We start from the raw sequence: 56,325 nt of genomic DNA on the forward strand, positions 1-56,325 counted from the left end.
CGCGGGGTGGAGCAGCCCGGTAGCTCGTCAGGCTCATAACCTGAAGGTCACAGGTTCAAATCCTGTCCCCGCATCCAGCTTGATCACGTACCTGCGAACATAGCGAGCCCATCCGCCAAAGCGGGCGGGCTTTTGCCGGTCCGGACGCTTGCCTCGCTGAGCACGTAGGTGTCACAAACCTCCTCGCGCCAATCCCGGCCGGATCAGCCCGCAGTGACCTCGCTCGGTCTCGCCTCCAGACACGCCGCCGCGCCTGCCGCAATCCCGCCGCCGCCCGCGACCGCATCCAGCAAGCGAAGCCCCGCCGGCAGGGCGATGCGCCGGCGGTCATACAGCCGCACCACATCGGCGCGCGCGGCAGCCCCCATCCTGCGCGCGATGCGGGGATGATCGAGCGCGTTGATCACCGCCGCGGCGACTGCCTCGGGTGAGTGAAACGCCACTAGCCACCCATTGCGATCCGCTACGATGACCTCCGCCACCGGCGCCGTCCCGGAAGCGATGATAGGGCATGCGCAGGCCATCGCCTCCAGCAGCGACCAGGACAGGATGAAGGGGTAGGTGAGATAGACATGCGCCGCGCTGATGCTGAACAGCGCGATCAGCGCCTCGTGACTGATCCGGCCCACGAACCGGACGCGCCCGAGGTCAAGGCCTTCACCCAGCTCCGCCAGCATAGCGGCGCGCCAGGTGCCACCGCCTGGGGGCCCCGCGCCGTAAAACGGGTTATCCTCGCCGACGATGACAATCTGCGCCTTCGGCCGATGGCGCAGAATGGCCGGCAAGGCGCGCATGAAGCTCGGGAATCCACGATAGGGCTCGAGCCCGCGGGCGACATAGGTGACGACCTCATCCTCAGCGGTCAGCACGCGCCCATCGGGAAGGGCGAACCACGCCGCATCGGAGCGGCGGACCCGGTCGGTATCCACGCCCTCATGGACGACACTCATCCGTTGCCGCGCCCAGGACGGGAAGCGGGAATGCTGCCAATGGGTCGCCGTGTGGGCCCAGTCGGCGGCATCGAGGCTGAGCAGGTTGTTGGCGTTGAGGATGCGCACGCGCGCCGCCTCGTCGAGCGGCGCGGAACCGGCACCCTCGAAGCCGAGATCGCCGCCACTCGCGGCGTAGTGGAACTCGCAATAGAGCAGGATGCGCGCGTCCGGGAAGATGTCGCGAAGGAACAGGCCCTCGCCCCAACCGGGGTGGCAACACACCAGATCCGGCACGAATCCGTCCGCCTTCAGCGCGAGGGCGGCCCGTGCGACGGCCTGGCCGCGGCGGATCGCGGCCTCCAGCGGGCGAAGGTAGCGGTGCGTGTGTGCGCCGGCGCCTGCAGGAGCCGGGTAGCGCACCTGCCGCACGCCCGGCACGTTAGCCAGCGCCTTGTCGCCGAGCCCCACCACCTCCTCGCCGTGTCTGGCGGCCAGCGCGGCGGCGAGGTGTCGGTACTGGGCTGGAAAGCTCTGGTGGATGAACAGGGTCCGCATCAGCGGTTCTCGATCGTCACCGCGACGCGCACGAGGTCGCGGTCGAGCCCCCGCCGGCGATCCTCAAGGTTGAGTCGCGTGAGATAGAGGTGCAGCCGCGCACTGCCCGGCGCCGTCGCCACGCTGTCGAAGACGGGCGAGGCGCTGGCATGGTCCAGCAGCGACGGATATTCGTAATAGGCCCCGGCCGCGGGCTGGCTGCGGAACGGCGTCATCGCCCACAGGCGCTCGGCCGGCGACCAGCGTCGCAGATCGCGCGAGATGCTGACGAAGACGCCATGGCTGGCACTGGCCTCGCCGCTGCGCTCACTTTGTGCGGCTCCGCCGCGGGGCGCCGCGCGGGTGAAGACGGCGGCCCACCACGGACCGTCCCCGTCCTCCCCGCGCAGCAGCCCGCGCACCGGGGCACCACCGAACACCGCATCGCCCACGACGTCGCAGGCGCGCGCGGGCGCCGCGCCGCCGGCATAGGCGCCGGAAAGTGTCAGGTCGAACTGCCCGGCAGAGAGCGCGCGCCATCCGCCCGGGAGCAGGTCAAGCGGGGCGCGCAGCAGGCAATTGCCGCGCCGCTGCCCAGCCACGCCCTCGGTGTAGACCAGCACCGTGGCGTGGCCATCGGCGACCAGCGCATTGCTGACCGAGAAGAAGCCGGTGCGCGCCGGGGTGGTCGGGTCATAGGGCAGGGGGGAGGCGGCGATCACCGCCGCCGGCCCGGGGACCGGGGCGAAGCGCCAATCGCCGGGCGTCGCGACGGTGGCGGTGATCGCCGAGTACCAGCACCGGAAGGCGGCGGGCCGGCGGCCGCCGCCCTCGAAGGGCACGGTGCAGCGGCCGGGGTGGCGCCATCCCATGTATTCATGGCTGGCCAGGCCCAGGACCTGGCGCCGCCCGCCGGCGATGAAGGGCACGACCGCCTGGATCCAGAAGCGATCGTGGAAGACCGCCGGATCATCGGCCTCCGCACCGCGGCTCAGCGCCCCGCAGACGGGCGCGAGGTGATCGAAATCGCGTCCGAGCATGGGGATGTTCACCAGATGCGCGGCGAACAATGCCACCCCGCCATCGTCGGTGCGCAAGGCGCGCGCGGGCGAATCGGGCACATGCATTTCCATGCAGCGCTGCTCGGCCCAGCGGAACACGGTCTCGACCGGCGTGCCGGGTGCGATGGCGAGACGGGGCTCGGCCAGTGCCGGGCTCGCCAGGGCCGCCCATGCCAGCAGCCACGCCGCGACTCTGCCCATCGCCATCAGCCAAACCTCGGCGGGACGACCAGGAAGCGCTCCGCCCTTTCGAGGATGATGACGTCCGGCCGCACATCATCGAGCAGCGCCGGGTCGAGGCTCGCATTCCAGATCGCGGTGGTGCGGGCGAAACGCTCGGCCAGCGCGGGGATCAGCCATTCGCCGAAACTGTCATGCATGATCAGCAGGCGCTGGGCCTCGGCATCGACGCCATGGCCCGCGCGCAGGTCGCGCCGCCGGCCGGTGTTCAGCACGCCATTGTCGTGCACCGCGACCGCGACCGGGCGGCGGTCGAGAACCGGCTGCTGTTCGACGCAGACGCCGCCGAGCTTGGACAGCAGGTCCGCGTTGCGGAACTCCGAGTGGAATTTCGCCCCCGTCGCGAGCGGCAGGCCGAGCGCCTCGTACAGCGCCTCCAGCGCGACCGTCGCGCCGTAGTCGCTCCAGTGCGAATCCCCCTTCGGATAGGTGGCGAATTGCGGCCCGGCGCGGCGCAGTGCCTCGAGCGGATACACCATCCGCGTCGCGCGCAGGTCGAGCCGCGCGGCGAGCGCCTGGAGCTGACGGACCGGCCTCGTCTCCGCCACCACCACGTCGTCGGGCAGGAATTCGGCGAACACGCATTCCTTGTTGGGCGCGACGAGGTAGACGACGCGCGCGCCGCGGGACTGCGCCGCTTCATCGAGGCCGCGCAGGAAGGCCTCCCACTGCGCGAGCTCGGCATCCGAGAGGATGCGCTTGCCCGTCACCTGGTCGATGACACGGTTGGAATCGTTGCGCAGGAACAGGTAGCCCTCGCTGCCGCGCAGCACCTTCGCGGCGTCATCGGCGGCGATGGAGGTCACCACCGGCGAGTTCCGCAAGGGGCGGCCCGAGCCGGTGAACACCGCTTCCACCCGGACGACGTCCTTCGTCACGGCTTCGGGCGGCGGCCGCAGCTCGAAGGCCCAGGCGTTCGCGCCGATATCGGGGCGCGCCTTGGTGGGCAGGACGGCGCCGATGTCGATGCCATCGAAGCGGATCGTCACGCCGGGCGGCACGGCGTCGCTCGAGGCGACCCAGCCCGCGATGCGCCGACGGTTGTACTGCTCGAGGAAGCCCCAGTGCCTCGGCCCGGCCGGAGGCTCCGCCGGGCCCGCCGAGGCTTCATCCCCCGGCGGGGTCGCCGCCGCACCGGTCGCGAGCTGGGCGAGCACGGTGCCGGGTGTCACGTCATGCTCGCCAAGGAGGGCGACCAGCCGCGCGGCGAGGTCGCGGCGCCGCGCATCGTATTCGGGTGCCAGGACGGCGACGCGCTCGGCCATCAACGCCAGCGCCGCCCCGGGCTTCAATGCGGCGGCCTTGACCAGGGGCAGGCCCATGGTCTCGGCGAGTTCCTCGGTGCGCAGGTCGTAGCTGACGACGAGCGCGGCGCGCCCCGCCTGCCAGCCAAGGGCGGCGCCATGGATGCGGGTGCCGATGACCCCATCGACCCGCTGGTAGGCTTCGAGCCAGGCCTCGGCGGAAAAATAGGCGCGGATGCGCCGGCACAATTCCTCCCGCTCGGCAGGCGCAGCGTTCGTCAGGAAGCCGGCGCGACCCTCCAGCCAGGCGCGTGTCTCGGACGCGTCGGTTTCGCCACGCGCCACCGCGATGGCGGCGAGCGGGTCCTGGGCCACGATCTCGGCCAGGCGATCCATGCCGATCTCGTCGAGCAGCGCGCGCTCGATCGCGGCGTTGAAGGGGTAGAAGGTGGGCGCGAAGGCGATGGACGCGACCGGACGCTCCGCGAGCCGCGCCGCGATGGAGGCACCCAGCGCCGGGTCGGGGTTGATGAAGTTCGACGGGCAGCCCAGAACCTCGAAATTCTGCACCCCGTGCCGTTCCAGCACCGCGGCCGTGTGGCGGCCGCGCAGCATGATCCGGCGGCAGCGTTCGCGGAACAGGTGCAGCAGGCGCTCGGTGCCGGGCTTCAGCTTGACCTCGTCGATGTCGCGGAACGCCTGCGCGCCCAGGCCGAGGACCATCAGCGGCAGGCCGGTTTCCTCCAGCCGCCGCGCAAGATCGCCAAGGTCGAAGCCGGAATAGAGGAAGTTGGCGGCGGGAATGCAGAGCAGGCGGCAGCGATCACGCACCAGGGCGGGATCGAAGGTGAAGGGCACGGTGACGCGGGCATCGCCCAGGACGCGATGGAACACGCCGTACTGGAAGGCCAGGTTGCCGGTATTGGCGCCCGTCAACGCGAAGGCCGCCTTGGTGCGGCGCGTGAAGGCGGCGCCGATGCTGCCCTCGGTGCCCAGGATCGCGATGGGTTTCTTCATGGGACTTGTCCTCGTTCATGGTCGCCGCGCTCAGGCATCGAGAAAGCCCAACAGATGGCGCGACGGCTTCAACCCGACCGAGCGGATGGCGGCGACGTGGCCAGCCGCCGCGGCCCCCCGACCGGCATCGAAATGGCTGCCGGAAAACTTGGTCGCGGCGAACAGCGCCGGCACCGAATAGCGATGCTCGATCAGGTCGCGCTGCGCGAGGTGCGGCACGCGCAGCTGTGCCGCGAGCTCGCGCGTGCGCGTGTCGTGGCAGATGCACAGGCTGGGCAGCCCGGCGGCGAGGCCGATCATTGTGCCGTGGATGCGGGTGTTCACGCCCGCGGTGAACCGGCGCAGCCCATGCGCCCAGTCGTTCACCGAGCTCGGCACCCGGCCATGCACGCGCAGAAACTGCGTGAGGGCGGTGGTGGAGGGAAACCCCAGGAATTCGGCGCAGCGCTGGAAATACGCGGTCTCGGTATCGCCGCGCATGGCCTCGCCCTGGATCGGCTTCATCAGCTCCACCGGGCGCTGCACGATCCAGGCGGAGCCCGGATGCAGCAGAACCAGGCGCGTGAGCTCCCGCTCGACGCTCTGCAGCCCCGGCTTGATGCACGCGGCGTGCACGGCATAGGGGCCCGAGCCACCCGCGAGGGCCGCGATGCGCGCCTCGATCGTGACGCCGATCTCCATGTCGGGATTGATCAGCAGCGACGGGCAGCCGAGCACGGTGGTGTTCTCCACGCCGAGCGCGCGGCAGAAGTCCTGGGTGAATTGCCCGCGGACGTAGATGCTCGGCGACCGGCGCGACACCTCCCACAGGAAGTCGAGCGTGCCCGGCTTCAGCACGGGCGGCGCATCCTCGCTCTCCGCCTGGGCACCCAGGCCGAGCACGAGGCAGGGCCGGTCCAGCGCGCGCACGAGGGCCGCGAGGCGTCCGAGATCGGCGCCGGCATGGAGGAAGTTCGCGGCCGGGATGACGAAGACTTCGACGCTCGCCGGCACCTGGTCGGGCCGCGTGTCGCGCGAGATGAGGTGGACCTCGTCGGCATCGAACAGCAGCCGCGCGGCGTGCCAGAAGGCGAGGTTGCCGACATTGCCCCCGGTCGCGAGCAGCAGTTCGGGCATGGGTCGGCGCCAGGCCAGGTCCACGCCGCCGAAATTCTCCGCCAGATAGGCGACCTTGCTTGCCATGCTGCTCTCCTATTCCGCGTGCTTGGGGTTGGCCTCGGCGAACCAGCGCCGCGTGTGGGTCCAGGCATTGAACAGCGTGGCGTTGTGGCGCCACGGATTGTCCGGCGAGACCTGGGATTGCCGTTCGAGGTGATACAGCCGCGCGCGACGATCCACCGCGCAGCCAAGGCCCGTTGCGCGCACCCGCAGGCACAGGTCGGAATCCTCGAAATCGCCGATGGCATAGGCCTCGTCGAAGCCGCCGAGCTCGGTCGCAAGCGCGCGGCGCAGCACCATGCACGCGCCGGTGACGGCCTCTACCGGCTCCGGCCCGGTCGGCGTCTCGGCACGTGGCAGCAGGCCCTTGCGCGGGTGCATGGGGAAGGGCCAGTTCGCCTGCTGCGGCAGGCGTTCGAAGGTCAGCCCCTCATGCTGGACGGTGCCGTCCTCGAACAGCAGCATCGCACCCACCAGGCCGAGCGCGGCATCGGCGCGCAGATCGGCAATCATGCGGTCGAGCCAGTCCGGCGCCTCGGGCGCGGGCATGACGTCGGAGTTCAGCAGGCACAGGAATTCGCCGCGCGCGTGCCCGATGCCGATATTGTTGGCTGGCCCGTAGCCGAGGTTTTCCTCCGGCACGAGGATGCGGAAGGGCAGGCCGAAGCGACGATGCGCCGAATGCGCGAGGTCCAGCAGCTCCCGCTTGCAGGGCGGATCGTCGAGCACGTAGATCAGCTCATGCGCGCGGTTGCCGGGATGCTCGGACAGCAGCGCGGTCTGGTAGGTGAGGAAGTCCATCCGCCCATAGAGCGGCACGATGATGCTGCACACCGGCTCGGCCGGCATGGTGCCGAAGGCGATCTCGGTGACCGGCCGGGGACGCCCGAGGCGGGCCTTGTGGATCGCCGTGAGCGCCGGGCCCAGCACGCGGTCATAGGCGTGGTCCATCTCGTCCGATGCCGGTCGCACCGCTTCGAGCAGGCGCCGCGCCGCGGCCGCGCCGGCGCGCATCGGCACGGGCAGGCGCTGATAGGCCACCTCGCCGCTGTGCAGCTCCACCTCCAGATAGGGTGCCTCGCCATGGCCGCCGGGCCAGGGCGTGCCGCAGGCCGGCGCGAGGGCCACGAACCCCACGCGCGGGTCGGTCAGGCCCTGGGCCGCACCGACGGAGGCGATGACGTCCGCCCGCTCGACGCGCAGCCACCGTGTCCCCAGTGCGGCCGGGTCGCGCGACGCCTGCGGGCCGCGCACATGCATCGCGGCGATCGCGTTCGTCGGGTCGATGCACCAGCCGATCAGCGCGACGCCATCGGGCGGCACCGGCAGGGCCTCGTCGAGTCCGATCCGCACGGAGGCGGGCAGTTCATGCAGCGTGTCGCTTCCGGCATAGGCGCGGCGCGAGAGCAGTGTCAGAAGCCGCGCCTGATCGGGCGTATGCGGCGCCTGCAGCAAAGCGGGCCGGATGCGCGTGACGAGATCCGCCTCGCGCAGCTGCGTCACCGGGCGCACCGGCGGCAGCAGCAGCGCGCGCGTGCGACCACCCGCCTCGGCCAGTTCGAGCCCGACCAGTTCGCCCAGGGGCAGGCCCGGCGCGCGCAGCAGCACGACGAGGCCGGCGCCGCGCTGGCCAAGATCGGGGCGGGGAAACCAGCAGGCGATGGCATCAACCTTTTCGACACGGCCCTGGCGGAAATGCGCCACCACGCGCGGCGGCGGGGCGTCGATCCGCCAGCGCCCGCGCGACCAGCCACAGAACAGCCACCCGCCCACGGCCGGAGCGTGGCCGTAGAAATCCACATAGCCATCCTCGGGCCGGGGCGCGGCCGGACGCTCGGTGGGCATGGGCGCGGGTGCGGCGGGCGCCTCCGCCAGGGACACGAGCTCGCTCAAAGGACGAGCGTCGCGCCGGAGGAATGCGTGACCCGCACGCCGCCATCATGGCCGGGCAGCAGCATGCGCGTCGGACTGATGCGGGCCGGCAGGCACCAGGCCCGCAGCGCCAAAAGCCCCGGCGCCGGGGCACGCAGGCGGTGCAGCATGCCCGGGCCGAGCAGGGCGATGTCGCGCGCGCCCACCTCGATCGTCTCGATCGAGGCGCCGAATTCGCGGGCGAGTTCGAGGCCGGCGGGTTCGCGACCGGCCGGGGTCTCGGCCAGCCAGCGGGACCGGCCATGCGCGGTGAATTCCGGCAGTTCATGGCTGCCGCGCACGATGTCGATGCGCAGGGCGGCATCGGGCGCCTCGGCGAGGGCGAAGACCAGCAACAGGCATTCCGCCGGCGAGGGCAGGGACTCCGCGGCGCTTGGCTGCTCGAAGCCGGTCTGGCGCGGGTCGATGCCGGGGACCACGCGGTGCAAGGTCGGGTTGTCATCGAGGATCGCGCGCAGTAGCTGCACGGTGGCGGGCGTGAAGACCATGCCCGGCAGATCCTCCAGCAAGGTGCGGGCGGCACCGCTCGCAGCGGCGTCGAGCGGGCGACCTATGCCGAGGCGGTCGATGCGGGCCGCGGCCGTGACGCCTGCATCCAGCGCGCCGCGCAGGACCAGGTGCCCCTCGCCGATGAACTCGCGCAACGCGTCCTGCAGGGCGGCGGGCGTCGCGCCGGTGGCGACTCGGCCGGCCAGCAGGCGGCGCGCATCGGTGCGGTCCGTCCACAACCCGCCAAAGACGCTGCGCTGGCGGCCGGCGCCGGGATGGCGCGCATGGATGGTGCGGAAGAACTCGCCGAAGCCGGTGAGGTTGGTGCGGGGCAATTCCACGTCGCCGCCGCTCGGGCGGATCGAGACGAAGGGCAGCAGGCCGGGGTCGATCGGTGCGTCGTGGAAGTCCAGTGCGAAGCCGCAGCGCCCATCGCCCAGCCCGGCGGCCAGCAGGTCGGGCCGGTCCTGCTCGGCCAGGGTCTCACCGATCACACGGCCGTCGAGCATCGCCTGGACGACCAGGGGACGCAGGGCCGCACCGAAGACCCAGCCGGACGCGCCTTCGGGCGAGAGGCTGTCCACGGAACCACGGATTGTCATGCTGATCGAACCTCCAGCTGCGGGGCATGTGCCCGGTTTGCGCGATACAGGCCGAGCGTGGCCGCGAGCGTCGCATCGAGCCCCGGCGGGGTCGCGAGGCGTGCCGACAAGGCGCGCAGCCGATCCGGCGCGCGCGCCAGCGCCGTGAGCAGGGCGGCGAGCGAGCGCGGACTGCCGGCCGCGAAATGGAAGCCATCCACGCCGTCGCGCACTTTCTCGGCGAGGCCGCCAATGTCGGAGCAGATCACCGGCCGCCCGGCGCGGAACGCCTCCTGGATCACCAGGGGCGAATTCTCCCACCAGATCGAGGGCACCAGCACCGCGTCCATCCTCGCCATCAACGCGCCGACGCGGCCATTCGCGTAGGGGCCGTGCAGTTCGATGTTGGGCGGCGCGTCCTTGATCCGTGCTTCGAACAGGGCCCGGAATTCGGGCGGCTGGCCGGAATGATCGCCATGCACCTCGATCCGCAGGCCGGTCGTGCCCGCCTTCTCCAGCAGGATGGCGGCGTCGAACAGCACGTCGATGCCCTTCAACCGCGAGATCTGGCCGAAGAAGCCAAGCGTCAGGTCGCAATCGGGCACGCGCGGCGTCGGGGGCGCAGCCGCCGGCATGCCGTTCTCGATCACCACGATGCGCTCGGCATCGATGCCCCAGGCGGCATAGCGATCGGCCAGGAATTGGCTGGGCGAGATGAACCGGTCGACCAGCCGGAAGAAGCGCTTGATGTAGAGTTCGCGCAGAAAAAAGTCCTGCTCGGTCCGCTCGGGGAAGCAGCGGTGGCAATCGCGCGGCGAAGCGGCGTTGCACAGCGCGAGGGAGGGCCGCTTCACCATCTGGCCGAAGTGATTGCAGATGGCCAGGTACTCATGGAGCGTGAGGATGATGCGCGCCTCCGGCAGCGCCTGGCGGATGGTCAGCAGCGTCTCCACGCCGAAATTCGTGTGGTGGTGCAGGTGGATCACGTCGGGGCGCAGCTCGGTGAGCAGGCGCGTCAATTCGCCGGGCCATTCGGGGTCCGGATTGGCGTGGATGAAGTGATCGAAGCCGGCGCCGGAATAGACATACTCGTCGGGGCCGAAGGGCTGGCTGAGCCGCGCGCCGAGGCGCCCGGCGACCTTGCCGCCCGACGCCGCGAGGAACCAGCAGGCGGCGACCTCGGACGAGGCACGCAGCGCGCCGTAGAGCTGATAGGCCGCGATCTCGGCGCCGCCATGCGAGACGGCGGGATGCATGTGCGACATCACCAGCACGCGCTGGCCGGGCAGGGCGGCCGCAGGCGTCGAGGTGCGGGCTTTCTGCTTGCGGGTCATGCGGCTCAATCCCGCAACGCGCGGCGCATGCTGTCGCGCAGCGGGCGCAACAGGTAGTCGAGCACGGTGCGCCGTTCGCCCAGCACGAAGACCTCGGCGGGCATGCCGGCCGCGAGCGGCGGGATGGCGGCGCTGCCGGGCACCATCTCGGCGGTGTCCAGCACCGCGCGCACCAGGAAAAAGGCGGCACCCTGCGGGTCCGTCTGGCGATCGGCCGAGACATAGGTGAGATGGCCGGTCAGCATCGGCACCTCGCGCTGCCGATAGGCGGAGAGGCGGATGTTCACCCGCTGCCCGGCCTGCACCTGTTCGATATCGAGTGGCGCGATGCGGGCCTCCACGACGATCCCGCTGTCGATCGGCACCAGGTCCAGCACGGGCTGACCGGCGGCGATGGAGCTGCCGGCGGTGAAGAAGCGCAGATCGGTGACGATGCCGGCCTCGGGGGCGAGCACCTCGCGCCGGGTGAGCACGTCCTGCGCGGCGCGCAGCCGGTCGGCCGCATCGGCGACCGCGGCCTGGGTCTCCTGCAGGTCGCGGGCGATCTCGGCCTCGCGGTTGAGGGTGAGGTTGCGCGCGTCCAATTCGGCCTGCGCCATCTGCTCGCCGGCCTGGGCCTCGAGCGCGGTGTATTGCCCGAGGCTGCCCAACGCCTCGGCTTCCAGGCGGCGCAGTTCCAGCGCCCGGGTGCGGGTCGCGAAGCCGGCGGCGAGCAGCTGGTTCACCCCGGCCAGCTCCTCGCGCAGGGCGCGCAGCCGGGTGCCGGCCGCGACACGCTGGGCGACGAGGCTGCTGATCTGCTCGGCTGCCTGCGCGACGCGCCGCCGCTGGGCCGCGATCGCGCCGTCATAGGCCGCCCAGCGCGCGGCGTAGAGCCGGCGCTCGGCCTCGACGAAGGAGGCGATGGTCGGGCTGGCGCGCGCGGCGTCCAGCGCCGCCCCGGGGATCACCAGGGCGCGGTCGCCGGCCTGTTCGGCGCTCAGCCGGGCGAGGCGCGCGATGCCGCCGTGATAGGCCGAGCGCGCCTGGCTCGCCACCGCCTCGGCCTGGGTGACATCGAGGCGCAGCAGCACCTGGCCGGCCGCGACCCGGTCGCCCTCGCGCACCACGAGTTCGCGCAGCAGGCCGGGCTCCATCAGGTTGACCGTCTTGCGCCGTCCCTCCGCCACCAGCGAACCGGTGCCGATCACGGCGCGTTCCAGCGGCGTGAGGATGGCCCAGGCGAAGATCCCGCCCAGGCCGAGGACCAGGGTCAGCAAGGAGGCCAGGGCGACGCCGCGCAGCCGGGGCGCACCCAGCTCGGGCTCGGGCAAGGGGGCGAGGCGGGGCGGGGCGAGGACGAGGCTCATGGACGGTCTCCCGCTTTGGCGGCCGGCGTGAGATGCCACGCACCATCGGCCGCAAGGTCGAGCCATTCGGTCGCAAGGCCCGCCCATTCGGCCGGATCATGGGTGACGAGGATGATCACCGCGCCCGCATCGCGGGCATTGGCGACGGCCGCGTGCAGCAGCGCGATCGAGGCGGCATCGAGCCCGGCCTCGGGCTCGTCCAGCACCAGCAGGCGCGGCGCGCCGTGGAAGGCGCGCGCCAGGGCCACCAGCTGGCGCTGCCCGCCGGACAGGCCGGATTGGCTGCCGGCCGGCGTGTCGTAGCCGCGTGGCAGCCGGCCGATGGCGTCGTGCGCGCCCACGCGCCTGGCCGCGGCGACGGCGGATGCGGCATCGCCATCGCCGAAGCGGCGGATATTGTCGAGCACGCTGCCATGCAGAAGCTGCGCGCCTTGCGGCAGGTAGCCGACGGCGGCGTTGCGCAGGCCCGGCATGCGCAGATCATGGCCGTCCAGGCGCCGCTCGCCATCGCGCACCGCGCAGATGCCGAGCAGCGCGCGCAACAGGGTGGATTTGCCGGCCCCGTTCGGGCCGCGCACGCCCAGCACGCTGCCCGGGGCGACGGCGAGATCCAGCGCGCGCACCAGCGTGCGCGTGCCATCGGGCGTGGTCACGGTGAGGTTCGCGACGTGCAGCCCGGCCGGAGCCTCCGCATCGTGCGGCAGCCATGGGGGCGGGGCGTTCGTCGCGATGAAGCCGGTCAGGCGCCGCCAGGCCGCCACGCCGAAGGCCCAGTCGCGCCAGGTCGCGACCACGCGGCTGACCGGTGCGGCCGCCATGCCCGCCAGCATGGTGGCGGCCAGCAGGCTGCCGGTCGAGGCCTCCTGCCGCGCGACGAGCCAGGCGCCGATGGTCACCATCACCATCTGCAGCATCAGGCCGGTGAAGCTTGCCAGGCCCTGGATGGCGCGCGCCCGGCGCTGCGCCGCATCGCCCAGTTCGATCGCGCGCTGCCCCTCGGGTCGCCAGCGTTGCAAGGTGGCGCGCAGCATCCCCAGGCCATGGAGCATGTCCCGCCCGCGCAACCGGCCGGTCAGCGCGGCGGTCGAGCGCGCCTGTTCGGACATGGCCGAGCGCACCAGGGCGCGCGTCGTGCGGTCCGCCAGCGCGCCGAGGAGGGCCAGCAGCACGCACCCCCCCACCGCCGTCCAGCCATAGATCGGGTGCAGCAGGAACAGGAAGGCGATGGCCGCGGGCACCGTCAGCAGGTCCAGCAGATCCGAGGCGACGGCACCGCCGAGCATGCGCCGCACCTCCGAGACATCGCCCAGCGCCGCGAGGCCGCGCGCCCGGTCGCCCGCCATCGCGCCACGCACCGAGGCGCCGAGCGCGCCTGATTGCAGACGCATCCCCGCACTCTCGGTCGCGGTCGCCACCAGGCGCGCGCGCAGGTAGCGCAGCAATCCGCCGAGCGAGACCATCAGCACGAAGCCCACGGTGAGGGCGAGGAGCGTGTCGTCGTTGCGGCTCTGCAGCACGCCGTCGAAGACGTGCATGGTGAGCAGCGGAGAGGCGAGCAGGGCGCATTGCACCCCGACGGACAGGCCCAGGCAGAGCGCCATGACCCCCGCAGTCCCCGCATGGTCGCCGATGGTGCGGCCATGCGCGCTCATGCCGAGGCCTTCCCGTTGATCGCCCCGATGCGGGCGGGCTCGGCTCGCGGCGTACCGGCCTCGCGCAGGGTGCCGGCCGAGCCCATGACCAGCACCCGGTCGGCCGTGGCCACGACGCCGCGCCGATGCGAGCTGAGCACGACGCCGACGCCATCGGCCTTGAGCCGCGCGAGGAGGGCCTCGACCGCGGCCTCGCCCTGGGTGTCGAGCCAGGCGGTCGGCTCGTCGAGCAGCACCAGGCGGGGATCGCCATAGAGCGCGCGCGCCAGGGCCACGCGCTGGCGCTGGCCCATCGACAATCCGCTATCGCCCGCGACGCGCGTCGCGTAGCCCAGCGGCAGCGACGCGATCATCTGGTCCACGCCGGCGCGGCGCGCGGCGCGCAGCACGGCCACGAGGTCGGGCGCGATGGCGAGGCGCGCGATGGCCTCGGCGATGGTGCCGTCGCCAAGGTTGGGATCCTGCGGCAGGTAGCCGACATGGCGCGCGAGATCCTCGTGATCCCATTGCGACGTCGCGTGGCCATCGAGGAAGACGCCGCCCGCGGTCGGGTGGAACATGCCCAGCATGAGCCGGAGCAGCGTGGTCTTGCCGCTGCCCGGCGGCCCGATGATGGCCACCACCTCGCCGGGGGTGACCGTCAGGTCGACCTCGCGCAGCAGCGGGCGCGGGGTGCCGGGATGGAGGTAGGTGAGGCGTTCGAGCACCAGCCGCCCCTCCGGGCAGGCGAACACCGTCCCCGCCAGGGCGCCCTCGTCGGCCTGCTCCATGGTGCGCGCGAGCCGGGCCCAGGCGGCAGTGGCGCTGCCCCAATCCTGCGTCGCGCTGCCCAGCCGGGCGAAGGGCTCGATCACCCGTCCGGTCAGCAGCATCGCGGCCATGAGGCCCGCGCCCAGTTCTTCGCCGCGCAGGCTCAGCAGTGCGCCCACCAGCATGGCGCCGCCGGCCGCGAGGCCCTGCAGTGTCGCGCCCGAGGCGCTCAGGCGGCGGCCGAGTTCCTGCGCGGCGCGCATGCGTTCGCCACCCTGGCGCAGATCGTCCCGCCAGCGCCGCTCCAGCGCGGCGCGCATGCCCATCGCCTCGACCGCTTCGGCGCAGCGCATCGCGTCGGCGACGCCCCCGGCGCTGCGCGCGGCGAGCGCATTGGCGGAGGCCAGCGCCCCGCGCGCGCGCCCCTCCGCCAGCAGGCTCGCGGCCGCGGCGAGCAGGCAGCACACCACGGCGAGAACCGCGAACCAGGGGTGCAGCCACCACAGCAACAGCAGCGCGACCGGCACCAGCGCGGCGTCGAGCAGCGCCGTGCAAAGCGGGCCGGCGAGCGCCCTGCGCACCTCCTCGACATCCTTGAGCAGCGCGCCGCTGGCCGCAGCGGGCTCCCCCGCGCGCGCGGCCGCAGCCAGGATGACCGGGCCCGAGACCGCGCGGGCAAGGCGGTTACCCGCAGCCAGCAGGATCAGGTCGCGCAGATGGTCCAGCACCACCAGCAGCCCGGCCACGATCAGGAAGCCCATGCCGAGCCCGAGTGCCGTCGGGATGGAGCCGGTCGGCACGACGAGGCGGAACACCTCGAGCTTGATCCAGATGGTGGCGAAGGTGAGCAGCGTCGCGCTGCCGCCTACCACCAGCGCCAGCTGGATGGCGGTCTTCGCTTGGTCGCGCAGCTGCGCCAGCGCCTGTCCCGCCGGCAGCGTCGGCATCGCCGCGCGGCCATCCCGGCTGGCGTCCGATGCCATGCGCGCTACCGTGCCCCGCCGGCGGGAAACGCGCCGATCCAGGCCAGCACGACACCGCTCACCATCGCCACCAGAGCGATGCCGGCCAGGACGATCTGCCAGGGGTCCAGCCGTCGCCGCGGCGTCGCGGGCGGCGCCTCGCCGGACTGTGCCGCCAGGCGTTCGTCGATCCGCAGGCACCACAGTTCGAGCGTTTCGATGCGCGCGGCGAGGTCCTCCCCCGTGGGGGTCGTTTCGGGCAGGCGCCCGGCCAGCGAGGTGAGCCGTTCGGCCAGGTCGCGCTGGGCGCCCGCAAGGGTCTGCACCGCGCGCGACAGGGACCGGGCGTTCGGGCCGCCCGCCTCGCCGGGCACCACCGCCAGCGCCCGCCGGGCGCCCAGGATCGGCAGCGGCACTTCGAGCCCGTCGCCGGAGCGCGCGACGACGAAGATCTCGGCGCGGCGCTCGATCCATTCGGGCGTGAGGCGGAGCTCGAAGGCGTGGCAGCCATCGCCCACGCCCGCACCCTTGAGATCGGCCCGCTCCTGCGCCGCCAGGGTCTGCGCCACGGTCTGCTGGCCCAGGCGCAGTTCGATGGCAACGCGCTCATCCGGCTGGCTGGGGTTCCATGCCCAGCCGAAGACGCGGCCGGCGGCGATGTTGTCGACGACGCCCTGGATCTCGGCAGGGCGGGGAATTTCGGCGGGGCGGGGCGCGCCGGGCGCCGGGTCGGCCGGGATCATGTGCAGCTGCGCGGTCATGCGGCCTCCGGCTGGCGTTGCTGGGCTGGGCGCGGCGCGCGCCGCGCGGGCGTGGGGCGCCGCAACAGGGCGCGATAGAGATCGAGGTGCTGGCGCGCCATGGCGTCCAGGCCGGCGGGAGGGCGGATGCCTTGGACGAGCCGGTCCCACAGGCCGGGTTCCTGGACCGCGCGGCGCATGGTCGCGGCCCAGCCCTCGGCATCGCCGATCGGCGCGTGCAGGCCATCCACGCCATCGCGCACCAGCTCGGCCATGCCGCCGGCATCGCCGCAGATGACCGGGCGGCCATGGCGGAAGGCCTCCAGCACCACCAGCGGCGCGTTCTCGAACCATAGGGACGGGACGATCACCCAGTCGGCGGCACCGATCCGGCGCGGGAGTTCCGCCGCGTCATAGATGCCGTGGTGCCGCGCGGCCGGTGCCGCGGCGAGGGCGGCCTTGAACTCGGCCAGGAATTCGCTGGATTGGTGGGCCGCGCCGCCATGCAGGGCCAGCCCGTGCGCCACGCCCGCCGCGGACAGGCGCGCGGAGGCGTCGAGTGCGAGCAGGCTGCCCTTGAAGCGGTTGACGTGGCCGAAGAACCCGAAGCGATCGCGCCGTCCGCCATCGGGCAGGGCGCGATGGGGGGCCGGCGCGCCGCGGATGTCGACCGCATTGGGCAGCACGGTGATCCGCGCGGCGTCCCAGCCGGCCGCCACGAACCGGTCGCGCAGGAAGTGGCTGGGCGAGACCAGCGCATCGACCAGTGACGCTGCCTGGCCGATGGCGAGCTGGCGCATCAGCAGGTCACTGGCCGGGCGCGTGGGCAGGCAGTGGTGGCAGGCATCCAGCGAGGGACCGGTGCACAGGCGCCCATCGGCGCGCAGCAGCTGGCCCTCGCGCGGGCAGATCGCGAAGTAGTCGTGCAGCGTCATCACCAGCTTCGCACCGCGCGGCGCGAGCCGGCGCAGCAGCGCGATGGTCTCGAGCCCGAATTGCAGCGGGTGATGGATGTGAATGATGTCGGGCCTGAGGCTGTCCATGAGCGGGCCGAAGGCCATGCCCAGGCCCTGCGTATCCGCCTGGCTCAGGAAGAACCGGTCGAAATGCGGCAGCCACATCAGCGCCTCGTCGGCCTGCCCGCCGGGTGCGGCCTGCAGCAGCGTGCCGGGCTTGGGTTCGCGCTGCGCGCCGGTGGTCGCGGCGAGGAACAACCCGGCCAGCCCCGGCAAGGTGTCGCGCAGCGTGCGAAACAGGTTGCGCGCGATGGTCTCGGTGCCGCCCGGCTGAAGGTCGGGGTGGTTGTGCGCGAGCATGAGGATCCGCAGTGGCGCGGTCATGCGGCCACCGCCGGGCGTGCGGCGTAGGCCGCGTTCCGGCCGGTGCCGAAGCCGACCATCAGGGCGGTGATCGTGGCGTCCCAGCGGCGGTGGTGCAGGCGCCGGTTATGCGCGCAGGCCAGCGTCTGCGCGTAGCCGGCATGTCCCATGATGGATTGCCGCTCGAAATGGTAGAGCTCGGCCGCGGGCGCGTAGCGGATGTCGCCGCCCAGCGCGCGCAGGCGCAGGCACAGGTCGCTGTCCTCGTAATCGCCGATGACGTAGTCGGTGCAGAAGCCACCCACCTGGGCGAAGGCATCGCGGCGGACCAGCAGGGCCGCGCCCGTGACGCCGGGCACCGACCGGGCGCGCAGCACATCGGGGTGCCGTCGCGGCATGCCCTTGCCGTAATGCCCGTTGAGCCAGTCGCCCTGCGGCCCGTGGCGCGCAAAGAACAGCCCGGCATGCTGCACCGAGCCATCCTCGAACAGGAGCTTGGGCCCGACGGCGAGGATCCGCCCGTCGCGGCGCATCGGGGCGAGCATCGCGCCAACCCAGCCCGGTGCGGCCGGGATCACGTCGGAATTGAGCAGCAGGAGGTACTTTGCGGCACCACCGGCCGCCGCCGCGCCGGCGTTGGAGGCACTCGCATAGCCGGCATTGGTGGCCATCACGACCAGGCTCATCGGCATCGCATGGATCGCGTGGAGGCCGCGCAGCAGGTGTTCCACCGCGTCGCGCTGCTCGGGGGAATCGAGCACGAAGATGATCTCCGCCCCGGCGCGCAGCCCGGCATCGCTCGCGAAGGCGGCGACCTGGAAGGGCAGGAAGCGGAGGTTGCGGTAGAGCGGGATGATGATCGCGACCGGCGCCCGGACGGGGGGGCGGCCGATGCGGATGATCTCGGGCGCGCCGAGGCAGTCCAGGGTGGCGCGCTGGAGCCGTGCGACGGCGGGTGTGAGGCACTCATCGAGGATCGGCGCCGAGAGGCCCTGGGGATGGACGGCGCGCAGCACCAGCGCCCGGGCGCGGCCGGGCGGCAGCAGCCCGGGCGGGGCGATGAGCTGGATCGTCTCGCCGGAGGCAAGCCGCAGGTCGAGGCCCCACTGGGCCACCGGCCCGCCGGTCATGGCTTCGGCCTGGGGAAGATGCGCGAGGAAGCCCGGCCGCGGCCCGGCATCGCCATGGGCGGCCTTGCCGAATTCCGCGGCCAGGTCGGCACGCGCGACCCGGTGCAGGGCATGGGCCGGCACGGGCAGGGTCTGGCCGGTCATCAGGTCGCGCAACGCAAGCCCGCCGCTGACCATGCCGAGCGGGTCGCGCAGCCAGCCCGCGATGAAGACGCCGCCGCCGCCATCCGAGACGGCCAGCTCCAGCGCGCCGCCGATCGGGCGGGCGGGATCATCCAGTCGGCGCAGCGCGGCGGGGCGCGAGAGCAGGCGGCGGTCGCGCAGCAGGCGCGTGGCGAGAACATCCCCGGGCTGGGCAGCGATCCGGCGGAACAAGGCGCGCGCCACCGCGCGCTCCGCCGGCGCGGTCGCAGCGCCGGCTTCGAGCAGCCCCGGCAGACGCGGTGCGGACGCGGCAAGGCGCAAGGGAGGGCGCGCGGCGCCGTCAGGCCCGGGCGGTGGCAGCAGGAAGCTGGCGCGCAGGGCGGCGTGGCGGCTCTCCAGCATCAGGACCCCGCCGACCGGCGGCGCGATGCGCTGCGTCCCGGCGGCTGAGAGCAGCTGCCACAGCCCTGCCCCTGATGCGCCGGGCACGTGCCACATGGACAGCGCCGGCGTCCCCGGCCGTGTCAGGGGATGCGCGGGGGGGCAAGCGGGACCCTGGCGCACCACGATGGCGTGGGCGAGGCGCAGCAGGAAGGTCGCGAAGCCGGGATGGCGGGCGATGCGGAAGATCGGGCCGCAGGTCTCGACCAGGAAGCGCAGGAACCGCGCCTGCTCGCCCATCGTGTCGCCGGCAAGCAGGCGCGCGAAGGTCTCGACCGGATGCGCCTCGGCCAGCGATGCGCTGGCATGGACATGGGCCTGCGCCTCGAATGAGATCCGCGCGAGCGGCGCCCCGTCGGGTGGGCGGATGGCGATCAGCCGCCGGAGCGAGGCCCCGGTACCCAGCATGATCGTGCCCTGCGGAGGCTGGAGTGGGTTGCCGTCGAACAGCAACACGGCCCCGGAGGCGTCCGCGATGGCCGGCGCCTCCACGACCAGCAGCCCCGCGGGAAGGCGCCAGAGTCCGAGGGCCTGGCCGTCATCGGCGGCCTCGTGCTCTGGGGAAGCATGGGCGAAGCCGTGCAGGCGGCGCGGTGCCGCCTGCAATTCCTGCGTGGTGCCGATCTGGCTCAAACGATTTTCACGTAGGAGGCCAGGTTGTCGAGCAGGTCATCGGCCGAGACGCCCACGAGCTTGATGCTGCTGGTGCCCAGGGTGATGATCGCGCCGCTGCCATCCTCGGTGATGTGGTCCGCCAGCTGCGCCGGGGTGGTGAGGTCCAGGCCGTTGATATTGGCCGTGATTTCGATCGTGTCCGTGCCCGGCGTGAAATCGAGCACGACGTCCTTGCCGAAGCCGGAGGCGAAGTAGAACGTATCCTCGCCGCTGCCGCCGACCAGGGTATCCGCGCCCAGGCCACCGATGAGCACGTCGTTGCCGCTGCCGCCCGCGATCAGGTCATGGCCGCCTTCGCCGGAAAGCTTGTCGTCGCCCGTGCCGCCGAAGATGGTGTCGGCGCCATCGCCGCCGGCGACCACGTCTTTGCCCGAGCCGGCATCCACCAGGTCATCGCCGCGCCCGGCCACGACCACGTCATTGCCGCTGCCGCCGACGACGATGTCGTTGCCGTCGCCGCCGAGGAGGCGGTCCTGGCCTGCGCCGCCATCGATGAAGTCGGCGCCCTTGCCGCCATCGATCACGTCGTTGCCGGCATTGCCGGTGAGGAAGTCGTCGGCAGCCTCGCCGAAGACGAGGTCGTCGCCGGTGCCGCCGTAGACGATGTCATCGCCGGTGCCGGCGAAGACGATGTCGTCGCCGCGGCCGGCATCGATCAGGTCATTGCCGCCGAAGGTCGTGATGAGATTGTCGAAGGTGAAGCCCGAGAGGTGATCGGCAATCACCGTGTCGGCGCCTGGGGTCCCGTACCATCCTGCGCCGCCGCCAGGAGTCGAAGCGAATTCCAGCATGCGTCATTTTTCCTATCAACATTGAGGGTCTGTTAAGCTCCCGCCATCTATCAGGGTGTTGCTGCGCTGCGAAAGACACGTTAAGCGTGCAATACAATTTTCGACACACGTCTTGGTTTCAGCAATGAAGGACCGGGCGGCGTCGGCCGCAGCGTGTCAGAAATTCGTGAAAGCGTAGCCGGCGCCCCGAATTGGCCTAATAATATTGGCGTTTTTGGAGTGAGCAGCGAGCTTGCGTCGAAGCCGTGCCACCAGGTTGTCGAGCCCGCGGTCATACGGAAACCAGGACCGCCGAAACACGGACTGGGACAATACCTCCCGCGCCACCGGCACCCCCGGGGTTTGGACAAGAACCCAGAGAAGATCGAATTCCGCTGCGGTGAGTAGGCATGCCGACCCATCGGCGGTGAAAAGCTCGCGCCGCTCGACCGAAAGATGCCAGGTGCCCGGCGGCGTCGGGTTGGCCGGCGGGACGGTACTGACGATGGCGGACCGCCGGCTGCGGCGCAGCACGGCACGGATACGGGCCAGCACCTCGCGCGGGGCCGTGGCGGCAGGGATCCAGTCGTCGACGCCGTTCTCCAGGCCATGCACGCGCTGGGCGACCTGATCGGGTTCCTGGGCATGGAGGATGCACGGCACCGGCGAGCGCGCCCGGATTTCGGAGAGCATCGCGATCAGGGCATCGGGCGATCCGGCGCCCGCCTGGAGAAGCACCAGGCCCGGCGGGTGACCCTCCATCCGGGACAGCAGGGAGAACCGGTCGGCAAAGGCGTCCGCCGGACATCCATGGTCCGTCAGATAGCGGGCGAATGCCTGGGCCCGAGGGAGGTTCCCACCCAGGACATAGATGTCGCAATCAGAACGATAGTTGTTCTTCATGCTATACAACTTTTGCAAGTTTCAGAATGGTTCACACAACCATTAAGAGTGTCTTGTTGCAGTGCACAACGCACGTTGGCGTTCCCGGCTCACATTCTTGAACCGGTTCCAAGACGCGGATCGCGCCTGCGCCAAGCCGTCAGGAGGCCGGGAATGCACATGGCTTCCACGCTTCAGGCGGAGCCGGCGCTCGCCAACGCGATTTGGAAGACGCGGTATCAAAAAGCAGTGACGCCCCTCACGTGGTGAGAGGCGAAACCGTCTGGGCTTGCCGAACGCAGCCTTGGCCAGCGTCAGGCAGGGTGGCGCCACCGACAACACGGGACGTTCACGGCGGCTACGCCCCGCGACCAAGCGCTAAGCCGTCACCCGCGCCACCTGAACGCGCATCGTACGCCCCAACCCCAGCGAGATCCTCTCGGCGAGGTATTCCGCATCACGCGCCAGACCCACAAAACGTCCAGACCCCCAGCTGTGCAACCACGGCAGTCCGACGGTGTAGACGCTCGCAAGCGCCGTCACGCCGCGATGATGGGTCGGATATCCCTGCCCGTCGAAAATCGGCAATTCCACCCATGACCAGTCCGCAGCGAAGCCGGTCGCCCAGACGACAGCGTTGATGCCCGCAATCTCAAGGTCGAGGCTCGTGGCCGGCGCATCGGGCTCCCACACCGGCGTGTAGCGCTGGCCGGGCGGTGCCGCGATGTCTTGGTCGCTGATGTGCTTGTCGATCAGTGCGCAGATGCCGTTATAGACCTGATCCGCGCCGTCGAGATTGGCACGCAGGTCATCGCGGAACCGAAGCCGCGACCCGCGCACATCGTCGAGCCTGCCATGCAGGACCATCCCCTCCGCAGCGAATCGGCGCAGGTCAATATCGCGCCCACCATCGCGCCCAGTCAGGTAGTGGTTTGCCTTGCGGCGCACCTTCTCGCGCAGCGGGTGCTGCTCCACCGGCAGGTCGTACTGGCCGAGATCGGCGAGCCACTCCACCGCGTCGCGCCCGCGATAGACACGCGGGCAGCGCGGCGCAGAGCCCGTGACCAGGTGCACGCGGCGCCCGGCAAGATGAAGGTCCTCCGCGATCTGGCAGCCCGACTGGCCGGACCCCACCACGAGCACGGCACCTTCGGGCAATTGCGCGGGATTGCGGTAGGTGGAGGAGTGCAGCTGCACGACCTTCTCGGGCAGGCGCTCGGCGATGCGAGGAATGCTGGGGCGGTGATAGCCACCGACCGCCAGCACCACCGCGTCGGCGGTGAGCGTGCCACCGCTCGTCTCCAGCACGAAGCGATCGCCATCGCGCGCGAGGCGGTCCACGCCGCATCCTTCCCGCACCGGCGCATCGATATGGCGCGCGAAGGCTTCGACATAGGCGACGATCTCGTCGCGCGGCATGAAGCCGTAGGGTTGATCGCCCTGATAGGCGAAGCCGGGCAGCTTGCACTGCCAGTTCGGCGTGACCAGGCAAAAACTGTCCCAGCGCTGGCTGCGCCATGCATGGGCGATGCGGTGCTTCTCCAACACCAGATGCTCGATGCCGCGTCCCGCGAGAGTGGCGCTCACGGACAGGCCGGCCTGGCCGCCGCCGATGATGGCGACGGGGATATGCGCGGGCAGCGGGGGCGATGCCATGGCGGGCTCCTATTCGATGAAGGCGGTGACGTGGATGCGGGCCGCGTCGCCTTGCGCGAACGCACCGGCGCGCTGCTCGAGCCGGGCGAGCTGGCCCAGGGCGAGCGAACAGGGAAAGCCGTAGCGCGCCTCGACCCGCGCGCTGGCTTCGCGCAGGGCCGTTCGCGCGCGGACAAGAAAATCCGACACGGCGTAGGATTCGCCCGGCGCGAAATGGTCCTTGATGACCAGCGAGGGCGAATAGCAACGCTCCGCCATCCCGTCCGGCCAGGTGATGTCGAAGCGCATCTCAGGCATGGCCGGGCTGCTCCAGGAAGGCGCGGTAGCCGTCGAGCTGCGCCGCGGCGACGCGGTCCCAGCCGTGCCGCGCGACCACGGCGTGGCCGCGCACCGCCAGCGCCGCGCGGCGTTCGGGATCGAGCGAGGCGGCCATCGCGGCGGTGATGGAGGCGCTGTCCTTGGGGTCGCACCACAGCGTCTCGGCGGGGCGGAGGAATTCGGTGAAGGGTGCGAGGCGCGGCACGATGGCGGGGATGCCGCTGGCGAGCGCCTCGAGCACGACGAGCCCAAACCCCTCCTTCAGCGAGGGAAAGACCAGCGCGTCCACCAGGCGGTAGAGCGCCGGCATCTCGGCATCCTCGACCGGGCCGGCCAGGATCACGGCCTCCGCGGGAAGCGCAGCGGCGGCGAGGCGCGCGGCGAAGCGTGCCTGATACGCGCCATGGTCGAGCAGCGAGGCGCCACCGGCGATCAGCAGCTGCGCCGACGGCGTGCCGCTGCGAAACGCGATGAAGGCGTCGAGGATGCCCAGCGTGTTCTTGCGCGCCTCGGCACCGCCGATGGCCAGGAAGACCGGCCCGGCGCCGAGTCCCCAGCGCCGGCGCAACGCGGCCTCACGCCCGTCCGGGCGGGGGGTGAAGCGCTGCGCATCGACGCCATTGCCCACGATGCGTGGATCGCGGCCCCAGCCTTGGGCGAGGATGCCACGCCACTGCTCGCTCACCGTGAACAGCGCCCGCGCCTGGGTGACGGCACGCGCCTGCAGCGCCATCAGGCCCGGATCGGCGAAATCATCGATGTGGTGGACGGTGCGGGCGAAGCCGTCGATCAGCCCGGCCGCGTGCAGATCGGCCAGTGCATTGCCCGAAAGCGCATCCTGCGCGTGGAACACATCGAAGCTGCGCCGCGCGGGTGCCGTGAACCAGCCCGCATATTCGGCGCGGCGCTGCTCGACCAGCGCGAGGATGTCGCGCGGCGCGGCGGCCACCGGGATCGCTTCATGCGGGCAGTCCGGGGTGCGGAAGAAGCCCTGGCCGGCGGCGTCGGGCGCGTGCAGCACCGCCTCATGCCCGGCGGCGCAGAGCGCCTCCGCGAGGTGCATCGCATGCACCACGCCGCCGCGCGGATTGGTGGAATGGGCGAGGATCGCGATCCTCATGCGGGCGGCGCGCAGCCGAGCAGCGGCGCCTCCGCGAGGTCGCGGATCAGTGCCTCGCGCCCCTCCATCGCGATGGCGAGGCGGTGGCCCGGCGTGAAGCCGCCGATATCCGCGGCCGCGATCCCGCGCGCGGTGAAGCGCTCCAGCACCGCGGGAACGTCGTCCGGCTTCACCGCCAGCAGGTAGCCGAACGAGGGAAAGGTCAGCAGCCAGCGCTCCAGCGCCACGCCATCGGGTCGCGGCACCGCCAGCACGTCGATGCTGGCCCCCACGCCGGAGGCCTCGCAGAACATCGCCGCCGTGCCCACCACGCCGCCCTGGCTGATGTCCTTGGCGGCGCGGGAGAGGCCCACTTCGGCGATCACCGGCAGCAGGGCGAGATCCCCGCGCAGCCGCTCGGGCGGCGCTTCGGTCGCGGCTTCCCAGTTGGCGAAGGGCTCGCGGTAGCGCCCGCGCAAATCGATGGCGGCGACCAGGCGGTCTCCCGGTTCGGCATCGAAGCTGGTGAGCAGGCGCCGCGCGCGGCCGAGGATCGCCACGGCGAGCTGGCCGCGGTCGGTGCGCAGGTTGGAATGCCCGCCGACCAGCGGCACGCCATAGGCGCGCGACGCGGCGCGCAGCCCGTCGAGCACCGGCGAGGCCTGCGCCTCGCCCTCGGCCCAGAGCGCATCGACCACGGCGATCGCGCGCCCGCCCATGGCGGCGATGTCGGAGAGGTTCACCATCACCCCGCACCACCCGGCGAACCAGGGGTCGGCGGCGACGAACTCGTTCATGAATCCCTCGATGGCGAGCAGCAGGTGGCCATCGCCATCCGGGATCGCGGCGGCATCGTCGCCGACCGGCACGGCATCGCCGCCGCCGATCCCCAGACGCGCCGCGACGGTCGCGATATCCGCTTTGCCGGCAATGCTGCGCGACCCGCGCAGCGTCTCGGCGAGTGCCTCGATCACGCCGCGCGCCGGGCGATGGAGAGGAAGCCGATTTCCGGCCGCGCAATCGGCGGATAGGCGTCGAGCGCCGCCTGCATCCGGTGATGCGGATGCCCGTGCAGGGTGACCTCCGCCTCCGTGGTCCAGTGCAGGCGGTGGAACAGCGCGGCGTTCTGCGCCTGCACATGCGCGAGGAAGCGCGTGCAGCCGCGCGCATGGGCGGTGGAGACGGCCAGGCGGATCAGCGCCGTGCCGATGGCCGCGACGCGGCGATAGGGCGCGGCCACCGCCAGGCGAGAGCCCCACCACAGGCCGGGCGATTCTTCGTGCAGCCGCACGGTGCCCACGACCTCACCCCAGGCCGCGCCGAGATGGGCGATGGCGACGAGCGTGATCGCATCCGCGTCGATCGCATCGCGGTCATCGCCCGCGAACAGCCCCTGCTCGTCGCAGAACACCGCGCGGCGCAGCGCCGCGGCCGCCGCATGTTCCCACGGGGCCCCGGCCTGCTTGATCTGGTAGCCGGCGGGCAGGAACGGAATGACAGGTTCGAAGATCACGCCGGCACCAGCGCGCGCTCATAGGTGGACAGCGCCGAACAGGCCCCGCAGCGCCCGCAGCCGGCCTTGATGTCCGTGGCCTTGAGCCCGCTCTCCACCAGCAGCCGCGACAGTGGTGCCAGGATGGAATGCATGAAATCCGGGCTTGGCGCCGGATGGCTCTCCAGCGGCGTGCCGCTGATCGGCACGAAGGGCACGACGAAGGGATAGACGCCGAGGGCTGCGACGCGGGACGCGATGTCGAGGATCGCCTCCGCCGTGTCGCCCAGGCCGGCGAGGATGTAGGTCGAGACCTGGCCGCGCCCGAAGACCGGCACGGCGGCGGCGAAGGCCTGCATGTAGCGATCGATCCCGAGCTGCGCCTTGCCCGGCATGATGGTGGCACGCAACGCAGGCGTCACGACTTCCAGGTGCATCCCCAGCGCATCCACGCCGGCGTCGCGCATGCGGCCATACCAGGCGTCATCCTCGGGCGGCTCGCACTGCGCCTGGATCGGCAGCGCCACCGCCGCCTTCACCGCGGCCGCACTCTCGGCGAGGAGGGCGGCACCGCGATCCTCGCCCGGCGGCGTGCCGGTGGTCATCACCATGTGCTTCACGCCGTCGAGCTCGACCGCGGCCTTCGCGACTTCCGCGAGCATGGCAGGCGTCTTGCGCTCCACGGTGCGCCCGGCCGCGAGCGACTGGCCGATGGCGCAGAACCGGCACGTCTTCGTGCGCGACTGGTAGCGGATGCAGCTCTGCAGCACCGTCGTCGCCAGCACGTCGCGCCCGTGCAGCACCGCGATCTTGGAATAGGGAATCCCATCTGCCGTGCTCAGCGCGTGGAAGCGGGGCTGGCGCGGAAAGCGCGCTTCGCCCAGTGCGATGCCATCGCGCCGGACCTGGCTCGCGCCGGTCGCATCCGGGGCGTCGAGCACATAGGGGCTCTCGAAAGCCGGCGCGGTGTGGACCGGCACCATCACCGTCATGCCGTCGATGGTGACGGCCTTGTGGTCGGAAGGCCCCGCACCGCCGCGGCGGCTCTCCGCACCCGCCTTCGGGTCAGCCAGGCGGGCGCCGAAGGACTGCAATTCCCGGATCAGCTGCTCCGTCGGTATCGCGTTCATCATCGGCACTCCCAAGGTCAAAAGGGGTCGCGTGCATCGGCGCCTGGGCGCGGCTGTCGAGGTTGAGCGAGAGCAATTCCGGCCGCGCGTAGTGGCCGACGGAATCCATCATCCGCTTGCGCTTGGTGATCAGGCCCATGTCGAGATCGGCGATCAGGATGCCCTCGCCTTCGGTCAGCGGCGGCACCAGGTGGCTGCCCTCGGGCGAGATGATCGCCGTGTGGCAGCCGCCGCGCAGCGCCTTGCGCATCGGCTCGGCCGGGCAGATGCGCGCGATCTGCTCTTCGGTGAGCCAGCCTGTGGCGTTGACCACGAAGCAGCCGGCCTCCAGCGCGTGGTGGCGGATGGTAACCTCGATCTGCTCGGCGAAGATCGGGCCCACCATGGAGCCCGGGAATTGCGCCGCGTGGATCTCCTCGTGCTGCGCCATCAGGGCGTAGCGGGCGAGCGGATTGTAATGCTCCCAGCAGGCCAGCGCGCCGAGCCGGCCCACCGCAGTCTCCACCACCTGCAATCCGGCGCCATCGCCCTGGCCCCAGATCATGCGCTCGTGGAAGGTCGGCGTGATCTTGCGGCGCTTGAGGCGCAGCGTGCCGCAGGCGTCGAAGATGAGCTGGGCATTGTAGAGCGATCCGTGGTCGCGCTCGTTCACGCCCAGTACCACCACCGCATTGGCGCGGCGCGCGGCCTCGGCCACGGCGGCCACCGCGGGCCCGGGCACCGTCACCGCATTCTCATACAGGCGAAGATGCTCGGCGCCCGTGGCAACCGGCGGATGGACGAACGAGAAATAGGGATACCAGGGCAGGAAAGTCTCGGGGAAGACGATGAGCTCGGCGCCCTTGCCGGCGGCCTCCGCGATCGCGTTCAGCACGCGTTCGAGGCTGCTCGCCAGGCTGTCGAGATCCGGAGCGATCTGCACCGCCGCCGCGCGCACCGTCTTCCCCATCGGCGTTCAGAGCGTCCAGGTATCGAGGATAAACGCGTTGTCCTTGCGGTGCATCAGTATGATGTCGAGGACATCGAGCGGGCTGATCGGCGTGATGCCTTCGATCAGCGAGGGTTCGCCATGGCCGTACAGCGCCTGCAGCGCGAAGCGGCAGGCATAGACCTTGCCGCCCTCGGCCATGAATTTCGTGATCTGATTGTTGAAGTTCATGTGGCCGGGGAAGGCCTCGTCGCCGAGCGTGGGAAAGCCGCGCTGCACGCCCAGCGTGACGCCGGGGCCATAGAGCAGGATCGACGTCTCGAAACCCTTGCGCTGCAGGCGCGTGGCCTGGAGCAGGTTCACGAAGCCGATCGAGCCCTCGAAGGCGACCGTATGGAAGGTGACCAGGGCCTTCTCGCCTGGGTCGGCTTTCACATCCGGGAAAAGCTTGGACTCGTAGTCGACCAGGACATCGCCCTTCTTGTGGGCGGGGTGGGTGACGGTCGGCATGGCGGCCTCCTGCTGCGTTGACGGCGGAGCGATCAACGCAAACAGCGTGCCAAATGAGCGGATACGCGGAGCAATCAATCATGACGCAATCATGCATTCAAAATACGGGTCAATTTCTCTGACAAGATCGATTAAAAATCAGGCGACGCGTGCCTTCTGCGCCCTGATCGCAGGCGCCGCGGACGACAGCATGGAGGGAATGAATTCCCTCCAAACCAACCTTCTTTTATTTTTATCCATGGGAAATTCCGGCAGCCAGCGCTCGCCTCGTGGAGCCGGGCCACTGTGGATCCCGCACCAAGAAGCCAAAAATAAAAGATTGGGGGGTCTGGGGGAAATTCCTTTCCCCCAGTCTTGCTCCCACACCACAGTCAGATACAGTCAATTCATGCAGATTGATCGCGCCTCGCGACGCCGTGATGACTGGACGCCGGAAATCATCGGCTCCAGCCAACCCCGCTACCTCGCCATCGCCGATGCCATCGCCGGCGACCTCGGCGCCGGGCGCCTTGCCGAGGGCGACCGGTTGCCGCCGCAGCGCCAGCTCGCCGCGCGTCTGGGGCTCGATTTCACCACCGTGGCGCGCGGCTATACCGAGGCACAGCGGCGCGGGCTGATCGCCTCCACCGTCGGCCGCGGCACCTATGTCAACGCGGCGCCGCGCCCGGTGGAACGCGCCCCGGTGCGGCGCCGCTCCATCGTCGATTTCTCGATGAACATGCCGCCCGAGCCGGACGACCCCGCGCTGCTCGAGCGCATGCGGGCCGGGCTGGAGGAGGTCGGGCGCGACCTGGTCACGCATCTGCGCTACCAGGGTTTTGGCGGCTCCGGCGCCGACAAGGACGCGGCCACCAGCTGGCTCGGCCGCCGCGCGCTGGTCCCGGCGCATGAGCGGCTGTTCGTCACACCCGGGGCGCATCCGGCGATGCAGGGCATCCTCGCCACCCTCACGCGGCCGGGCGACGTGATCCTGGCCGAGACGCTCACCTATCCGGGCGTGCGCGCGCTCGCGGCACAAGCCGGGCTGCGGGTGGAGGGGCTGCCGGCCGATGCCGAGGGCATCGACCCGGACGCGCTGGACGCGGCATGCCGCCGGCTGCAACCCAAGCTGCTCTACCTCAACCCCACCTTGCTCAACCCCACGACGGAGACCATCGCAGCGCCGCGCCGCGCCGCCATCGCCGAGGTGGTGCGCCGGAATCGCCTGCCGATCCTCGAGGACGACGCCTATGGCTTCATCCCGCGCCGGGGGCCGCCGCCCTTCGCGGCGCTGGTGCCCGAACTCACCTGGCATATCGCGGGGCTGGCCAAGTGCCTGGGCGCGGGGCTGCGCGTGGCCTACGTGATCGCCCCTGACGCACGCTCCGCGCTGCCCTTTGTGCAGGTGGCGCGCGCGGGAACGGTCATGGCCTCGCCGTTGACGATCGCGCTGGCCACCAGATGGATCGAGGATGGCACGGCGGATGCGATGCTGCGCGCGATCCGTTCGGAATCGATGGAGCGCCAGAAACTCGCCGCCGCGCTGCTGCCGCCGGGCAGTTTCCTGGCCGACCCGATCGGCTTTCATCTTTGGCTGAAGCTGCCCGCGCCGTGGACGCGGTCCGCCTTCCTCGGTCACATGCGGTTGCGTGGGGTCGGAATCGTGGCCTCGGACGCTTTCACCGTGTCCGGCGCGCCACCGGAAGCGGTGCGGGTCTGCCTCGGCGGACCGGCGGAGCGCGAAGCCGTGGCGGAGGCGCTGGCCGAGATGGCGCATGCGCTGGGCGAGAGCCCGACGCTGGCGTCGGCCTATCTGTGACGCGACTCAGGATGCCGCTGGTCGCATGTCGTCAATGACCTTTCCGTCGTTCGGCAAGCTGCCGATGCCGACCACCACGACGGTGCCGCGCAACCGGGTTCGTGCCTTGAGCGCGGCTTCCAGCGATAGCTGCATTGCGGGGTCCGGCGCCTCCGCGCGCAGCTCCATGTGATCGCGGCCGTCATCGGCGCTGATCACCAGGCGCGCGCGCAGGACGCCCGGCACATCGGCGAGGACCTGCGCCACCTGCTCCGGCCGCACGAACATGCCGCGCACCTTCGCCGCCTGGTCTGCGCGCCCCATCCAGCCGCGGATGCGCCTGTTCGTGCGGCCGCAGGGCGATGTGCCCGGCAGGATCGCCGAGAGGTCCCCGGTGGCGAAGCGGATCAGCGGATGCACCGGGTTGAAGCTGGTGACCAGAACCTCGCCCACCTCCCCATCCGCGACGACACCGCCGGTGCCCGGACGCACGATCTCGATGAGCACCCCCTCATCCGAGATCAGGCCATCGCGCGCCTCGCTCTCATAGGCGATGAGTCCGAGATCGGCGGTGCCGTAGCTTTGCAGCACGGTCAGGCCGCGCGCCGCGTACCAGGCGCGCAGCGTGGGAAGGTAGGCGCCGCCCGAGACATGCCCCCGCGTGATGGAGCCGAGGTCGAGGCCGAGTTCGTCGCCCTTCTCGATGATGGCCTTGAGGAATTCGGGCGTGCCGGTGTAGCCGGCCGGCTTCAGCTGCGCGGCTGCGCGCGCCTGCGCCTCGGTGTTGCCTGTGCCGGCCGGGAACACCGGGCAGCCCAGCGCGCGAGCCGCATTTTCCATCATGCTGCCAGCGGGGGTGAAGTGGTAGGCGAAGCAGTTCTGCACGAGGTCGCCGGCACGAAAGCCTGTGGCATGCAGCGCGCGGGCGAAGCGCCAGTAATCCGGTGACGTGCCCTCCGGTTCATGGATGGGGCCGGGCGAGATGAACACGCGCGCCAGCTGCGCCATCGGCAATGCGACAATGCCGCCGAAGGGCGGGTGCGCGGCCTGCGCCTCGATGAGCGCGGATTTGCGCGTGACGGGCAGCCGGGCCAGCGCGGCGTGGTCGCGGATGCTCGCGGCGTCCACGCCGGCGAACAGCGCGGCGTAATGCGCTGTGTTCGCCATGGCATGCGCGACCTGGCGCGGCAGGGCATTCGCCAGTTCTGCGCCGCGTGCGTCGGCACTGCGGGTTTCCAGCGCGTCGAAATGTTCGCTCATAGCCACCGCTTCCGTCGCTTATAGGATTTCAACCCGCGGAAGCTCTTGCGCTCCGCGCCGTGGCCGCCGAGATAGAATTCCTTCACATCCTCATTGTCGGCGAGTGCCGCCGCGGTGCCGTCCAGCACCACCTTGCCCTGCTCCATCACATAGCCGTAGCTCGCGACCGAGAGCGCCATGCGCGCATTCTGCTCGACCAGCAGTATCGTCACGCCGAGTTCGCGATTGATGCGCTGGATGATGCCGAACACCTCCTTCACCAGCAGCGGCGACAGGCCCATCGACGGCTCGTCCATCAGGATCAGCTTCGGTCGCGCCATCAGCGCGCGCCCGATCGCCAGCATCTGCTGCTCGCCGCCCGAGAGATAGCCGGCGAGGCCGGTGCGTTCCTTCAGGCGGGGGAAGTAGCCGTAGACCATATCGATATCGGATTTCACCTGGTTGTCGGAGCGCGTGAAGGCGCCCAGGCGTAGATTCTCCAGGCACGTCATGTCGGCGATGATCCGGCGGCCCTCCATCACCTGGAAGATGCCGCGCCGGACGATGAGGTGCGGGTCGATGCCGTTGATCCGCTCGCCGGCGAAGCGGATCTCGCCGCGCGTCACCTCGCCCTCCTCGGTCTTGAGCAGGCCCGAGATGGCCTTCAGCGTCGTCGATTTCCCTGCGCCGTTGGCGCCGAGGAGCGCGATGATCTCGCCCTTCAGAACCGCCAGCGACAGCCCGCGCACCACCAGGATGACGTCGTTGTAGACGACCTCGATGTTGTTCACTTCGAGCAACATCTCGGTCGCCGCAACGGGCGCTGGCGCGGGCGCGGACATTACCAGCCGAGCCAGTCGGGCCGGCGCGGCAGGTCGATCGTGGTCACCGGCTCCAGCCGCATGGTGTTCGCGGCCATCAGCTCGCCGACCGACCCGGCCGAGGTGTCGCCGCCGACGACCGCGCGATACAGCGCGACGCGCAGCGTGCCGCGATGATCCTCGGCGGTGAAGGTGGAGGGGTTGCACACGCCCTCGAAACCGCGCGGCACCCAGTTCTGGCGGGCGTAGAAGCCGTCGCGGATGCGGGGGCCGCTCACCTCGCCACCGTTCGCGGCGGCGGTCTCCATCGCCTCGACCGTCAGCATCGCGGCGCAGATGCCGGTGAGGTAGTGCACCGGGCGATAGACGGTGCCGGTGGGGTCGGAGACGCGGCTGATGGCGCGCATTGTCGCCATCCCCGGCGCGTCCTGGCCCCACACCACGGCCGTGCGCACCGGGAAGACCACGCCATTGGCGGCCGCACCGGCGGCCTTCATCGCGTTCTCATCCATCCCCCACACATTGCCCAGGAACTGCACCTGCACCCCTGCCGTCTGGCACGCGCGCAGCACCGAGATGTTGGACCCCGCCGTGTTGCCGAGATAGGCGTAGTTCGCCCCCTGGCTGCGCAGCGTCAGGCACTGCGAGGTGTAGTCGCCCGGCGTGAGCGCGAAGACGATGGCCGGTAGCACGTCGAAGCCGAGCTCGGCGGCGAGCGCCTCGCCGGCCGCCTTCGGCGAATTCGGGTAGGGGTGGTTCGCGCCCATATGGACGTATTTCGGCCGGCCGGGACGGCCGGAGCGCCGCCAATCCTCCGCCGCCCAGGTGAGCATCGCGCGCAGCCCGTCGGAATAGGAGGGGCCGTAGAAGAAATTGTACGGCGTCGCCTCCACGCCCTGGCGCCCGCTGCGTCCGCCGGCATCGGTGAGTGCCGCGGAATAGCTGCCGGAGATGTAGGGGATGCGGTCGCGCGTGACGAAGCGGGTCAGCGCCTCGGTATCGGCCGTGCCCCAGCCCTGGATGGCGACGACGCGATCGCGCGCCCAGGCCTGGTACTGGCTGACCGCGCGCGGCGCCTGGTAGCCGTAATCGACGGCCAGAACGTTGAGCTGCCTGCCCGCGACGCCCTGCCGTTGCGCATTCACCCAGGCGAGCGCATCGGACACGCCCTGCCCGTAGGGCACGCCGACATCGGAGGTCGCCCCGGAATAGTCGTTCAACTGGCCGATGGGGATGCGCTGCTGCGCGGTGGCAGCGGTGGTCAGCGCGAGTGCGGCCGACAGTCCAAGGATCATGCTTCGCATGTGTTCGTTCCCTCCGTTGCTTCAGTGTGAGTAGGGGTAGAGCTTCCAATAGGCCTTGATCAGCCGCCAGCGTCGCGCCAGGCCATCGGGCTCGAACACCAGGAAGACGATGATGGCCGCGCCGATCGCCATCTCGCGCAGGAAACTGATCGAGGCGCCCAGGCGCAGCGCGCGGTCGATCGCACTGCCGGTGAGCAGGTTGGCGAGACCCTCCACCACCTCGGGCAGCAGCACCATGAAGGCCGCGCCCATCAGGCTGCCGGCGATGCTGCCGAGGCCGCCGATGATGACCATGCCGAGGAACTGGATCGAGAACAGGATGGTGAAGGCCTCGACCGAGACGAACAGCCGGTAATGCGCGTAGAGCGCGCCCGCAATGCCGGCGTAGAAGCTCGCGATGCCGAAACTCAGCATGCGGTAATAGGCGAGGTTGATGCCCATCATCTCGGCGCTGAGGTAGTGGTCGCGCACGGCGATCAGCGCGCGGCCGTCGCGCGTGCGCATCAGGTTGGCAGCGGCGCCGAACATCACGATGACGGCGACCAGGACCACGTAGAAATAGCTCTCCGGCCGCCCGGCGACCCAGCCGGCGAGGCTCGGCGGTTCGGTCATGCGCCCGGCAACGCCGCCGGTGAACCACTGCGCGCGGGCGAAAAAGTCCTCGAGGATGTATTGGGCCACCAGCGTGGCGATCGCGAGGTAGAGACCCTTCAGCCGCGCGGCCGGCAACCCGAAGACCAGGCCCACCACGGCGGTCGCGATGCCGGCCAGCGGGATGGCGAGGGCGACGGCCACGCCGTGTTCATGGAAATACGCGCTGGCGAAGGCGCCGAAGCCGAAGAAGGCGGCGTGTCCAATGGAAATCTGGCCTGTGAAACCCACCAGGATATTCAGCCCGAGTGCTGCGATGCCGAAGATGCCGATATTGATCAGCAGGTCGAGCATGTAGCCGTCGAGCACGAAGGGCGCGGCGCAAGCGAGCACGATCCCCACCGCCAGCGCGATGCGGCTGTTGCGCGTCGCCATGATGGTCATGTCGGCGCGGTAGCTGGTGCGGTAGTCGCCGGCGGGGGTCATCGCGTCCATGGTCTACACGCGCTCGATATTGCGGGTGCCGAACAGGCCGTAGGGCTTGATCATCAGGATGATGACGAGGGCGTAGAAGGGCGCGATCGCGTACATGTTGCCCCAGTGCAGCCATTCCGCATCGACGTATTGCGCGACATTCTCCAGCACGCCGATGACGAGGCCGCCGAGCACCGCGCCCACCACGGAATCGAGCCCGCCCAGGATCACCGCCGGGAACACTTTTATCCCGTAGAAGGACAGCGCCGACGACACGCCGTTCACCACGCCGACCACCACGCCCGCGACCGCCGAGACCACCGCCGAAATCGCCCAGGACATGGCGAAGACCTTCGGCACCGAGATGCCCAGCGACTGCGCCACCTGCTGGTCGAAGGCGGTCGCGCGCATCGCCAGGCCATGCTTGCTGGCGGTGAAGAACCAGCCGAAGCCGGCCATGATGAACAGCGATATGCCCAGGCTGAGCAGATAGACCGGCTGCACCTGGAGCCCGAGGATGTCGACGCTCTGCGCCGAGAAGATCGGCGGGAAGGGCTTGGCGAAGACGCCGAAGATCCACTTCATCAGCGCCTGGAAGAAGATGGACAGGCCCACCGTCGCCATGATGACGCTGATCACCGGCTCCCCGATCAGCGGCCGCAGCACCACCACCTGCAGGATGATGCCGAAGCAGGTCATGAAGGCGAGGGTGAACAGGAACCCCATCCAGAACGGCATCTGCCAGTCGGTCAAGAACCACCAGCAAACCCATGCGCCGACGAGCAGGAACTCGCCTTGGGCGAAATTCACCACCTGGGAGGCCTTGTAGATCAGCACGAAACTCATCGCGACGACGCCGTAGAGCGCGCCGACGATCAGCCCGTTCAGGATCAGCGGCAGCAACATGGGGTGTCTCCTCAGGCAGCCAGCGCCGCATCCGCCTGCGCGGAGACGACGCGGAGCATGGTGCGGATGCGCTGGCTGGTGCCATCCTGGAAAGCGATCGTCGTATCGACGGGAATGGACGTATCGCCGGCGTAGATCGCCTCGATAATGTCGGCGTATTTGCGATTGATCACGCCGCGACGCACCTTGCGCGTGCGGGTCAGCTCCTCGTCATCGGCGTCGAGCTCCTTGTAGAGCAGGATGAAGTCGCGGATGCGCTGGGCCGGCGGAAGCGTCACGTTCACCTTGGCGACCTCGCCACGCAGCAGCGCCAACACCTCCGGCCGCGCCGACAGATCGGTGTAGGTGGTAAACGCGATGCGGTTGCGCTCCGCCCATTTACCCACGATGGGGAAGCGGATGCAGATCATCGCAGCGAGGTGCGGGCGGCCGTCGCCGAGCACCACCGCCTCGGCCACGTAAGGGCAGAATTTCAGCTTGTTCTCGATGTATTGCGGGCTGAAGCGGTCGCCGCGCGAGGTCGTCGCCATGTCGCGGATGCGGTCGATGACCACCAGCTGGCCGGTCGGGTGGAAGTACCCGGCATCGCCGGTGTGCAGCCAGCCATCGCGCATCTCCGGATTCGCCGCGCCGCCCAGATAGCCCGCGAACATGTTGGGGTGGGAGGCGACGATCTCGCCCACGCCATTGGGGTCCGGCGCTTCGATCCGCACCGTGATGCCGTCGTTGAACGGCACGCCCACTGTGTCGAAATCGACCGCGCCGGGGCGATGCAGCGTATAGGCGCCGAGCAGCTCCGTCTGGCCGTAGAGCTGGCGCATCGGCACGCCCATGGCGAGGAAGAAGCGGAAGGTCTCCGGCCCCAGCGCGGCGCCGCCCGTGGCGGCCGAGCGCAGGTTGGTGAATCCAAGCCTGTCGCGCAGCGCGCGGAACAGGATGGCGTCGGCCAGCGCCGAGCGTTGGCCCTTTTCCAGCGCGGCGAGACCCAGCTTCATCCCCAGCGCGAACATGCGCTGCTTGAGCGGGCTCGCATCCAGCACGCGCGCGCGCACCTCGGCGGCGATCTGTTCCCACAGGCGCGGGGCGAACAGGACGAAGGTGGGACCGATCTCGCGGAAATCGGCCATCATCGTCTCGGGCTCCTCGACGAAGTTGACCTTCATCCGCGCGATCAACCCCCAGCCGAGGACGTAGATCTGCTCCATGATCCAGGGCAGCGGGAGGACGGAGACGTATTCATCCTCCGGCCCCTTCGGGTCGGCGGCGAGGTAGGCCTCACAATGCCGGATCAGCGCGCCACCCGTCAGCATGGCAAGCTTCGGCTGCGCGGTGGTGCCCGAGGTGGTGCAGAGCACGGCCACATCATCACCGCGCGTGGCGGCCACCATCGCCTCCCATGCGCCAGGTTCGGCGGCATGGGCGGCGTCGCCCGCGCGCACCAGATCGGCGAGCGGCAGCAGGCGCGGATCATCATGCTTGCGCATCCCGCGCGGGTCCGCGAAGACGATGTGGCGCAAGCCCGGCAGCCGGTCGCCGAGGTTGAGCAGCTTGTCCACCTGCTCCTCATCCTCGGCGATCACCGCGGCCGCGCCGCTCGCTTCCAGTAGGTAGCCGACCTCCTCGTCGAGCGCGTCGCGGTAGATGCCGATGGAGCGCGCGCCGATCGCATGCGCGGCGATCTCGCCCATCACCCAGTCCGGCCGGTTGTCGCCGATCAGCGCGACCACATCGCCGACACCCAGCCCCAGCCCGCGCAGGCCCAGCGCGATGGCCCGCGTGCGCGCCGCATACTCGGCCCAAGTGATGGCGCGCCAGATGCCGAATTCCTTCTCGCGGAGCGCGACCTCGCCACCATGCGCGGCGGCGTTGCGGACCAGCAGCTTTGGCAGCGTGTCGGTCACGCGGGAACTGCCTCGGGGATCGTTTCGTCCGCTTCGCCCAGATAGGCGCGGCGCACCTGCGGGTCGGCGAGCACCGCCTCGGGCGTTCCCTCGGCGATCTTGCGCCCGAAGTCGAGCACCATGACGCGGTGCGAGATGTCCATCACCACGCCCATATCGTGCTCGATCATCAGCACGGTCATGCCCCATTCCTCGTTGAGGTCGAGGATGTAGCGCGCCATGTCCTCCTTCTCCTCGAGGTTCATGCCCGCCATCGGCTCATCGAGCAGGATCAGCTGCGGCTGCAGCGCCATCGCGCGGGCCAGTTCCACGCGCTTGCGCAGCCCATAGGGCAGGGTGCCCGCGATGGTCTTGCGCACCTGCTGGATCTCGAGAAAATCGATGATCGCCTCGACCGCGCGGCGGTGCTCGATCTCCTCGCGCTGCGCGCCGCCGAACCAGTACAACATCCCCGGCAGGAAGCCGCGCTTCATCAGATGGTGGCGGCCGACCATAATGTTGTCGAGCACCGTCATGTGCCCGAACAACGCCAGGTTCTGGAAGGTGCGCCCGATGCCGATCGCCGCGCGCCGGTTGGGCCGCAGCCTGGTCACATCCTGGCCGCGATAGCGGATCGCGCCCTCGGTCGGGCGGTAGCGGCCGGAGATGCAGTTGACCATGGAGGTCTTGCCTGCGCCGTTCGGGCCGATGATGGAAAACACCTCGCCGCGCCGCACGGCGAAGGACACGTCGGTCAGCGCCCGGACGCCGCCGAAACGCAGGCTGACATCGACGGCTTCGAGGATCGGCGCCTCTTCCACCGGTGTCGCCGGCGTCACGCCCAGACTGCTCCCGCGGCGTGGCGCCGCGGCAGGGGGGTGATGGCAATGCGCGACGCCCGCGGTAAGCGACCCGGGCGGTCCGTTTCCATGGGCATGTTGTGATGCCGTCTTTTCTGGCCGTTCCGCGGCGACCTTAGCCGTCATCCAAAGCCGCGCGCAACGGCGGCGGGACGCCACGACGCGCGACTGCGCCGCCTTTAGCTGGTCACCCGGGCGTTCGATCGCGCGCGCATCCAATCATCAATCGCGGCGGCTGCCTCCGGTCGCAGGTGCAGGCCGAGTTTCGTGCGCCGCCACAGCACATCCTCGGCGGTGCGCGCCCATTCGACATCCATGAGGTAGCCCAGCTCCGCCTCGCTCAGCCCACCGCCGAAGTCGCGTCCGAGACCCGCCCTGCATCCGGTGATGCGCAGCGCGCGCGTGCCATAGGTCGCAGCAAGGCGCGCGGCGGCTGTGGTGCTCAACGTCGGCGCCTCGGCGCGCAGCCGCGCGGCCAGTGCATCCCGCCCCGTGACCGGGAAATCGCCTCCGGGCAGCGCGGCCTCAGCCGTCCAGCCGGGCTCCGACGCAGCGCCGAGCAGCGGGGCGAGCCGCGCGACCGCGGCTTCCGCCAGCCGCCGATAGGTGGTGATCTTGCCGCCGAAGATGGACAGCAACGGGGCTTCACCGAGAGGGCTGTCCATCTCGAACACGTAGTCGCGCGTCGCCGCGCGCGCCTCGCTCGCACCGTCATCATAGAGCGGCCGCACGCCGGAGAAGGCCCAGACCACATCGGCCGCGCTCACCTGCTGCGCGAAGTGTTCATTCACCGCCGCGCAGAGATAAGCGATCTCCTCGGCCGTCGCCGCGACCTTGGCGGGGTCGCCCTGGTAGTCGCGGTCGGTGGTGCCGACCAGCGTGAATTCGCCCTCATAGGGAATGGCGAAGACGATGCGCCCGTCGCCGGTCTGGACGATGTAGCAGCGGTCATGGTCGTACAGCTTCGGGACCACGATGTGCGAGCCCTGCACCAGCCGCACCTGTGCGCGCGATGCGCGGCCGAGCCGGTCGTGCAGCACCTCCGACACCCAGGGGCCGGCGGCGTTGACCAGGGCGCGGGCGGTGATGGCGCGCGCCTCGCCCGTCACGGTGTCGCGCAGCCGGAGGTGCCAGGCGCCGTCCTGCCGCTCGGCGCCGACCAGCGCGGTGCGGGTCGCGATGGTTGCGCCGCGCTCGGCGGCATCCAGCGCATTCAGCACCACCAGGCGGGAATCATCGACCCGGCAATCCGAATACTCGAACCCTTTGGCAAACAGCCCGGGCTTGAGCGGCAGGCCCGCCGCATCCGTGCGCAGGTCCAGCGTGCGGGTCGGTGGCAGCAGGCGCCGGCCGCCCAGATGGTCATAGAGGAACAGCCCCAGGCGCAGCAGCCAGGCCGGCCGTAACCCTTTATGGTGCGGCAGCACGAAGCGCAGGGGGCCGATCACGTGCGGCGCCATCGCCCACAGGATCTCGCGTTCCGCCAGCGCCTCGCGCACCAGGCGGAACTCGTAGAATTCCAGATAGCGCAGGCCCCCATGCACCAGCTTGGTCGACCAGGAGGAGGTGCCGCTGGCCAGGTCGTTCATCTCGCACAGGAACACGGACAGGCCGCGCCCGGCGGCGTCGCGCGCGATGCCAGCCCCGTTGATGCCGCCGCCGATCACCGCGATGTCGTAGGCCCGTTCCACCATCCGCTCCTCAACGCACGCCGCGATCGGTGGGTCCGGTGGTCGACAGCCACCCCGGGCCTGCCCGATGATCGTGCGCATGACCCTCACGCCCGAACACGCCGCGCATTTCGCCAGCATCGCACTTGGTCACGTGCGGCGCGAATACCCCAACAAGCCGGACCACACCCTGGCGGGCGACACCGATGCGCGGACGCCCCGCCAGCTGCATCCGGTCTTCTTCGGCAGCTACGACTGGCATTCCTGCGTGCATGGCTACTGGATGCTTGCGCGGCTGGTACGGCGCTTCCCCGCGATGCCGCCGGCCGATGCCATCCGAGCCCTGTTCGACGCGCAGCTTGTGGCGGAGAAGGTGGCGGTCGAATGCGACTACCTGGCCGCCCCCACGGCGCGCGGGTTCAAGCGGCCCTATGGCTGGGCCTGGCTGCTCAAGCTCGCGCACGAGCTGTCCCTGCTCGAGGAGCCACGATGGGCGCGCGCCCTCGCGCCGCTGGCCGAGATCTTCGCCCAGCGTTTCCGCGATTTCCTGCCGCGCGCCACCTATCCGGTCCGGGTGGGCACGCATTTCAACACGGCCTTCGGGCTGCGCATGGCCGCCGACTACGCCAAGGGCACCGCGGATGCCGGACTGCTCGCGCTGCTGCGCGACACGGCGCTGCACTGGTACGGCACGGATGCGGATTGCCCGGCCTGGGGCGAACCGAGCGGCGACGACTTCCTCTCCTCGGCGCTGATCGAGGCCGCCTGCATGCGGCGCCTTCTGCCGGCGACGGAGTTCCAACCCTGGTTCGACCGCTTCCTCCCGCGCATCGCCGAGCGCGAACCCGCCACGCTGTTCGAGCCTGCGAGCGTGAGCGACCGGACCGACGGCAAGATCGCGCATCTGGATGGGCTGAACCTCAGCCGCGCCTGGTGCTGGCGCAGCATCGCCGCGGGCCTCGCGCCCGGCGACGCACGCCGCGCCATCATGGCGGAGGCAGCCGACCGTCATCTGGCCGCGGGCTTGCCGCACATCGCCGGCGACTACATGGGCGAGCATTGGCTCGCGAGCTTCGCGGTACTGGCGCTCGACGAGCCTTAGGGAAGGCGATCCGATCACGTCAGCGCGAGGCAAGCGACCTCAGCGCCATCGCCGGCGATTCTTCCGCGCGCGCCCGCGCCGCCAACGCGGCCGGGAGCGGCGAGGCGTCCAGCGCCAGCGCGAAGCGGCGGATGGCGATGTCGATCGCCACGCCATCCTCGGTCAGGGCATAGAAGACCTCGCGGCGGCCGGTGCTGGCCTGGGTGCGCGAGATCAGGCCGATGGCATGCAAGTCCTTCACCCGCACCGACAGCATGCGCGCGGAAGCACGGCCCGGCAGAACCCGTCGCAGGGCGGAGAAATGCAGCGGGCCGCCCGCGCCAAGCGCGTGGATCACATCGGCCGTCCAGCTCCGCGCGAGGAATCCCAGCACGCGATCCAGCGGGCAGCCCGCGGCCATGCTGCGCGCCATGTCAGGTCCATCCATCACGACCGGTGACCTCCTGGTAACGAATTGTGGGCGGCAGCGGGGCACCCCATTCTGCGCTCGACACCGGAGGGAGCATGCCTGTGCCCATCACCACTGCAAAGCCGTGCGCGACCGACCGCATGATGCGAGGGCAGAACTCAAACACTCAGCCACGCCGGGGGAACGCGCGCCGCCGGATGGCGAGGTGGCTCGCGCTGGCCGCGCTGCTGATCGCGGCGGCGGTTCCGGCGCATGCGCAGACCGCCCTGTCCGAAATGCCGACCGGCGAATACCGGATCGACCCCGCGCATGCCTCGGTGACCTGGCGCGTCAGCCATTTCGGGCTGTCCTTCTACACGGCGCGCTTTACGCGGATCGAGGCGACCCTGACCCTCGATCCCGCACGCCCCGCGGAGAGCCGGCTCACCGTCGCGATCGACCCCCTCTCGGTGCGGACGGATTTCCCCGGGCCGCCGGATTTCGACGCCGAGATCGCCCGCGGTGCCAATTTCCTCAACGCTGGGCAAAACCCGCGAATCGGCTTCGTCGCGACGCGCATCGAACCCACCGGCGACCGCAATGCGCGCATCCATGGCGACCTCACCTTGCTGGGCGTGACGCGGCCGCTGGTCATCGAGGCGCGCTTCAACGGCGCGCTGCGCGAACACCCGATCGAGCGCGTGCCGGCCTTGGGATTCTCCGGGCGCGCGGTGGTCGCGCGGTCGGCCTGGGGCTTCACCCACCTCGCCCCCGCGATCGGCGACGAGGTGGAGGTGCTGATCGAAGCGGAATTTCACCAGCGCGCGCGCCCGTGACCGCGGTGTCCGAGCCCTCATCGCCGGAGAAAAAACCATGACCACCAGCACCCGCCGTGGCACGGTCCAGGGCGCCGCGGCAATCGGCGTTTCTACCCTTCTCGGAGGCAGCGCCATGGCGCAGGCGGCGCCCGACATCATCCTGACCAATGGGCGCTTCACCACGCTCGACCGCGCCAATCCGAACCCTGAGGCGGTCGCCATCACCGCCGGCCGCTTCTCCGCGGTGGGCGAGGCCCGTGCCATCCTGCCCGGCGCGGGGCCGAACACGCAGGTGATCGACCTGCGCGGGCGGCGTGCCGTTCCCGGCCTGATCGACAGCCACATGCACATCATCCGCGGCGGGCTGAACTACACGATGGAGCTGCGCTGGGACGGCGTGCGCAGCCTGGCCGACGCGATGGCCATGCTGCGCCGCCAGGCGCAGGTCACCCCGCCGCCGCAATGGCTGCGCGTGGTGGGCGGCTTCACCGAGCACCAGTTCGCCGAGAAGCGCCTGCCCACCCTCGATGAGCTGAACGCGGCCGCACCCGATACGCCGGTCTTCATCCTGCACCTCTATGACCGCGCGCTGCTCAACCGCGCCGCGCTGCGCGCCGTTGGCTACACCAAGGACACGCCGAACCCGCCGGGCGGCGAGATCCAGCGCGATGCCGCGGGCGAGCCTACCGGGCTGCTGCTGGCCAAGCCCAACGCGCTGATCCTCTACGCCACGCTCGCGCGCGGTCCCGCGCTGCCGCCGGACCAGCAGCTGAACTCAACGCGCCATTTCATGCGCGAGCTGAACCGGCTCGGCGTGACCGGCGTGATCGACGCAGGCGGCGGCTTCCAAAACTACCCCGACGACTACGCCATCATCCAGAAGCTCGCGACCGATGGCGAGCTGACGATCCGCATCGCCTACAACCTGTTCACCCAGAAGGCCGGCGAGGAGCTCGAGGATTTCAGCCGCTGGGGCCGCGCGGTGCGCCCCGGCCAGGGCGACGACCTGTTCCGGCACAATGGCGCCGGCGAGATGCTGGTCTTCTCCGCCGCCGATTTCGAGGATTTTCGCGAGCCGCGCCCGGAGCTGCCGCAGAGCATGGAGGGCCAGCTCGAGGGGGTGATCCGCAGGCTGGTCGAGAACCGCTGGCCCTGGCGCCTGCACGCCACCTATGACGAGACCATCACCCGCGCGCTCGACGTGTTCGAGAAGGTCAATCGCGACCAGCCGATCGGTGACCTGCACTGGTTCTTCGACCATTGCGAGACGATTTCGGACCGCAACATCGACCGCATCGCAGCGCTCCGCGGCGGCATCGCCGTGCAGCACCGCATGATGTTCCAGGGCGAGTATTTCACCCAGCGCTACGGTGCCGCCGCCGCCGAGCGGACGCCGCCGATCCGCCGCATGCTCGAGGCCGGCGTGCCGGTCGGCGCGGGCACCGACGCGACGCGCGTCGCCTCCTACAACCCCTGGGTCAGCCTGGCCTGGCTGGTGACCGGGCAGACCTTGGGCGGCCTGCGCATCTACCCGCCGGCCAATCGCCTCGACCGCGAGGAGGCGCTGCGCCTCTGGACCCAGGCCAACACCTGGTTCTCGACTGAGCAGGGCAAGAAGGGCCAGATCATGGTCGGCCAGCTCGCCGATCTTGCGGTGCTCTCGGCGGATTACTTCGCGGTGCCGGAGGATGCCATCCAGGACATCGAGGCGGTGCTGACCCTGCTCGGCGGCCGGGTGGTGTTCGGGGCCGGGGATTTCGCGTCCCTCGCGCCGCCGGCGCCGCCGGTGCTGCCGGAATGGTCGCCCGTGCGGAATTTCGGCGGCTTCCAGCGCCGTGCGGAGGCGGGGCGGCCGCGGCTGATGGCCGAAGCGGTCGCCGCCTGCGGGTGCGGCACCGCCTGCGGGGTGCATGGGCATGACCACGCATCCGCCTGGGCGGCAACGGCACCGGCCGCGGATGCCGCGGGGTTCTGGGGCAGCTTCGGCTGCGCCTGCTGGGCGGTCTGAAGCCGCCCGGCTATCAATCGGCGCGGATGTTGTTCTCGCGCACCACGCGCGACCATTTCGCGATCTCCGCGTCGAGGAAGGTCTTGAGCCCCTCGGGGTCCGACAGCACCAGGCGCGCCTGCTGCGTCTGCTCCATCATCTGCCGCGCGCGCGCCTCGTTCAGCGTCTCGCGCAGCGCGGCGTTCATGCGCGCGACCATTTCGGCGGGCGTGCCGTGCGGGGCGAAGACGCCCCACCAGGCCTCGGCCGTCAGCCCGTCGAAGCCGGCTTCGAGCGCGGTCTGTGTCTCGGCGAGGCCGGGCAGGCGCGTGGGTCCGAACTGCGCGACGGCGCGCAGTGTGCCGCCGCTGACATGGGGGGCCACCAGCGCGGCGGAGCCGATCATCATCTCGATATGGCCGGCGACCGTGTCGTTCACCGCGAGGCCGCCGCCGCGATAAGGCAGGTGCGGCATGGACGTGCCGGTGCGCGACTGCAGCTGGATCATCGTCAGGTGGCCGATCGTGCCATTGCCGGTGCTGCCGTAGGAGACGCCGTCGCGCCTGGCGCGCGCCGCCGTCACCACATCGGCGAGCGACCGGTACGGCTTGTCGGTCTTGGTCGCGAGCACATAGGGCGCACCGCCGATCAGCATGACGGGGTCGAGGTCGCGAGTGAGGTCGAAGGGCAGGCTCGGCAGCAGCACCGGCATGACCGCGTGGCTGTCGAAGGTGAGCAGCCAGGTGGTGCCGTCGGGACGGGACTTCGCCACCGCGTCGGTGCCGATGGCGCCGGCCGCGCCGGAGCGGTTCTCCACGATCACAGGCTGTCCGAGCCGCTGCGTCAGCCCCGGCGAAACCAGCCGCGCCACCGCATCGGTGGACCCGCCGGCGGCGAAGGGCACGATGATGCGGATCGAGGCCGGCTGCGCGCGCAGGGCAGGGGCCGCGAGAACCGCGGCGCCGAGGCCGAGTGCGATGCGGCGGGGCAGGGGGTGGGTCATCGTGTGTCGCTCCCGTCGTTGCGTCCTGGGGCCGGTGGCCGAACGTCTCTGCGCGCCATCGTGACGACCTCCGACGAGGGAGGCAAATCGCACGTCAGCCGGGCAGGCGCGTGTAGGTCAGGTTGCGCGCCAGCCAACACCCGACCTGCACCGATTCCACCGCGCCGCGCCCGTCGCGCCGGAAGGCGAGCGTCCAGTCGCCGGGCGGCGTGTGGTCCAGCGCCCGCGGACAAGGCAGCAGCCAGACATCCCGCCCGATCGGTTCGAGCAGCTCCATCCGCCCCTCGCCGAGCATGCCGCAGAAGGCGGCGTAGATGGTGCCGCCGGCATCGGCGACGGTAAGCGTCGCGTCGAGTTCCGCGCAGTGGTAGCGGCCGCCCACATCGGCCCGCGCCTCACCCGCCAGCGGCACGAGGCGGCTGGCTTGGTTCTCCTGCGGGCGTGCCATGTGCAGGCCGTCCGCCGCATGGCGCAGCGTGGTGCGGCCATTGCTCGCGGAACCATCCTCGCGCAGCTCCAGCCGCTCGGCGCTGTGGCCGTAGCGCAGGCGCACCGCGCCATCGGGCAGCCGGTCGGTGCGCGCCGCGAGCCCCGTCTCGGCTTCGCGCCAGATGCCGAGCCAGATGGGGTCGGGCAGGCCGGCAGCATGCGCCGGACGCTCCTTGCCGAGCGCGGCGCCGAGCACGTCGAGGGCGGCGGCATGCGCATCGGCGAGGTGGTTGAACATCACCACCACGGAGAGGCGTTCCTTGGCCAGATAGAGCCTGTGGCTGCGCCAGCCGCGCAGCGCGCCACCATGGCCGGTCCAGGCCTCGCCGAAGTCGGATCCGCGCGCCAGGCCGAAGCCGTAGAGTGCCGGGCTGCCGTCGGCGAAGGCGACGGGTCGGGCCATGCGGCTGTACAGCGCTTCGGGGTCGTCGCGAGAGGCGTCGACGGATTGTTCCCAGGCGATCATGTCGTCGAGGCTGGCGCCGAGCCCGGCATCGCCGGTCCAGAGGATGCGGTTCTCGGCGGCGCGGAAGCCCCGCTCCTGCGAGCCTTCATAGCCCTCGGTGCCGTCAGGCATGGCGCGGGTATCCTCGGCCACGAAGGCGGTGTGCATGCCCGCGGGCTCGAAGATGCGGGTGCGGAGAAGCTCGCCAAAACTGCGGCCGGTGCGGGCCTCGAGGATGTCCGACAGGATGCGGAAATTCTGGTTCACGTAGGAATACCGCGTGCCGGGGGCGAAGTGCAGGCTTCGCGTGGCGCCGATCAGGCGCTGCGCTTCCGTCGCCCCGAACGGCGCCTCCACCGGCGATCCGTGCAGCATGGCCACCGCCCAGTAGTCGCGCAGGCCCGACTGGTTATGCGCGAGGTGCAGCGCGCCGGGCACGGCCTGGTCCAGCAGCGGCAGGCGCTGGCGCACATCGGCGTCGAGCACGGTCGGATCAGGAAAGGAGTCGAGCAGCAGCGCGCAGGTAAACTGCTTGGTGATGGAGCACATGCGGAACAGGCTGCGCGGCGTGAACGGGATGCGCCGCTCCGCATTCGCCCAGCCCCAGCTGTGCCGGGCGACCACCTCGCCGCGCCGCAGCACGGCGACGGCACCGCCCGGCCCGGGATACTCGCGCGGCAGGGACGCGATGCGGCGATGGACACGGGCGTAGGAGATGATGGCCATGGAACGGTTTTCGCCGTCCGCGCAGTTCGTTGCAAGACAGAACCGTATCGGGCGGCTAGCGGCGCAGCTCCGGCAGCGGCGGCGCGACGCCCTCGGGCAGGCCGACGCGGGCGGTGTTCAGCGTCATCGCGACCGTCACGTAGTAGCCACTGACCGCGATGAGGTCGATCACGCCGCGTTCACCGAAGCGCGCCTTGGCCGCCTCGAAGGTCGCGTCCGAGACGAAGCGGTTGCGGTGCAGCTCGGTGCAGAATTCCCACACGATGCGCGTGTCTTCGTCCATCCCCTCCGGCCGTCGGCCCTGGGCGAGGTCCGCGGCCACCGAGGCCGGCAGCCCGGCGGCCATCGCCAGCCGGTGATGCGCGAACCATTCATATTGCGAGGACCATTCGCGCGCGGTGATGAGGATGGCGAACTCATTGAGCGCGGCCGGGATGGAGGTGCGGAAGCGCAGCTGGGCGCCGAGCTGCTGCAGCAGGTCGCCCGTCGCGGGGCTGCGAAGCCAGGGGTTGAACGGACCGCCGATGGCATTGTCGCGCCCCGGCACGGCAGCCCGTGGCCCGCCCTGGATGGCGGCGGCGAGCGCGCGCTGCTCGGGTGTCATCTGCTCCGGCGCGATGGGCGGGAAGCGGTTCTGGGCCAGTGCCGGCATCGCCCAGGCGAGGCCGAGCACGCAGGTGAGCAACAGGGTACGCATGATCGACCTCCCCAGGAATTCTTGTTGCGAGGAAGCGTGCACGCCGCCCGGGGGCGGCGCAAGCCAGCGCCATTGACGTCGCGCGGGATCGCGCGATTTGCTGACAAGTCGCGCATCCGTCGCAATTGCCCGGTCGTATAGGGCAGCAAGGAGACCCCCCGCATGACCGTGTCCCGCCGATCGCTGCTTCTCGCCGCACCCGCGCTGTCGCTCGCAGCGGGCAGCGCGCGGGCACAATCCGGGACGCGCCTGCGCTTCGCCGTGGGCCCGTTCCAACCGACCGCGGGCGATACGCGGCGCGCCTATGAGCCATTCTTCGCGCACCTCGCCCGCGCGGCCGGACGGCCCTACGAACTGACCGTCACGACGGATTGGGCGGGCATCGCGGTCGCGCTCGCGAACGACCAGGTGGACTGCGCCTGGATGGGACCTTGGGGCTATGTGCTCGCCAAGGACCGCGCGGGGGCCGAGGCCATCGCGGTGGTGAAGTACAACGACCTGCCGACCTACCAGGCCATCATCCTCGCGCGTCCGGAACTCGCCATCGCGCGCTTCCCCGAGGATGCGCGGGGCATGTCGATCTCCTTCGCCGATGCCGGATCGACCTCGGGCTGGCTGATCCCGCATTACTGGTTCCGTACTCAGGGGATCGATGTGCGCAGCTTCTTCCGCTATCGCGACGGCGCCTCGCACCCCGCCAATGTCACCGCGGTGGCCAACGGGCAGGTCGACCTCGCGACCGACTACGATCGCAACCTCGCGGCGATGATCGCGGCGAACCGGGTGCGGGAGGAGCAGGTCAAGATCGTCTGGCGCTCGGAGCCCCTGCCCAACGACGCCCTGGCCGTGCGGCGCGAGCTCGACCCGGCGCTCAAGGCCGTGCTGCGCGACGCGGCGCTGACGATCGACCCGCCCACCGCGGCGCAGGTGATGCCCACGAACTACACCGGCTGGAACGGCGCGACACCCGACAGCTACGCGCTGATCGAGGCCGCTGGCCGCGCGCTTGGTCGCATCGGCGGCGGTTGATGCGTCGCGGCGTCTGGATCGCCCTGTTCATCGCGGTCCAGGCCGGGTGCATCGCGATCGTCGAGCCCGATCTCGGCCGGCTCTGGGCGGGGCTGCCGCGCCTGGCGCGCTGGCTGTCCACCGCCTTCCCGCCGGATTTCTCGGGTTTTTCCGACATCGCGCGTCGCGCGGGTGAGACGCTGGCGATAGCGACGCTGGGCACCACAATCGCGGCGGCGATCGCGCTGCCGCTCGCGGTCTTCGCGGCACGGCCGGTCGCGCCGGTGCCCTTCCTGTACCACCCGATCCGCACGCTGCTCGACGCGCTGCGCGGCGTCGACGGCTTCGTCTTCGCGCTGATCTTCGTCGCGGCCGTGGGCCTGGGTCCCTTCGCGGGGATGATCGGCGTGGCGCTGCACTCGGCTGGCTCCATCGCCAAGCTGTGGTCGGAGGCGCTGGAATCGGCCGATCCGGCGCCGTTGGAGGCCGCGTTGGTCGCCGGCGGCTCGCGCGCACAGGCGGCCGCGGTCGTGCTGCTGCCCGAGACGCTGCCGGTCACCGCATCGGCGGTGCTCTATGTGTGGGAGGCGAATATCCGCACCTCGACCGTACTCGGCATCGTGGGCGCGGGCGGGCTGGGGCAGGAGTTGAAGAACGCCGTCGACCTGCTCGATTTCAGCCGGGTGCTCGCGATCCTCATCGTGATCGTCGCGCTGGTGACGATGGTGGACCGCACCTCCGCCCTGTTGCGGAGGCGGCTGCTGTGAAGCATGCGAGGCTCGCCGCGGACCGGCCCTGGCACGGTCTCGCGATTTCGCCCATGGATGCCTGGAGCAAGGGGCCGGACATGGGCTGCAGGATCGAGAATCTGTCGGTCGCGCGGGGTGGGCGCGCGGTGCTGGCGCATGTCGACCTGGTGCTCGTGCCGGGCGAGGTCGCGGTGCTGGAAGGTCCATCAGGCAGCGGCAAGACCACGCTCATCCGCGCCATCGCGCGGCTGATCCCGAGCACGGGGAGCATCGCGACCGGCGGTGCGAAGCCGTCGCTCATCTTCCAGCACCATGCGCTCGCGGGACGACTGTCGGTGGAGGCGAATACGCTGGTGGGCGCGCTGGGGCGGGTGGGGTTCCTGCGCAGCGCGTTCGGGTTCTGGCCGGCGGAAGAGCGCGCGCTCGCGCGTCGGCACCTGGCCGCCGTCGGGCTTGGGGGGCTCGAGGAGCGGCGCGCCGACCAGCTCTCGGGCGGGCAGCGCCAGCGCGTGGCGATCGCGCGCGCCCTGATGCAGCGCGCGCCGCTGATGCTGGCCGACGAGCCGGTCGCCAATCTGGATCCGGAGAATGCCGAGGCGATCCTGGTCCTGCTGCGCGACCTGGCGCGGCGCGAGGGCATCGCCATCCTGGTGAGCCTGCATCAGCCCGGGCTTGCCGAGCGCTTCGCCGACCGCCGCCTGACCATCGTGGATGGCCGGCTGGTCGAGCCATGAGCGTGGATGCGGCGTTCCTGGTCTTCGGCGGCCCGTATTCGAACCTGCAGGCGCTGGATGCGCTGCTCGCCGAGGGCGAGCGGCTGGGCATTCCACCCCAGCGCATGATCTGCACCGGCGACGTCGTCGCGTATGGCGCCGACCCGGTCTGCGTGACGGAGCGGATGATGGGTGCCGGCATTCCGACCATCATGGGCAATTGCGAGGAGAACCTTGCCGCCGGAGCCGATGATTGCGGCTGCGGCTTTGCGGAGGGAACGACCTGCGACCTGTTGGCCCGCGGCTGGTATGCGCATGCGAACCGGCATCTCGGCTCGCGGCACCGGAGCTGGATGGCGGGATTGCCGCGGCGGCTGGTGTTGGAGATCGGGGGCAGGCGGCTCGCGGTGGTGCATGGCGGGGCGATGAGCATCAACCGCTTCCTGTTCGCCTCGGATGCAGCCGGGGTCTTTGCCGATGAGATCGCCGCGACGGGCTGCCATGGGGTGATCGCCGGACATTGCGGGTTGCCGTTCACGCGCGTCGTGGGCGATGCGCTTTGGCACAATGCGGGCGCAATCGGAATGCCGGCGAATGATGGAACGCCGCGCGTGTGGTTTTCGCTTTTGACCCCGGTGGATGGCGGCCTGCGGATCGAGCGCCGCGCGCTGTCATACGACCATGGCTCGGCCGCCGCCGCGATGCGCGCCGCGGGCCTCGCTGAAGGCTACGCCTCGGCCCTGGAGACCGGCCTATGGCCATCCCTCGACGTGTTGCCCGCGCCTGAGCGCGAAGCCACCGGAACCGCGCTGAATGTCGCGCCGGTCACCTGGTCCATCCCCGGTCGCCAAAAATAAAAGAAGAGGGTCCGGGAGAATTCTTTCTCCCGGCCTTTCTCCTTCACCGCGAGCAAGCCCCCCCACCCAGCACGCAGAATGTCGCGCAATGCGGATGGTTCAGCGCCACGGCTTTCGATGCCTCCGCCAGCGTCGCCCCCAATTCGAACTGGGGATCGTAGGGCAGCAGCGTGCAGGCCACGAGGGCCGGCTTCTCCGCCCCGCGACGCTTCACCAGCATGCGCGAGGAGGCGCACATCATGGCGTCGGGCGATTTGCCGAGGATGCGCCAGCAGGCGGTGGTGATTTCCGGCACGTCGGCGGTCGCGTCCATTTCCGGGAAGAGCATGAGCGCGATGGGGTCATCGACGTCGATCGGGATGCCGTGCTGCTCGAACAGCCGGCGGTAGCCCGCGCGCATCGTGGCCTCGCCGGCGTCGCCGAAGCCGGCGCGGCCGGCGACGTGGGTGGTGACGCCGTTACGCGCGAGCCAGACGAGCCCATCGAGGGCCTGGGCGAAACTGCCTTCGCCGCGCTCGGCGTCATGCGCCGCGGCCTCGTGATGGTCGAGGCTGACGCGCAGGGTCAGTGCCGCGCCGAATTCGGCGGCGAGGGCGAGGATGGCGGCGGCGTGGTTGCGCATCGGCTTCATGGCGTTGGTCAGCACCATGGCCTGGAGGCCGCGGCCGAGGACGTCGCGCAGCATCGCGGGCAGGTCGCGGTTGAGGAAGGGCTCGCCGCCGGTGAAGCCGACTTCGCGCAGCGGGGCGCCGAGCTGGGCGGCCTCGTCGAGGCGCTCGGCGACTTCGGCGGCGGTGAGATAGACCAGGCGGTCGTTGCGCGGGCTGCTCTCGATGTAGCAGTTGACGCAGGTGATGTTGCACAGCGTGCCGGTGTTCACCCACAGCGTGTTGAGGCCGGTGAGAGCGACGGTCGCCCGGGTTTCGCCCTTCGCCGTCACCACCGGGTCCTGGAACTTTTCCGGGGCGAGGGGGCGGGCGCGGTGCAGCAGCTCGGTCGGGGTCATGGGATGTCCATCTGGTGAGTCATCAGGTGCCGCCAAGCAGGCCCCGGCGCAAGGCCGCGTTTGGTGCCCGCGGACCGATCCAGGAGGCGAGCAGGGTCTGTGCGGCGAGCGCGTCGTCGATGCGGGCCGCGGGTCGGCCTGGGCCGGTGAGTTCCGCGGTGCGGCCGAGGAAGAGCATCGATTCTTCCTCGCCGTCGCGGATCGGGCGCAGCCAGGCGCGGAAGGCGGCCGGCATCGGGCAGCCGCAGAGGCTGGTGAAGCTCTGCTCCCATGCCGTGGTCACCTGGTCGAGCGGCAGGTCGCGCAGGTAGCGGCAGCGGATCAGCCGCGGCTCGGCGCTGGCGAGGATGGCGTCCGGGTCGCTGGTCGGTGCGGCGAGATAGAGGGCGACGCGATAGACAGGGAACAGCATGTAGCGCGCCGTCGCCATGCCCTGACGCTGGAGCGTTCGGCCGGCGGCGATGGTGGTCTCGGGGAAGGCGTCCTGGGCATGGGCCGCGCTCGGTGCCAGCAGCAGCGCGGGCAGGGTGCGCCGGGCGAGAGGCGTCATGTGCGGCGCGCCACGAACACGGCGAGCGTCAGCAGGATGAGATCCTCGATCGGGGTCGCCCAGGTGAGCGGGCGGCCCAGGAAAACGCCGAAGCATCCGCAATTCTCCAGCGGGATTCCGCGGATCAGTGTGGCGGTGAGCACCAGGGCGTTGGCAGCGGAGACCGCTCCGGCGGCGATGGCGCCGCCATGACGCCAGCGCGGCTGCGCAAGACCGACCGCGATGCCGAGCTCGACCACGACGATCAGCGCCGCGATGGGCAGCAACGGCGCGCGCGGGAACAGCCGGTATTCGTCCAGCACCGCGGCGAACCCCGCCACGTCGAGCGCCTTGCCGAGCCCGGTCGCGAGGAAGACGAGCGCCAGGATCCAGGCGACGAGGCGCGTCGCCGGGACAGGCCAAGCGATGCGATCAGCCTGCCGCACGGCCCGCAGCGGGCTGACGGTTGATCGACCAGTCATAGTCGAAGAAGCGCAGCGTCCAGTCGGCCGGGATCGGCGCCTCCCGCCAGCGATTGATGTAGGCGATGACGGTGGGCGCCTTGGCTGGGACGAAGTCGCCGCCGAAGAAGTCGAAGATCTGCGACACGCGCACGGTGCGCGCCGCGGGGTCGGGGCGGACCTGGTAGGGGCTGGAGCAGAATTCGCGCGCGGCGCTGGCCAGCGAGGCGTCCATCGTCGCGGCACGGAAGGCGGTGCGCGGCAGGCGCGGGCAGCCGCGCACCATGCAGTTCAGCACGAAGTGCACCCGCTCCTCGCCCATGCGGCGAACCACGTCGTCCTCGAAGGCCTTCAGCGAGGTGTTGCGCCCGGCGATGCGGATGGCGGTGTTGGCGAAGAAGGAGTAGCGGCCGACCAGCCCGAGGCTGTCGGGCACGCCACGCTGGACGATGCCGCGCATCGCCAACGCGTTGTAGGCGTTGATGTGCCAGGCGAGCGCAGCGGGCTCACCGTAGGGGCCCGAACTGCCGATCGCCTCGGCGATGGTGTCGAGCGGGCCCGGGTTGGCGACGAGGCCGGCGAAGTCGATGCGGCCCTGCGCGTCGACATGCCGCTGCAGCACCGCGTCCCAGGCGGCATACCAGGCGGGGTCGGCCGCCTGCGCGTGTGCAGCGCGCGCGAGCAGCGGCAGGCCGGCGGCGGCGAGCAGGAGATTGCGGCGCGGCAGCATCGGGTCGTTTCTCACCGGCTGGCTCCGTGATTGATCTCGAGGCGACGGCGGCCGCGCGCGGTCTTCTTCGTCAGGGTCGGGGCCGAGGTTTCCTCGGCCTTGTCCCGCAGGCCGCCGCTCAGCGGATCCCACCATTGCGCCGCCTCGCCGGCACCGACCCGCAGCGGCTGCAGGATGAAGCTGTCGCGTTTGGCATTGTGCAGGCACATCGAGATCGGGCCTTCGGCGGTCTGCACCATGAAGACGCAGGCGCCGATGCGCTGGCGGCAGAGATTCTCCGCATCCATGAAATTGTGCAGGAAGAAGGTGAGCTTGTTGGCCCGCCCGCCGGCGCGCCACAGGTCGCCCGACATCCCCAACAGCTTGCGCGCCGCCCAGGGCAGGGTGCGGGCCAGGGCGCGGGGACGGGCAAGGTAGCGGCCGATCAGCGTCGCGACCGTCTTTGCGCGGTGCCGCCGGTCGAACTTCGCGTCGTGCATGACCTCGAAGGCGGTTGCCAGGACCTTCGGGTCATCCATCAGATCGTGCACATGGCCATCGGCGACGACGGTGAGCGCGTAGCGGTTGCACTCGTCATGCCCGGCGATCGGGGTGTCGAAGTTGATGGGCGCGCGGGCACCGGCGCGGAGCTGGCCGGCGACGGTGTCGATGGTGATCGGCTGCTGGCGCGCGCGCACCGTGCCGCGGCCGGTATCAGCTTGCAGCTGGAAGCTCGCGAGGCGCACCACATCCGCATGCTGGACGAAGAATTCCGCCACACCGGGGATCTGCGCGAAATTGCCGTCATAGACGGTGGTGTTGAAGAACACGGAGATCGGCAGGCCGCGCGCCCGGTCGATGTATTCGCGCCGGACCGCGTTGAGCGAGGCCTCGTCCGGATAGCCCTTGCGCTCCTGCGTCATGTCGACGTGGAAGGCGACGTCGACCAGGCCGTTCGCGGCAAGCTCCTCCAACATGTCGCGCGTCGCACGGATGCCGTTGGTGAACAGGCTCGGCGAAAGCCCGGCCGCGCGCGCGTAGCGCACGATCGCGACGAGTTCCGCCCGGTCGCGCAGGGTGGGGTCGCCGCCGGTGATCTGGATATCGGTGTCCGGGCCGTAATGCGCGCGGATCGCGTCGATGCGGCGGAACACCTCCTCGAGCGGGATGTCCTTCACCGCCTCGGAATGGTCGGAGAGGTAGCACAGCGTGCAGTCGAGGTTGCAGCGCTGGGTGATTTCAAGCGCGACGCAGCCTATGCCCCAGCGCCGGCCCATGTTCTGGCGGTCATGCCACTGGCCGGTCGCCTCCATCCGGGCGCGGGCGTCGGCGATGCGATCGGCGCCGGGGGCGGGCAGGGGCTCGGGCCGGGCGGCGGCAATCTCGGCGGTGGTCATGCTGCCCGGCAGGATGGTGGCCTTGGGCCGTCCGCTGCATCCGTTCGTCATTGGCGGCCCCCGATCGCTGTTCCGGCCCTGTCTACGTGTGGCGAGGCGTGGCGGATGCAGGCGACCTTGCTGCGCACATGGGCGTGAGGGTTGTGCCGGCGTGCCGGCGAAGAGGGCCTCGCCGTTGGAGCAGTGGGGAAACGCCGACCTCGGCCGCTTCATCAAAATGAAATATGATTGTCACGGGGTGGCAATGCCCACCGCGTAGCTCCACCGCCGCACCATCCACCGGGAGAGTACCGCCATGCTTCGTCGTTCCCTCGGCCAGGCCGCCGTCGCCGCCGCCCTCGCCACCCCCGCGCTTGCGCAGGGCGGCCCGATCGAGATCCAGTTCTGGCATGGGCTCGCCCAGCCGCTCGGCGGCATCCTCGAAGGCTTTGCGGAGGAGTACAACCGCAGCCAGACGCGCTACCGCATCGTCAGCAGCTTCCGCGGCTCCTACCCCGAGACGATGGTCGCGGCGATCGCCGCCTTCCGCGCCGGCACCGCGCCGCACATCGTGCAGATGTTCGAGGTCGGCACCGGCACGATGATGGCTGCCGGCCGCGCCATCAAGCCGCTGCACGAACTGCTCGCCGAGACACAGGTGCGCATCGACTTCGCCGACTACCTGCCCGCCGTGCGCGGCTACTACTCGCTCGCCGATGGACGGATGATGGCGATGCCGTTCAACTCCTCCACGGCGATCATGTTCTACAACAAGGACGCGTTTCGTCGTGCCGGCCTCAACCCCGACCAGGCGCCGGAGACCTGGCCCGCGCTGCGCGAGGCGGCGACCAAGCTGAAGGCCGCCGGCATCGACCTGCCGTTCAGCACCGCCTGGCCGACCTGGTGCCAGGTGGAGCAGCTTCTCGCCATCCACAACACCCCGCTCGCCACGCTGGAGAACGGCTTCGGCGGCCTCGGCACCGAGCTGCAGGTCAACAATCCGCTGCAGCTCCGCCACCTGGAGACGCTGATCGCGATGGGCCGCGAGGGCACCTTCCGCTGGGGCGGGCGCGACGGTGCGGGCGATGCGCTGTTCGCCAACGGCACCGCGGCGATGATCCATGCGAGCTCCGGCGCGCGCGCCCGCTTCGTGCGCGAAGTGCCCGGCGGGATCGCGAATATCGGCGCCGCGATGCTGCCCTACTACCCCGATGTGAACGGCGCGCCGATCAACTCCATCATCGGCGGCGCCGCCTTCTGGGCGCTGAACC

Annotated in this window: 49 protein-coding genes and 1 tRNA gene (1 of these 50 only partly in view); 10 read left to right on the forward strand and 40 right to left on the reverse strand. The window is 70.6% G+C overall.

The window, feature by feature from the left end; all coding sequences use genetic code 11:
- Positions 1-77: transfer RNA gene (locus GXW79_RS17020), tRNA-Met, on the forward strand.
- A gap of 126 nt (positions 78-203) precedes the next feature.
- Here the strand turns inward: GXW79_RS17020 and GXW79_RS17025 are convergent.
- The 23 genes from GXW79_RS17025 to GXW79_RS17135 all read right to left on the reverse strand — a co-directional run bounded on the left by GXW79_RS17025 (position 204) and on the right by GXW79_RS17135 (position 28,469).
- Entirely contained in the window at positions 204-1,487 is a 1,284-nt protein-coding gene (locus tag GXW79_RS17025) for a glycosyltransferase (RefSeq protein ID WP_211875642.1), read from the reverse strand.
- Entirely contained in the window at positions 1,487-2,734 is a 1,248-nt protein-coding gene (locus GXW79_RS17030; RefSeq protein WP_211875643.1) for a hypothetical protein, read from the reverse strand. The genes GXW79_RS17025 and GXW79_RS17030 overlap by 1 nt, the downstream gene beginning before the upstream one ends.
- Complete coding sequence (locus tag GXW79_RS17035; protein ID WP_211875644.1) at positions 2,734-5,028, reverse strand: polysaccharide pyruvyl transferase family protein; 2,295 nt, start codon at positions 5,026-5,028, stop codon at positions 2,734-2,736. The genes GXW79_RS17030 and GXW79_RS17035 overlap by 1 nt, the downstream gene beginning before the upstream one ends.
- Before the next feature lie 30 nt (positions 5,029-5,058).
- Positions 5,059-6,210: a polysaccharide pyruvyl transferase family protein gene (locus tag GXW79_RS17040; RefSeq protein ID WP_211875645.1), complete on the reverse strand. Its 1,152-nt coding sequence runs from the start codon at positions 6,208-6,210 to the stop codon at positions 5,059-5,061.
- A gap of 9 nt (positions 6,211-6,219) precedes the next feature.
- Positions 6,220-8,079, reverse strand: coding sequence for a glycosyltransferase family 2 protein (locus GXW79_RS17045; protein ID WP_211875646.1), 1,860 nt, complete (start codon positions 8,077-8,079; stop codon positions 6,220-6,222).
- Positions 8,076-9,209: a hypothetical protein gene (locus GXW79_RS17050; RefSeq protein ID WP_211875647.1), complete on the reverse strand. Its 1,134-nt coding sequence runs from the start codon at positions 9,207-9,209 to the stop codon at positions 8,076-8,078. Before GXW79_RS17050 ends, GXW79_RS17045 begins: the two co-directional genes overlap by 4 nt.
- The gene (locus tag GXW79_RS17055; RefSeq protein WP_211875648.1) at positions 9,206-10,522 is read right to left on the reverse strand and encodes a glycosyltransferase family 4 protein; all 1,317 of its coding nucleotides are present in this window, start codon (positions 10,520-10,522) and stop codon (positions 9,206-9,208) included. The genes GXW79_RS17050 and GXW79_RS17055 overlap by 4 nt, the downstream gene beginning before the upstream one ends.
- 5 nt (positions 10,523-10,527) lie before the next feature.
- Positions 10,528-11,871, reverse strand: coding sequence for an HlyD family type I secretion periplasmic adaptor subunit (locus GXW79_RS17060; RefSeq protein ID WP_211875649.1), 1,344 nt, complete (start codon positions 11,869-11,871; stop codon positions 10,528-10,530).
- The gene (locus GXW79_RS17065; RefSeq protein ID WP_211875650.1) at positions 11,868-13,523 is read right to left on the reverse strand and encodes an ATP-binding cassette domain-containing protein; all 1,656 of its coding nucleotides are present in this window, start codon (positions 13,521-13,523) and stop codon (positions 11,868-11,870) included. Before GXW79_RS17065 ends, GXW79_RS17060 begins: the two co-directional genes overlap by 4 nt.
- Positions 13,520-15,256, reverse strand: coding sequence for an ATP-binding cassette domain-containing protein (locus tag GXW79_RS17070; protein ID WP_211875651.1), 1,737 nt, complete (start codon positions 15,254-15,256; stop codon positions 13,520-13,522). Before GXW79_RS17070 ends, GXW79_RS17065 begins: the two co-directional genes overlap by 4 nt.
- A gap of 5 nt (positions 15,257-15,261) precedes the next feature.
- Entirely contained in the window at positions 15,262-15,996 is a 735-nt protein-coding gene (locus tag GXW79_RS17075) for a hypothetical protein (protein ID WP_211875652.1), read from the reverse strand.
- Positions 15,993-17,315, reverse strand: coding sequence for a glycosyltransferase family 4 protein (locus GXW79_RS17080; protein WP_211875653.1), 1,323 nt, complete (start codon positions 17,313-17,315; stop codon positions 15,993-15,995). The genes GXW79_RS17075 and GXW79_RS17080 overlap by 4 nt, the downstream gene beginning before the upstream one ends.
- The gene (locus GXW79_RS17085; protein ID WP_211875654.1) at positions 17,312-19,642 is read right to left on the reverse strand and encodes a glycosyltransferase; all 2,331 of its coding nucleotides are present in this window, start codon (positions 19,640-19,642) and stop codon (positions 17,312-17,314) included. Before GXW79_RS17085 ends, GXW79_RS17080 begins: the two co-directional genes overlap by 4 nt.
- Complete coding sequence (locus tag GXW79_RS17090; RefSeq protein ID WP_211875655.1) at positions 19,639-20,475, reverse strand: calcium-binding protein; 837 nt, start codon at positions 20,473-20,475, stop codon at positions 19,639-19,641. Before GXW79_RS17090 ends, GXW79_RS17085 begins: the two co-directional genes overlap by 4 nt.
- Positions 20,476-20,631: 156 nt before the next feature.
- Positions 20,632-21,357, reverse strand: a complete 726-nt coding sequence (locus tag GXW79_RS17095) for a response regulator transcription factor (RefSeq protein WP_211875656.1) — start codon at positions 21,355-21,357, stop codon at positions 20,632-20,634.
- Between the two features lie 357 nt (positions 21,358-21,714).
- Positions 21,715-22,992: an MSMEG_0569 family flavin-dependent oxidoreductase gene (locus GXW79_RS17100; RefSeq protein ID WP_211875657.1), complete on the reverse strand. Its 1,278-nt coding sequence runs from the start codon at positions 22,990-22,992 to the stop codon at positions 21,715-21,717.
- Between the two features lie 9 nt (positions 22,993-23,001).
- Entirely contained in the window at positions 23,002-23,289 is a 288-nt protein-coding gene (locus tag GXW79_RS17105) for an MSMEG_0570 family nitrogen starvation response protein (protein ID WP_211875658.1), read from the reverse strand.
- On the reverse strand, positions 23,282-24,430 hold the full coding sequence (locus GXW79_RS17110) for an MSMEG_0565 family glycosyltransferase (protein WP_211875659.1): 1,149 nt from the start codon (positions 24,428-24,430) through the stop codon (positions 23,282-23,284). Before GXW79_RS17110 ends, GXW79_RS17105 begins: the two co-directional genes overlap by 8 nt.
- The gene (locus tag GXW79_RS17115; RefSeq protein ID WP_211875660.1) at positions 24,427-25,383 is read right to left on the reverse strand and encodes a sll0787 family AIR synthase-like protein; all 957 of its coding nucleotides are present in this window, start codon (positions 25,381-25,383) and stop codon (positions 24,427-24,429) included. Before GXW79_RS17115 ends, GXW79_RS17110 begins: the two co-directional genes overlap by 4 nt.
- The gene (locus GXW79_RS17120; protein ID WP_367614938.1) at positions 25,380-25,922 is read right to left on the reverse strand and encodes an MSMEG_0567/Sll0786 family nitrogen starvation N-acetyltransferase; all 543 of its coding nucleotides are present in this window, start codon (positions 25,920-25,922) and stop codon (positions 25,380-25,382) included. Before GXW79_RS17120 ends, GXW79_RS17115 begins: the two co-directional genes overlap by 4 nt.
- Positions 25,919-27,046: an MSMEG_0568 family radical SAM protein gene (locus tag GXW79_RS17125; protein WP_408901562.1), complete on the reverse strand. Its 1,128-nt coding sequence runs from the start codon at positions 27,044-27,046 to the stop codon at positions 25,919-25,921. The genes GXW79_RS17120 and GXW79_RS17125 overlap by 4 nt, the downstream gene beginning before the upstream one ends.
- Positions 26,967-27,980 (reverse strand): Nit6803 family nitrilase, encoded by a 1,014-nt coding sequence (locus GXW79_RS17130; protein WP_211875662.1) that lies wholly within the window; start codon positions 27,978-27,980, stop codon positions 26,967-26,969. Before GXW79_RS17130 ends, GXW79_RS17125 begins: the two co-directional genes overlap by 80 nt.
- A gap of 6 nt (positions 27,981-27,986) precedes the next feature.
- A complete protein-coding gene (locus tag GXW79_RS17135; protein WP_211875663.1) occupies positions 27,987-28,469 on the reverse strand; it encodes an MSMEG_0572/Sll0783 family nitrogen starvation response protein in 483 nt (160 codons plus the stop codon).
- Positions 28,470-28,857: 388 nt separating this feature from the next.
- Here GXW79_RS17135 and GXW79_RS17140 point away from each other — a divergent pair, with 388 nt between their 5' ends.
- A complete protein-coding gene (locus GXW79_RS17140; protein ID WP_211875664.1) occupies positions 28,858-30,267 on the forward strand; it encodes an aminotransferase-like domain-containing protein in 1,410 nt (469 codons plus the stop codon).
- Positions 30,268-30,273: 6 nt separating this feature from the next.
- Here the strand turns inward: GXW79_RS17140 and GXW79_RS17145 are convergent, their stop codons facing one another.
- From GXW79_RS17145 to glpD, 8 genes are all read right to left on the reverse strand, one after another.
- Positions 30,274-31,506 carry a phenylacetate--CoA ligase family protein gene (locus GXW79_RS17145; RefSeq protein WP_211875665.1) on the reverse strand — a complete coding sequence of 411 codons (1,233 nt, stop codon included), beginning with the start codon at positions 31,504-31,506 and terminating at the stop codon, positions 30,274-30,276.
- Positions 31,503-32,327 carry an ABC transporter ATP-binding protein gene (locus GXW79_RS17150; RefSeq protein ID WP_211875666.1) on the reverse strand — a complete coding sequence of 275 codons (825 nt, stop codon included), beginning with the start codon at positions 32,325-32,327 and terminating at the stop codon, positions 31,503-31,505. Before GXW79_RS17150 ends, GXW79_RS17145 begins: the two co-directional genes overlap by 4 nt.
- The gene (locus tag GXW79_RS17155; protein WP_211875667.1) at positions 32,327-33,610 is read right to left on the reverse strand and encodes an ABC transporter substrate-binding protein; all 1,284 of its coding nucleotides are present in this window, start codon (positions 33,608-33,610) and stop codon (positions 32,327-32,329) included. The genes GXW79_RS17150 and GXW79_RS17155 overlap by 1 nt, the downstream gene beginning before the upstream one ends.
- Positions 33,611-33,631: 21 nt before the next feature.
- On the reverse strand, positions 33,632-34,696 hold the full coding sequence (locus GXW79_RS17160; RefSeq protein ID WP_211875668.1) for a branched-chain amino acid ABC transporter permease: 1,065 nt from the start codon (positions 34,694-34,696) through the stop codon (positions 33,632-33,634).
- Positions 34,697-34,699: 3 nt separating this feature from the next.
- On the reverse strand, positions 34,700-35,581 hold the full coding sequence (locus tag GXW79_RS17165) for a branched-chain amino acid ABC transporter permease (protein WP_211875669.1): 882 nt from the start codon (positions 35,579-35,581) through the stop codon (positions 34,700-34,702).
- Between the two features lie 11 nt (positions 35,582-35,592).
- Positions 35,593-37,482, reverse strand: a complete 1,890-nt coding sequence (locus GXW79_RS17170) for an AMP-binding protein (RefSeq protein ID WP_211875670.1) — start codon at positions 37,480-37,482, stop codon at positions 35,593-35,595.
- A complete protein-coding gene (locus GXW79_RS17175) occupies positions 37,479-38,300 on the reverse strand; it encodes an ABC transporter ATP-binding protein (RefSeq protein WP_367614939.1) in 822 nt (273 codons plus the stop codon). The genes GXW79_RS17170 and GXW79_RS17175 overlap by 4 nt, the downstream gene beginning before the upstream one ends.
- Positions 38,301-38,500: 200 nt before the next feature.
- Positions 38,501-40,015, reverse strand: a complete 1,515-nt coding sequence (gene glpD / locus GXW79_RS17180; protein ID WP_211875672.1) for a glycerol-3-phosphate dehydrogenase — start codon at positions 40,013-40,015, stop codon at positions 38,501-38,503.
- Positions 40,016-40,091: 76 nt separating this feature from the next.
- Here glpD and GXW79_RS17185 point away from each other — a divergent pair, with 76 nt between their 5' ends.
- On the forward strand, positions 40,092-41,093 hold the full coding sequence (locus GXW79_RS17185) for a DUF2891 domain-containing protein (RefSeq protein ID WP_211875673.1): 1,002 nt from the start codon (positions 40,092-40,094) through the stop codon (positions 41,091-41,093).
- Positions 41,094-41,112: 19 nt separating this feature from the next.
- Here the strand turns inward: GXW79_RS17185 and GXW79_RS17190 are convergent, their stop codons facing one another.
- The gene (locus tag GXW79_RS17190) at positions 41,113-41,505 is read right to left on the reverse strand and encodes a winged helix-turn-helix transcriptional regulator (RefSeq protein WP_211875674.1); all 393 of its coding nucleotides are present in this window, start codon (positions 41,503-41,505) and stop codon (positions 41,113-41,115) included.
- Between the two features lie 194 nt (positions 41,506-41,699).
- On the opposite strand from GXW79_RS17190, the gene GXW79_RS17195 reads away from it, so the two are divergent.
- A complete protein-coding gene (locus tag GXW79_RS17195; RefSeq protein WP_211875675.1) occupies positions 41,700-42,317 on the forward strand; it encodes a YceI family protein in 618 nt (205 codons plus the stop codon).
- 37 nt (positions 42,318-42,354) lie between these two features.
- Complete coding sequence (locus GXW79_RS17200; protein ID WP_211875676.1) at positions 42,355-44,307, forward strand: amidohydrolase; 1,953 nt, start codon at positions 42,355-42,357, stop codon at positions 44,305-44,307.
- Between the two features lie 13 nt (positions 44,308-44,320).
- On the opposite strand, the gene GXW79_RS17205 is transcribed toward GXW79_RS17200, so the two are convergent.
- From GXW79_RS17205 to GXW79_RS17215, 3 genes are all read right to left on the reverse strand, one after another.
- Positions 44,321-45,289 (reverse strand): Bug family tripartite tricarboxylate transporter substrate binding protein, encoded by a 969-nt coding sequence (locus tag GXW79_RS17205; protein ID WP_211875677.1) that lies wholly within the window; start codon positions 45,287-45,289, stop codon positions 44,321-44,323.
- Positions 45,290-45,383: 94 nt separating this feature from the next.
- A complete protein-coding gene (locus GXW79_RS17210) occupies positions 45,384-46,949 on the reverse strand; it encodes a D-aminopeptidase (RefSeq protein WP_211875678.1) in 1,566 nt (521 codons plus the stop codon).
- Between the two features lie 55 nt (positions 46,950-47,004).
- Positions 47,005-47,646 (reverse strand): carboxymuconolactone decarboxylase family protein, encoded by a 642-nt coding sequence (locus GXW79_RS17215; RefSeq protein ID WP_211875680.1) that lies wholly within the window; start codon positions 47,644-47,646, stop codon positions 47,005-47,007.
- A 162-nt stretch (positions 47,647-47,808) separates the two neighbouring features.
- Between GXW79_RS17215 and GXW79_RS17220 the strand changes: the two genes are divergently transcribed.
- From GXW79_RS17220 to GXW79_RS17235, 4 genes are read left to right on the forward strand one after another with little or no spacing between them, the layout of a single operon-like run.
- Positions 47,809-48,675, forward strand: coding sequence for a phosphate/phosphite/phosphonate ABC transporter substrate-binding protein (locus GXW79_RS17220; protein ID WP_211875681.1), 867 nt, complete (start codon positions 47,809-47,811; stop codon positions 48,673-48,675).
- Entirely contained in the window at positions 48,675-49,421 is a 747-nt protein-coding gene (phnE, locus tag GXW79_RS17225) for a phosphonate ABC transporter, permease protein PhnE (protein WP_211875682.1), read from the forward strand. Before GXW79_RS17220 ends, phnE begins: the two co-directional genes overlap by 1 nt.
- 53 nt (positions 49,422-49,474) lie before the next feature.
- Positions 49,475-50,137 (forward strand): phosphonate ABC transporter ATP-binding protein, encoded by a 663-nt coding sequence (locus GXW79_RS17230; RefSeq protein ID WP_211875683.1) that lies wholly within the window; start codon positions 49,475-49,477, stop codon positions 50,135-50,137.
- Entirely contained in the window at positions 50,134-50,973 is an 840-nt protein-coding gene (locus GXW79_RS17235) for a metallophosphoesterase family protein (RefSeq protein WP_211875684.1), read from the forward strand. The genes GXW79_RS17230 and GXW79_RS17235 overlap by 4 nt, the downstream gene beginning before the upstream one ends.
- A gap of 43 nt (positions 50,974-51,016) precedes the next feature.
- Here the strand turns inward: GXW79_RS17235 and GXW79_RS17240 are convergent, their stop codons facing one another.
- From GXW79_RS17240 to GXW79_RS17260, 5 genes are read right to left on the reverse strand one after another with little or no spacing between them, the layout of a single operon-like run.
- Positions 51,017-51,979 carry a radical SAM protein gene (locus GXW79_RS17240; protein WP_211875685.1) on the reverse strand — a complete coding sequence of 321 codons (963 nt, stop codon included), beginning with the start codon at positions 51,977-51,979 and terminating at the stop codon, positions 51,017-51,019.
- 22 nt (positions 51,980-52,001) lie between these two features.
- Positions 52,002-52,529: a chalcone isomerase family protein gene (locus tag GXW79_RS17245; RefSeq protein ID WP_211875686.1), complete on the reverse strand. Its 528-nt coding sequence runs from the start codon at positions 52,527-52,529 to the stop codon at positions 52,002-52,004.
- On the reverse strand, positions 52,526-52,954 hold the full coding sequence (locus tag GXW79_RS17250; protein WP_211875687.1) for a MauE/DoxX family redox-associated membrane protein: 429 nt from the start codon (positions 52,952-52,954) through the stop codon (positions 52,526-52,528). Before GXW79_RS17250 ends, GXW79_RS17245 begins: the two co-directional genes overlap by 4 nt.
- The gene (locus GXW79_RS21705) at positions 52,941-53,714 is read right to left on the reverse strand and encodes a DUF547 domain-containing protein (protein WP_211875688.1); all 774 of its coding nucleotides are present in this window, start codon (positions 53,712-53,714) and stop codon (positions 52,941-52,943) included. The genes GXW79_RS17250 and GXW79_RS21705 overlap by 14 nt, the downstream gene beginning before the upstream one ends.
- Positions 53,711-55,126, reverse strand: a complete 1,416-nt coding sequence (locus tag GXW79_RS17260; RefSeq protein ID WP_211875689.1) for a radical SAM protein — start codon at positions 55,124-55,126, stop codon at positions 53,711-53,713. Before GXW79_RS17260 ends, GXW79_RS21705 begins: the two co-directional genes overlap by 4 nt.
- 244 nt (positions 55,127-55,370) lie before the next feature.
- Here GXW79_RS17260 and ugpB point away from each other — a divergent pair, with 244 nt between their 5' ends.
- On the forward strand, positions 55,371-56,325 hold the 5' portion of the coding sequence (ugpB, locus tag GXW79_RS17265) for a sn-glycerol-3-phosphate ABC transporter substrate-binding protein UgpB (protein ID WP_211875690.1). The gene runs 395 nt beyond the window's last position; only the first 955 of its 1,350 coding nucleotides appear in the window; it begins with the start codon at positions 55,371-55,373; its stop codon lies beyond the right edge, outside the window.

This window comes from Plastoroseomonas arctica (assembly GCF_018128965.1).
In the GTDB taxonomy this organism is placed as follows: Bacteria; Pseudomonadota; Alphaproteobacteria; order Acetobacterales; family Acetobacteraceae; genus Plastoroseomonas; species Plastoroseomonas arctica.

What these genes read in the sequence shown, in the direction of transcription:
- GXW79_RS17025 (WP_211875642.1), bottom strand. Translation starts at nt 1,487, where the DNA reads ATGCGGACCCTGTTCATCCACCAGAGCTTTCCAGCCCAGTACCGACAC.
- GXW79_RS17030 (WP_211875643.1), bottom strand. Translation starts at nt 2,734, where the DNA reads ATGGCGATGGGCAGAGTCGCGGCGTGGCTGCTGGCATGGGCGGCCCTG.
- GXW79_RS17035 (WP_211875644.1), bottom strand. Translation starts at nt 5,028, where the DNA reads ATGAAGAAACCCATCGCGATCCTGGGCACCGAGGGCAGCATCGGCGCC.
- GXW79_RS17040 (WP_211875645.1), bottom strand. Translation starts at nt 6,210, where the DNA reads ATGGCAAGCAAGGTCGCCTATCTGGCGGAGAATTTCGGCGGCGTGGAC.
- GXW79_RS17050 (WP_211875647.1), bottom strand. Translation starts at nt 9,209, where the DNA reads ATGACAATCCGTGGTTCCGTGGACAGCCTCTCGCCCGAAGGCGCGTCC.
- GXW79_RS17055 (WP_211875648.1), bottom strand. Translation starts at nt 10,522, where the DNA reads ATGACCCGCAAGCAGAAAGCCCGCACCTCGACGCCTGCGGCCGCCCTG.
- GXW79_RS17060 (WP_211875649.1), bottom strand. Translation starts at nt 11,871, where the DNA reads ATGAGCCTCGTCCTCGCCCCGCCCCGCCTCGCCCCCTTGCCCGAGCCC.
- GXW79_RS17065 (WP_211875650.1), bottom strand. Translation starts at nt 13,523, where the DNA reads ATGAGCGCGCATGGCCGCACCATCGGCGACCATGCGGGGACTGCGGGG.
- GXW79_RS17070 (WP_211875651.1), bottom strand. Translation starts at nt 15,256, where the DNA reads ATGGCATCGGACGCCAGCCGGGATGGCCGCGCGGCGATGCCGACGCTG.
- GXW79_RS17075 (WP_211875652.1), bottom strand. Translation starts at nt 15,996, where the DNA reads ATGACCGCGCAGCTGCACATGATCCCGGCCGACCCGGCGCCCGGCGCG.
- GXW79_RS17080 (WP_211875653.1), bottom strand. Translation starts at nt 17,315, where the DNA reads ATGACCGCGCCACTGCGGATCCTCATGCTCGCGCACAACCACCCCGAC.
- GXW79_RS17090 (WP_211875655.1), bottom strand. Translation starts at nt 20,475, where the DNA reads ATGCTGGAATTCGCTTCGACTCCTGGCGGCGGCGCAGGATGGTACGGG.
- GXW79_RS17095 (WP_211875656.1), bottom strand. Translation starts at nt 21,357, where the DNA reads ATGAAGAACAACTATCGTTCTGATTGCGACATCTATGTCCTGGGTGGG.
- GXW79_RS17100 (WP_211875657.1), bottom strand. Translation starts at nt 22,992, where the DNA reads ATGGCATCGCCCCCGCTGCCCGCGCATATCCCCGTCGCCATCATCGGC.
- GXW79_RS17105 (WP_211875658.1), bottom strand. Translation starts at nt 23,289, where the DNA reads ATGCCTGAGATGCGCTTCGACATCACCTGGCCGGACGGGATGGCGGAG.
- GXW79_RS17110 (WP_211875659.1), bottom strand. Translation starts at nt 24,430, where the DNA reads ATGAGGATCGCGATCCTCGCCCATTCCACCAATCCGCGCGGCGGCGTG.
- GXW79_RS17130 (WP_211875662.1), bottom strand. Translation starts at nt 27,980, where the DNA reads ATGGGGAAGACGGTGCGCGCGGCGGCGGTGCAGATCGCTCCGGATCTC.
- GXW79_RS17135 (WP_211875663.1), bottom strand. Translation starts at nt 28,469, where the DNA reads ATGCCGACCGTCACCCACCCCGCCCACAAGAAGGGCGATGTCCTGGTC.
- GXW79_RS17140 (WP_211875664.1), top strand. Translation starts at nt 28,858, where the DNA reads ATGCAGATTGATCGCGCCTCGCGACGCCGTGATGACTGGACGCCGGAA.
- GXW79_RS17145 (WP_211875665.1), bottom strand. Translation starts at nt 31,506, where the DNA reads ATGAGCGAACATTTCGACGCGCTGGAAACCCGCAGTGCCGACGCACGC.
- GXW79_RS17150 (WP_211875666.1), bottom strand. Translation starts at nt 32,327, where the DNA reads ATGTCCGCGCCCGCGCCAGCGCCCGTTGCGGCGACCGAGATGTTGCTC.
- GXW79_RS17155 (WP_211875667.1), bottom strand. Translation starts at nt 33,610, where the DNA reads ATGCGAAGCATGATCCTTGGACTGTCGGCCGCACTCGCGCTGACCACC.
- GXW79_RS17160 (WP_211875668.1), bottom strand. Translation starts at nt 34,696, where the DNA reads ATGGACGCGATGACCCCCGCCGGCGACTACCGCACCAGCTACCGCGCC.
- GXW79_RS17165 (WP_211875669.1), bottom strand. Translation starts at nt 35,581, where the DNA reads ATGTTGCTGCCGCTGATCCTGAACGGGCTGATCGTCGGCGCGCTCTAC.
- glpD (WP_211875672.1), bottom strand. Translation starts at nt 40,015, where the DNA reads ATGGTGGAACGGGCCTACGACATCGCGGTGATCGGCGGCGGCATCAAC.
- GXW79_RS17185 (WP_211875673.1), top strand. Translation starts at nt 40,092, where the DNA reads ATGACCCTCACGCCCGAACACGCCGCGCATTTCGCCAGCATCGCACTT.
- GXW79_RS17190 (WP_211875674.1), bottom strand. Translation starts at nt 41,505, where the DNA reads ATGGCGCGCAGCATGGCCGCGGGCTGCCCGCTGGATCGCGTGCTGGGA.
- GXW79_RS17195 (WP_211875675.1), top strand. Translation starts at nt 41,700, where the DNA reads ATGGCGAGGTGGCTCGCGCTGGCCGCGCTGCTGATCGCGGCGGCGGTT.
- GXW79_RS17200 (WP_211875676.1), top strand. Translation starts at nt 42,355, where the DNA reads ATGACCACCAGCACCCGCCGTGGCACGGTCCAGGGCGCCGCGGCAATC.
- GXW79_RS17205 (WP_211875677.1), bottom strand. Translation starts at nt 45,289, where the DNA reads ATGACCCACCCCCTGCCCCGCCGCATCGCACTCGGCCTCGGCGCCGCG.
- GXW79_RS17210 (WP_211875678.1), bottom strand. Translation starts at nt 46,949, where the DNA reads ATGGCCATCATCTCCTACGCCCGTGTCCATCGCCGCATCGCGTCCCTG.
- GXW79_RS17215 (WP_211875680.1), bottom strand. Translation starts at nt 47,646, where the DNA reads ATGCGTACCCTGTTGCTCACCTGCGTGCTCGGCCTCGCCTGGGCGATG.
- GXW79_RS17220 (WP_211875681.1), top strand. Translation starts at nt 47,809, where the DNA reads ATGACCGTGTCCCGCCGATCGCTGCTTCTCGCCGCACCCGCGCTGTCG.
- phnE (WP_211875682.1), top strand. Translation starts at nt 48,675, where the DNA reads ATGCGTCGCGGCGTCTGGATCGCCCTGTTCATCGCGGTCCAGGCCGGG.
- GXW79_RS17230 (WP_211875683.1), top strand. Translation starts at nt 49,475, where the DNA reads ATGGATGCCTGGAGCAAGGGGCCGGACATGGGCTGCAGGATCGAGAAT.
- GXW79_RS17235 (WP_211875684.1), top strand. Translation starts at nt 50,134, where the DNA reads ATGAGCGTGGATGCGGCGTTCCTGGTCTTCGGCGGCCCGTATTCGAAC.
- GXW79_RS17240 (WP_211875685.1), bottom strand. Translation starts at nt 51,979, where the DNA reads ATGACCCCGACCGAGCTGCTGCACCGCGCCCGCCCCCTCGCCCCGGAA.
- GXW79_RS17245 (WP_211875686.1), bottom strand. Translation starts at nt 52,529, where the DNA reads ATGACGCCTCTCGCCCGGCGCACCCTGCCCGCGCTGCTGCTGGCACCG.
- GXW79_RS17260 (WP_211875689.1), bottom strand. Translation starts at nt 55,126, where the DNA reads ATGACGAACGGATGCAGCGGACGGCCCAAGGCCACCATCCTGCCGGGC.